The sequence below is a fragment of the Streptomyces mashuensis genome (assembly GCF_014654785.1).
In the GTDB taxonomy this organism is placed as follows: domain Bacteria; phylum Actinomycetota; class Actinomycetes; order Streptomycetales; family Streptomycetaceae; genus Streptomyces; species Streptomyces mashuensis.
The window spans coordinates 1-57,671 of record NZ_BNBD01000024.1 but is presented as its reverse complement, the minus strand read 5'-3'; the positions used below and the strand labels follow the sequence as shown (position 1 = coordinate 57,671).

Sequence of the window (57,671 nt, the reverse complement as noted above, 5' to 3'; positions counted from 1 at the left end):
TTCCCCCTGGTCGGCCCGTGTTGCCGGGTCCGCCCGGTCCCCAGCCGCCGGCCTGGTCGCCTCCGCTGTTGGCGCGTGCCCGGCCCGGAGAGTCGTTCATGTCTCTTTCGCTCCTTCGGTTCTCCGGCGTCATCGTGTCACGGCGGGTCCCCGCCGGGGCGGGCCCTCGGGACGGCCCACGGCCCGGCTCGCACGTCATCCCGTAAGGGGGACCATGGAGGGGAGCCCTTCTCCAGACCGTGTACGCGGGGCAGACTGGACCAATGGCTGATCACCACGCGGCACCCGAATCCCTGCCCGGAACCGGATCGCGATCGCTCGTGGGCGGTGTCCCCGCACTGCGGTGGGACGACCCGCCCGAGGGACCCGTGATCGCCCTGCTCGACCAGCGGTGCCTCCCCTCCGAGGAGGTCGAGCTGGTGTGCACCGACGTGCCCGCGCTGGTCGACGCCGTGCAGTCGCTCGCCGTGCGCGGCGCCCCGCTGCTGGGCATCGCCGGTGCGTACGGCGTCGCGCTCGCCGCCGCCCGCGGCTTCGACGTCGAGGAGGCCGCGGTGCAGCTCAGCGGTGCCCGGCCGACCGCGGTGAACCTGGCCTACGGGGTGGCCCGCGCGCGGGACGCCCACCGGGCGGCACTGCGGGACGGTGCCGGGCCCCAGGGGGCCGCGCAGGCCGCCCTGGAGGCGGCGCGGCGGCTGCACGCCGAGGACGCCGAGGCCAGCGCCCAGATGGCGGGGCACGGCCTGCGGCTGCTGCAGGAATTGCTGCCCGGCGGTGGCTTCCGGCTGCTGACCCACTGCAACACGGGGGCGCTGGTCTCCGGCGGCGAGGGCACGGCCCTCGGCGTCATAGCCGCGGCCCACCGGGCCCGTGAGCTGCGGCGTCTGTGGGTGGACGAGACACGTCCGCTGCTTCAGGGCGCCCGGCTGACCGCGTACGAGGCGGCGCGGGCGGGCATGCCGTACACGCTGCTGTCGGACAGTGCCGCCGGGTCGTTGTTCTCCGCCGGCGAGGTGGACGCGGTGCTGGTCGGCGCGGACCGGATAGCGGCGGACGGCTCGGTGGCGAACAAGGTGGGCAGCTATCCGCTGGCCGTTCTGGCCCGCTACCACCACGTGCCGTTCGTCGTCGTCGCGCCCACGACGACGGTGGACCTGTCGACGCCGGACGGCGCGTCGATCGAGGTGGAACAGCGGCCGGGGCACGAGGTGACGGAGTTGCCGGGTGCGGCTGCCGGGACGCCTGTGGCGCCCCTGGGTACGCAGGCATACAATCCAGCGTTCGATGTCACACCGCCCGAGTTGCTGACCGCGATTGTCACGGAAAACGGGGTTGTTTCGCCCGTGACGGGGGCCGGTCTGGCAGAGCTGTGTAACAGGTCACGATCGGGTAATGGGATGATGTCGATATGAAGGGACGCGTCCTCGTCGTCGATGACGACACCGCACTCGCCGAGATGCTCGGAATTGTGCTTCGTGGTGAGGGTTTCGAGCCGTCGTTCGTCTCGGACGGAGACAAGGCGCTCGCCGCATTCCGCGAAGTCAAACCCGATCTTGTTTTGCTGGATCTCATGCTGCCGGGCCGCGACGGTATTGAGGTCTGCAGGCTGATCCGGGCCGAGTCCGGCGTGCCGATCGTCATGCTGACGGCGAAGAGCGACACGGTCGACGTCGTCGTGGGCCTGGAGTCCGGCGCGGACGACTACATCATCAAGCCGTTCAAGCCCAAGGAGCTGGTGGCCCGCATCCGGGCGCGCCTGCGCCGTTCCGAGGAGCCGGCGCCGGAGCAGCTCACCATCGGCGACCTGGTGATCGACGTGGCGGGGCACTCGGTGAAGCGCGACGGCCAGTCGATCGCGCTGACGCCGCTGGAGTTCGACCTGCTGGTCGCGCTCGCCCGGAAGCCCTGGCAGGTCTTCACCCGCGAGGTGCTGCTGGAGCAGGTCTGGGGCTACCGGCACGCCGCCGACACGCGTCTGGTGAACGTCCACGTGCAGCGGCTGCGCTCGAAGGTCGAGAAGGACCCCGAGCGGCCCGAGATCGTGGTGACCGTCCGTGGTGTGGGTTACAAGGCGGGGCCGAGCTGACGTGCCGGGTGACGGCGCCACGCGCCGTGACCCCCGGAACGGCGCACAGGCCACGGACGGCGACGTGAAGGACGGCGAGGCGAAGCGGCCCTCCGGGGCGCCGGCCGGGGAACGTGCCGGCGGTGCCTCCGGCGTATCGCTTCTGCGCCGGCTGTGGCGGGCCGGGCGCCTGTGGTCGGACGGCGCGGGCGCCGGGCCCGTGCACCCGGTGCTGCGCCTGTACGCCCGCTGGGTGCGCCGGCCGCTCCTGCCGGCGATGCGGTTGTGGCGGCGGAACATCCAGCTGCGGGTCGTGGCGACCACGCTGCTGATGTCGCTCGGCGTGGTGCTGCTGCTGGGCGTGGTGGTCATCGGCCAGGTCCGCAACGGGCTCTTCGACGCCAAGCGGCATGCTGCGCAGAGCCAGGCCGAGGGCGGTTTCAAGGCGGCGCGCGACGCCGCGGACCCGGCCGGCGACGCGCGGGCGCAGGACGGCGCGCAGTCCGGCGGGCGCGGCAACCCGGACTCCGGCGCGTGGCTGACCGCGCTGGTGCAGCAGCTCGCCAGTGGCGGGCAGGGCGTCTACCACGTCGTGGCGCTCAGCGCGGGCGACGGCGACGCGTCGGCCGCCGGCGGGGGCACGCGCGGGCCGCGCGCCTCGGGCGACATCGACCCGCAGCACAGCGTCCCGGCCGACCTGCGCCGCGAGCTGGACACGCACACCGGGACGTTCGAAAAGCCCGGCACGATCAAGCGCAACGCCTCCGACGAGGGCGAGCCGGCGCTGATCGTCGGCAAGCGGTTGTACGACGTCAACGGCAGGCCGTACCAGCTGTACTACCTCTTCCCGTTCACGCAGGAGGAGAAGTCGCTGAGCCTGGTGAAGGGCACGCTGGCCACGGCCGGGGTGTTCGTGGTGGTCCTGCTGGGGGCCATCGCCTGGCTGGTGGTGCGGCAGATCGTCACACCGGTGCGGATGGCGGCGAGCATTTCCGAGCGGCTCGCGGCGGGCTTCCTCCAGGAGCGGATGAAGGTCACCGGCGAGGACGACATCGCCCGGCTGGGTGAGGCGTTCAACAAGATGGCGCAGAACCTCCAGGTGAAGATCCAACAGCTGGAGGAGCTGTCGCGCATGCAGCGGCGGTTCGTCTCGGACGTCTCGCACGAGCTGCGGACGCCGCTGACGACCGTGCGGATGGCGGCGGACGTCATCCACGAGGCGCGGGACGGGTTCGACCCCGTCACGGCGCGCTCGGCGGAGCTGCTGCTGGGGCAGCTGGACCGGTTCGAGTCGCTGCTCGCCGACCTGCTGGAGATCAGCCGGTTCGACGCGGGCGCGGCGGCCCTGGAGGCCGAGCCGGTCGACCTGCGCGACGTGGTGAACCGGGTGCTGGACGGGGCTGCGCCGCTGGCCGAGCGGAAGGGCAGCCGGCTGCTGGTGCGCGGTGCCGAGCAACCGGTGATCGCGGAGGCGGACTCCCGGCGCGTGGAGCGCGTACTGCGCAACCTGGTGGTCAACGCCGTGGAGCACGGCGAGGGCCGCGACGTGGTGGTGCGCCTGGCGGCGGCCGGTGGCGCGGTGGCCGTGGCGGTGCGCGACTACGGCGTGGGGCTGAAGCCGGGCGAGGCCACGCGGGTGTTCAACCGGTTCTGGCGCGCCGACCCGGCGCGGGCGCGGACGACCGGCGGTACGGGGCTGGGCCTGTCGATCGCGGTGGAGGACGCGCGGCTGCACGGCGGCTGGCTCCAGGCGTGGGGCGAGCCCGGGGGCGGTTCGCAGTTCCGGCTGACGCTGCCGGCGGTGGCGGGCGACGCGCTGCGTGGTTCGCCGATCCCGCTGGAGCCCGAGGACTCGCGGCGCAACCGCGGGGTGAACGAGGCCGGGGTGCCGTCGACACCGTCCGGTCGGGGCGGGCCCTTGGGACAGCCCAGCAGAAACGTACGGCCTGCCGCCGATCCGACGGCTTTGCCGGGGAGCGGGGCGCGCGTGGTGACGCGTCCGCCGGTGTCGTCCGCGGGCGGCGACGCGCGTGACGAGGCGGGTGGCGACGAGCGTGACGGCGCGCGGGGTGACGCGCGTGAGGGCGCTGACGGCGCTGACGGCGCGGGTGGGGCGCACGGCCGGGGGAGTGGAAGCGACGACGGGGGCGATGCGGGCCGGGACGACGAGCAGCGGAGGCGGGCGTGACGGACAGCAGGGCAGTGCGGGCCGTCCGCCGGTCCCGGGCGGTGGCCGGGCTGGTCGCCGCGGTGGCGGGCGGGACGCTCGTCGCAGGGTGTGCGTCCATGCCGGGCAGTGGTGACGTCACCGCCGTGGACTCGTCGCAGCGGGCCGACGCCGACGCGCAGGTGCGCGTGTACGGGGTGCCGCCGCGCAAGGGCGAGCAGCCGCAGGAGCTCGTGGCGGGCTTCCTGGAGGCGATCACGAGCGACGACCCCGACTACGGCACCGCGCGCATGTACCTGACCAGGTCGAAGCAGGGGCAGTGGGACCCGTCCGCGTCGACGACGGTGCTGTCGCAGACGCCGCAGGTGCGGATCGAGCGGACCGGTGGCGACCGGGAGCCGGGGTACACGGTCACGCTGACCGGCCGGCAGATCGCGAAGGTGGACGCCAAGCACGCGTACAAGCCGGACGACGGCACGTACCGGGCGACGCTGCACATGACGCGCGAGGAGGGCGAGTGGCGCATCGACGCGCTGGACTCCGGCCTCGTGCTGGGCGTGGCGGACTTCCAGCGCATCTACCGGTCGGTCAACAAGTACTACTTCGCGGAGCTGGGTCCCGGCGGCGGGGGCTCGGCCTCCGCGCGGGACGTGCTGGTGGCGGACCCGGTCTACCTGCGCAAGCGCATAGACCCGGTGACGTCGTCGGTGCGGGCGCTGCTGGACGGGCCGACGTCGTGGCTGGACCCGGTGGCGGCCACGGCGTTCCCCACGGGCACGAAGCTCGTGGACCAGCGGCTGGCGCTGGACGACTCCAGCGGCCTGAAGGTGCGGGTGAACGACCGCGCCGCCGGCGCCAACCAGGAGCAGTGCCGCCGCATGGCCGCGCAGCTGCTGTACACGGTGCAGGAGTCGGCGAAGGTCACCGACGTGACGTTGCAGGACAAGGACGGCGGGCGGCTGTGCACGCTGGGCCGGGACCAGGTCAAGGCGTACGGGCCGGAGCAGACGGGGCAGCCCGACCGGCAGTACTTCGTGGACGGGCAGCACCGCCTGGCGAGCCTGGGCGACAGCGACACCGAGCCGCACCGCGTACCGGGCCCGATGGGCGCGGACGGCGCCGTGCAGTTGCGGTCGGTGGCCGTGGACCGGAAGGAGCGGCGCGCCGCGGGCGTGTCGGCGAACGGGCAGGCGCTGTACGTGGCCCTGATGCAGCCGGGCGTCGCCTTGGGCGAGCCGAAGGTGACGTCGCGCGGCGGTACGGGTGCGAAGGCCGGGCTGACCGCGCCGAGCTGGGACGGCCTGGGCGATCTGTGGGTGGCCGACCAGGACGCGGAACACCCGCGGCTGCTGCGGGTGCCGGCCGGTTCGGGCACGCCCGAGGACGTACGGGTGCCGGGGCTGGACGGCGGGCGGATCACCGGGCTGCGGGTGTCGGCCGACGGCGTGCGGGTGGCGCTGCTGGTGACCAAGGGCGACCGGACGACGCTGCGGCTGGGCCGCGTGGAGCGGCGGGGCAGCGCCGGGCACCCCAGCCTGTCGGTGCAGGAGCTGCGGTCGGTGGCGCCGCGCCTGGAGGACGTGCAGGCGGTGACGTGGGCGGGCGCCAGCCGGCTGCTGGTCGCGGGCAGTGAGCAGGGCGGCTTGCAGCAGTTGCAGTACATCGAGACGGACGGGTCGCAGGTGAACGGCTCGGCGCTGCCGGGGATCACCGGTGTGCGGGGCGTGGCGGCGCCCGAGACGGCGGGGAAGGCGCAGGCCCTGGTGGCAGAGGGCGAGGGCGGCATCGTGCGGCTGCTGCCGGACACCAACTGGAAGCTGGTGGGCAAGGAGGGGTCGGCGCCGGTCTATCCGGGGTAGCCGGTCTGTTGGTTCGGTCTGTTGGTCCGGTCTGTTGGTCCGGTCTGCTGGTGTTCGTGCGTTGCCGCAGGTGGTGGCCGTGGCCGGGAGTTTTCCACAGGGGTGGCGGGGCCGGGCGCGCGGCGGGACAGTGGACGGGTGCGCCGTTGGTGGCTGGAGATGGCCGGTCTGGTGCTGCCCGCCGACTGCGCGGGCTGCGGCCGGGCGCGGACCGTGCTGTGCGGGGCGTGCCGTGCGCGGCTGTACGGTCACGCGCCGTGCCGGGTGCTGCCGGAGCCGGTCCCGGCGGGGTTGCCGTGGGTGTACGCGGCCGCGCCGTACGGCGGGTGCGTGCGGTCGGCATTGCTGGCGCACAAGGAGCGGGGTGCACTGGGGCTGGCCGAGCCGCTGGGTGCCGCTCTGGCGGGCGCGGCCGGGCGTGCTGGTGCAGGTGGTGCGGGGTATGCCTCGCGGGGCGCGAGGGGGCCGTTTCTGCTCGTTCCGGTGCCCTCGGCGCGGCGGGCCGTGGCGGGGCGGGGGCACGATCCGGTGCTGCGGATCGCCAGGGCGGCGACGCGGGCGCTGCGGGGCGGGGGCGTGCCGGCCCGGGTGGCGCCGGTGCTGCGGTTGCGGCGTGCGGTGGCGGACCAGTCGGGGCTGGACGCGCGGGGCCGGCTGGCGAACGTGGCCGGGGCGATGGGCGTGGTGCGCGGCGGCGAGCGGTTGTGGCGCGACGGCGGGGTGGTGGTGCTCGTGGACGACCTGATGACGACGGGTGCCTCGCTGGCCGAGGCGGCCCGTGCGGTGGGTGCGGTGGGCGGCCGGGTGGCGGGCGCGGCGGTGGTCGCGGCGGCTTCGAGAGCTTTCGAAAAGGAACCGGAACTGACGGGGAAGGCCCGTCGTTCCAGCGAGAAAGGGCCGGACGCCACCTGAATGGAGGTACGTGACGGTAGGGGGTACCGACGCGCTTCCAGGCGAGATATGTTCGGTTGTGAGGAAGGGCAGGAGCTATGCCGCTTTTCTTCCGATTGGCGCGCTTCGTATGGCTTCGCTGAAGCTTGAAGAAAGTCCGCAGATGCCGAAGACGCGTGACGCCGGTGGGGTGGCGCTCCTGTCCCCGGGGGAGGAGGAGGTGAAAACCGTCTGGTCGGTGGCTCCGGGAAGGCCCGGGGCCTGCATGCAAGAGGGATGCGCTCCGCAACCTTCGGCGGGGCGATCCGGGAACGGAGTTCTGCGTGGACATCGTCGTCAAGGGCCGCAAGACAGAGGTCCCCGAGCGGTTTCGCAAGCACGTGGCCGAGAAGCTGAAGCTGGAGAAGATCCAGAAGCTGGACGGCAAGGTGATCAGCCTCGACGTGGAGGTGTCCAAGGAGCCCAACCCCAGGCAGTCCGACCGGTCCGACCGGGTGGAGATCACCGTGCGTTCGCGTGGACCGGTGATCCGTGCGGAGGCCGCCGCGGCCGATCCGTACGCCGCCCTCGACCTGGCGACGAGCAAGCTGGAGGCACGGCTCCGCAAGCAGCACGACAAGCGTCTGAGCCGCCGCAACGGGCGGCTGCCGGCCGGCGAGGTCGCCGTCGTCGTCAACGGCGCCGCCGAACTGGACGACAGGGGCCGGCTCACCACGAGCGCCGAGACGGACGTACCCGTCACGCACATGGGACCGCTGGAGATCAGGGGCGAAGGGCCCCTCGTGGTCCGGGAGAAGACGCACACCGCGTCGCCCATGGCGCTCGACCAGGCGCTGTACGAGATGGAGCTGGTCGGGCACGACTTCTACCTGTTCGTCGACTCCGAGACCAAGATGCCCAGCGTCGTGTACCGACGCCACGCCTACGACTACGGCGTGATCCGCCTGAACAGCAACGACTTCTACACCGGAGAGCCCGGTGGTGCGGGCGGAGAACTCGGCTGACCCCGACCCCGTGAACGGTGCCCTCGGAGCGCGTGGCGCGCTCCCGGGGCACCACCGTGTGACCGCCGAAGGCATCCGGCCGGAGGCGCCGGACGGGCCGCCCGGCATGAAATCATGGCCGGGCGGCCAACCGCCGGTCCCCCGGAACCGGTTGGGGCGGCGCAGACTGTGCAACCGCGGGGGCCACGGCCTTCAGGGGGAGGAACTATGGCGGACAGGTTCGGACCCGTCAGCGGGCCCGCCGAGGACGACGAGGACAGTGCCCGCTCCGGCCGGAGCACGTCCAGGGACGCGCGGCAGGAGCCCATCCGGGTCCTCGTCGTCGACGACCACGCCCTCTTCCGCCGTGGACTGGAGATCGTCCTCGCCCACGAGGAGGACATCCAGGTCGTGGGCGAGGCCGGCGACGGCGCCGAGGCCGTCGACAAGGCCGCCGACCTGCTCCCCGACATCGTCCTGATGGACGTCCGCATGCCCCGCCGCGGCGGCATCGAGGCCTGCACCTCCATCAAGGAGGTCGCCCCCAGCGCCAAGATCATCATGCTGACGATCAGCGACGAGGAGGCCGACCTCTACGACGCCATCAAGGCCGGCGCCACCGGCTACCTCCTCAAGGAGATCTCCACCGACGAGGTGGCGACCGCCATCCGCGCCGTGGCCGACGGCCAGTCGCAGATCAGCCCCTCCATGGCCTCCAAGCTGCTCACCGAGTTCAAGTCGATGATCCAGCGCACCGACGAGCGGCGGCTGGTGCCCGCGCCCCGGCTGACCGACCGCGAGCTGGAGGTCCTCAAGCTGGTCGCCACCGGCATGAACAACCGTGACATCGCCAAGGAGTTGTTCATCAGCGAGAACACGGTCAAGAACCACGTCCGCAACATCCTGGAGAAGCTCCAGCTGCACTCGCGGATGGAAGCGGTGGTGTACGCGATGCGGGAGAAGATCCTCGAAATCCGCTGATCCCTCCCCGGGGCCCCCGCCCCCGCCCCCCCACCCACCCCCCGCCCCGCCCCCATGCCCTCACTCCTTAAGGGCTGCCTCCAGGGCTGCTGCCAGCCGGGCGTCGTCGCAGCGCTCGATGCGTACCGCGTCGCAGCCCACCCAGCCGGCCGCTTCCCGCAGCGCCTGCGCCATGGGGCCCACCGCCTTGGCGTCCGCCATCGACACCTGCCGCGCCACCAGCGTCCGGCCCTCCCGCGCCGGGTCCACCCGCCCGGCCAGCCGCCCGCCGGTCAGCAGTGGCATCGCGAAGTAGCCGTACACCCGCCGCGCCCGGGGCACGTACGCCTCCAGCCGGTGCGTGAAACCGAAGATCCGCTCGGTGCGCGGGCGGTCCCACACCAGCGAGTCGAACGGCGACAGCAGCGTCGTACGGTGCCGGCCGCGCGGCTCCTCCGCCAGCGCCGCCGGGTCGGCCCAGGCCGGCTTCCCCCAGCCCTCCACCTCCACCGGCACCAGCCCCGTGTCCTCGACGACCGCGTCCACCTGCTCGCCCCGCAGGCGGTGGTAGTCCGCCAGGTCGGCCCGCGTGGCCACGCCCATCGCCGCGCCCGCCTGCGCCACCAGGCGCCGCACGCACTCCGTGTCGTCCAGGTCGTCGTGGAACAGCGCCTCCGGCACCGCGCGCTCCGCCAGGTCGTACACCCGCTTCCAGCCGCGCCGCCGCACGCACACCACCTCGCCGGTGTCCAGCAGCCACTCCACGGCGATCTTCGTCTCGGACCAGTCGTACCACTCGCCACCGTTCTTGGCGCCGCCCAAGTCGCTCGCCGTCAACGGCCCGTCGGCCCGCAGCCGGTCCCGGACCGCCGCGCACGACCGCTCCGAGTCCTGCATCACGTGCCACCGGCGCCCGCGCGCCCGCATCGCCCGGCGGCGGAAGGCGAACAGCGGCCACTCCTCGATCGGCAGCAGGCACGCCGCGTGCGACCAGTACTCGAAGGCGTGCTCCCCGCTCCAGTAGGCCGCCTCTATCGCCTCGCGCCCGATCGCGCCCAGCCGCGCGTACGGCACGAGCTCGTGCGAGCGGGCCAGCACCGAGATCGTGTCCAGCTGCACCGCGCCCAGCCGGCGCAGCACCCCGCGCGTGCCCCCGCGCCGGTCCGGTGCGCCCAGCAGGCCCTGGGCGCGCAACGCCAGGCGGCGTGCCTGGTCGGCGGAGAGACGGACCTCGGGCCTGATCGCGGCAGTTGTCATAGCCGCACCCTAGAGCCGGCCACTGACAACGCCCCCGGCCCGCAGCCCGGACGCCAGATGTGGGCAATACGTCCGATTTCTCATGGCCCGGCACCTTCCGGGAGGGCCGTTCGTTCTCAGGGCGGGTGTTGCGCGGGTGATGCGCGGCCTCGGTGATGACGGACCTCCCGGCGCGGTGTGGTCCTCGCTTACGATGGCCGTTGCGGCGGGGACTGTCCCGTCGTGCCCGCGCACCCCGCCGTGCCCAGGCCCGACCGGCAAGGAGCCAGCCTACGTGTCCGTCTTCGGCAAGATCATGCGTGCAGGAGAAGGCAAGATCCTGCGCAAGCTGCACCGCATCGCGGACCAGGTCAATTCCATCGAAGAGGACTTCCTGCACCTCTCCGACGCCGAGCTGCGCGCCCTGACCGAGGAGTACAAGCAGCGGTACGCCGACGGCGAGAGCCTCGACGACCTGCTGCCCGAGGCCTTCGCCACCGTCCGTGAGGCGGCCAAGCGCGTCCTCGGCCAGCGCCACTACGACGTGCAGCTCATGGGCGGTGCCGCCCTGCACCTGGGCTACGTGGCCGAGATGAAGACCGGTGAGGGCAAGACCCTCGTCGGTACCCTGCCCGCCTACCTCAACGCCCTCTCCGGCGACGGCGTGCACCTGATCACGGTCAACGACTACCTGGCCGAGCGCGACTCCGAGTTGATGGGCCGGGTGCACCGCTTCCTCGGCCTGTCCGTGGGCTGCATCCTCGCCAACATGACCCCGGCCCAGCGCCGCGAGCAGTACGCCTGCGACATCACGTACGGCACGAACAACGAGTTCGGCTTCGACTACCTGCGCGACAACATGGCCTGGTCGCAGGACGAGCTCGTGCAGCGCGGGCACAACTTCGCGGTGGTCGACGAGGTCGACTCCATCCTCATCGACGAGGCCCGTACGCCGCTGATCATCTCCGGCCCGGCCGACCAGGCCACCAAGTGGTACGGCGACTTCGCCAAGCTGGTCACGCGCCTCAAGCGCGGCGAGCCGGCGAACCCGCAGAAGGGTGTCGAGGAGACCGGCGACTACGACGTCGACGAGAAGAAGCGCACCGTCGCCATCCACGAGGCGGGCGTGAGCAAGGTCGAGGACTGGCTGGGCATCGACAACCTCTACGAGTCGGTCAACACGCCCCTCGTCGGCTACCTGAACAACGCCATCAAGGCGAAGGAACTGTTCAAGAAGGACAAGGACTACGTCGTCATGGACGGCGAAGTCATGATCGTCGACGAGCACACGGGCCGCATCCTCGCCGGCCGCCGCTACAACGAGGGCATGCACCAGGCCATCGAGGCGAAGGAAGGGGTGGACATCAAGGACGAGAACCAGACCCTCGCCACGATCACCCTGCAGAACTTCTTCCGCCTCTACAACAAGCTCTCCGGCATGACCGGTACGGCCACGACCGAGGCCGCCGAGTTCCACCAGATCTACAAGCTCGGCGTGGTGCCCATCCCGACCAACCGGCCGATGGTCCGCAAGGACCAGTCGGACCTGATCTACCGCACCGAGGTCGCCAAGTTCGCGGCCGTCGTCGAGGACATCGCCGAGAAGCACGAGAAGGGCCAGCCGATCCTGGTCGGCACCACCTCGGTCGAGAAGTCCGAGTACCTCTCGCAGCAGCTGGCCAAGCGTGGCATCCCGCACGAGGTGCTCAACGCCAAGCACCACGAGCGCGAGGCGCAGATCGTCGCCCAGGCCGGCCGCAAGGGCGCCGTGACGGTCGCCACGAACATGGCCGGCCGTGGTACGGACATCAAGCTCGGTGGCAACCCCGAGGACCTCGCCGAGGCCGAGCTGCGCCAGCGCGGCCTGGACCCCGAGGAGCACATCGAGGAGTGGGCGGCCGCGCTGCCCGCCGCCCTGGAGAAGGCCGAGGCGGCCGTCAAGGCGGAGAACGAAGAGGTCAAGAAGCTCGGCGGCCTCTACGTCCTCGGCACCGAGCGGCACGAGTCGCGGCGCATCGACAACCAGCTGCGCGGTCGTTCCGGCCGTCAGGGCGACCCGGGCGAGTCCCGCTTCTACCTGTCGCTGGGCGACGACCTGATGCGGCTGTTCAAGGCCCAGATGGTCGAGCGCGTCATGGCCATGGCCAACGTGCCCGACGACGTGCCGATCGAGAACAAGATGGTCACCCGCGCCATCGCCTCCGCCCAGTCGCAGGTCGAGCAGCAGAACTTCGAGACCCGTAAGAACGTCCTGAAGTACGACGAGGTCCTCAACCGGCAGCGCGAGGTCATCTACGCCGAGCGCCGCCGCGTCCTGGAGGGCGAGGACCTCCAGGAGCAGATCAAGCACTTCATGGACGACACGATCGACGCCTACATCCAGGCGGAGACGGTCGAGGGCTTCGCCGAGGAGTGGGACCTGGAGCGGCTGTGGGGCGCCTTCAAGCAGCTCTACCCCTGCCGGGTCACCATCGAGGAGCTGGAGGACGCGGCGGGCGACCGGGCGGGCATCACCGCCGAGTTCATCGCCGAGTCCGTCAAGGACGACATCTACGAGCAGTACGCGGCGCGCGAGGAGCAGCTGGGCTCCGACGTCATGCGCGAGCTGGAGCGGCGCGTGGTGCTGTCCGTCCTGGACCGCAAGTGGCGTGAGCACCTCTACGAGATGGACTACCTCCAGGAGGGCATCGGCCTGCGGGCCATGGCCCAGAAGGACCCCCTGGTGGAGTACCAGCGCGAGGGCTTCGACATGTTCCAGGCCATGATGGACGGCATCAAGGAGGAGTCCGTCGGCTACCTGTTCAACCTGGAGGTTCAGGTCGACCAGCAGCTGGAGGAGGTCCCCGTCGAGGAGGCCGCCGTGGCGCCCTCCCTCGAGAAGGTCCAGGACACCGTGCCGGCCGCCCGCCCGGAGATCCGTGCGAAGGGCCTGGAGGCCCCGCAGCGGCCCGACCGGCTGCACTTCTCCGCGCCGACCGTGGACGGCGAGGGCGGCGTGGTCGAGGGCGACTTCACCAACGACGAGCCCGGCGAGTACCGCTCGCCGGCCGACGGCATGACCCGCGCCGAGCGGCGCCGGGCCCAGCGCAGCGGTGGCGGTGGCCGCCGCCGCAAGAAGTAGCGCCGCAGGGCGGCAGGTCGTCTCACAGGGACGGGGCACGTCGGTGCTCCGTCCCTGTGGCGTTCCGGGGGTTGCGGCGGTCGGCGCCGAGCTCCACCGCGGAGCAGCGCCAGCGCCGGTCGGTGCCGTGCTCCAGGCGGAACGCCATGGCGCGCAGCCGGTCGCCGGTGGAGATGCGGGCGAACGCCTCGATGACGCCGGGGCGGGGCCGGAAGCCGTCGCAGCGCTCGACGTACGGCACCGGGCGGCCGGCGGCCAGGGGGCGCAGCGGTGCGCCCGGGGCGAGCTCGGCCAGCTGGTCGTAGGCGGCGGGCAGGGCGTAGCCGAGCATCCAGTGCACCGGCCGCTGGCCACTGAGCGTGAGCAGCAGCCGTTCCGCGAACCAGTAGTGGAGCTGATTCCTCCGCTGCTCGGCGCGTTCGCGTTCGTGCCGGAGGGCGGCGAGTGCGTGGGGTCCGGCGGGTCCGCCGCGGCCGGTGGGCCGGCGGGTGTCGGTGCGGCGCGGCGGAGCGCCGCGGCCGGGTCCGCCGGTCCTGGTTCCGGTGTTCCTGACGCTGGTGTTCCGTGCGGTGGTGGTCATGTCGTGTCCCCCCGTGAGGCCGGGCCCGGCCGGGTCGTACCGGGCGGTAGGCGTCGTTGGGGGATCTTCTACCGGCGGGTTCCGGCGGCGGGCAAGCGTCCGGGGAGGGCGGCCGGACAGCCGTACCGGGTTCACCTATCAGGGTGAAATGGCCTCGTCAGCCGGTCACTTTCCGTGACCGACCGGGGTGGAAGGGTGCCCTTCGCGGCCCCCGCCGGCACCTCGAAGGGGGACGCCCGCCCGTATGCTGGCAGGACCATCCGGTCATGTCCTCGATCATGTCCTCGATCTTCGATCCATCAGGAAAGCGGCGGTCATGCGCGTCTACGTCCCCCTGACCCTCTCCGGTCTCGCCGAGGCGTACCAGGCGGGCCTGCTGGGCCCGGCGCCGCTGGACGCCTTCGCCGTCACGCCCGCGCTGCGCGAGTGGTACGTCTCCGACGACATCGAGGAGCTGGAGTACGCGGCGCTGGGCCGTGCCGCGCAGGGTTCGCTGCGGCAGCTGGCCGGCGACCCGGGCGCGCCGCGCCGCCGCGTGGTCGTCGCGGTCGACGTGCCGGACGCCGTGGTGACGGCGCCGGCCGAGCGCGGCCTGGACCGGGCGGAGATCGGCGCGGTCCGGGTGACCGAGCCAGTGGCGCTGTCCAAGGCCGCCTCGGTGCACGTGGACGAGGCCGCCGCCGAGCGGGACGTGGCGGCCGCCGCGGAGGCGCTGGGCGCGGCCGACCAGGGCGACGACGACGCGCAGTTCGTGGTGGACGGCGCCGAGGACCACGAGCTCATGTGGTTCGGTGTGCAGGAGATCCCCAACCTCATCGGGTCCTGACGGCACCGGTGCCGGAGCCTCCGGGTACGGTCGGCACGAGACGTCGCCGGCCGAGGCCTGGGGGAAGCGCAGCATGACGCAGAGCACGGAAATGCCGGACGCGGGGACGGCCGGGGCGGCGGGGACGACGGCCTCGGGCGCCCATCTGGTCTGGGACTGGAACGGCACGCTGTTCCACGACATCGACGCGGTGCTGTCGGCCACCAACGCGGCCTTCGCCGAGCTGGGCATGGAGTCGCTCACGCTGGAGCGCTACCGCCGGCTGTACTGCGTGCCGATCCCCCTCTTCTACGAGCGGTTGATGGGCCGCCTGCCCACGCAGGCCGAGTGGGACCACATGGACGCCGTCTTCCACCGGCACTACCGGGAGCACCACATACGCTGCGGTCTCGCCGCGGGCGCGGCCGCGCTGCTGGAGCGCTGGCAGGAGGCGGGCGGCACCCAGTCCATCCTGTCGATGTACCAGCACGAGGACCTGCTGCCGCTGGTGCGCGGCTTCGGCATCGAGGGCCGGTTCGTCCGGGTGGACGGCCGCCGCGGGCCGTCCGGTGGCAGCAAGGCCGAGCACATGGAACGTCATCTGAGGGCACTCCGCGGAGTGGCGCCCCGGCGTACGGTAGTCATCGGGGACGCCGTGGACGACGCCGTCGCGGCGGCTCACGTGGGCGCCCACGCCGTCCTGTACTCCGGTGGCTCGCACAGCCGCCCCAGCCTGGCGGAGGCCGGGGTTCCGGTTGTGGACACGCTCGCGGAGGCCGTGGCGGAGGCGGAGCGCCTCGTCGGCTGAGTGCGCTGAGGTGTGTGGGGTAGGTGAGCCTTGTGTGGCCAGAGCGGCCAACTTCGCCGTCTCTTTTTGGACAGAATTCGCTCGTGCGTGTTCCCCCGGGAAGAGCGATAGCCTTACGGGGTGATCAGCGCGATATCCGTCAGGGGCGACGACGCCCCTGGCCCCCGCCCGGGCGCCCACCGACCCCGGGCCCGCGTTGATGCCCTGAACCGGCCGTACCCGGCGGAGCCCGCCCGGACGCACGCGTTCACCCCTCATCCCGGCATACCGTCGAAGCGACGCGGATACGCCGTGCAGCCTCGACGTGAAGCCTTCACCACCTATGTCACGCAACGGCGCGCGACAGGAGCCAGAGGACATGCAGACCAAGCTGGACGAAGCCAAGGCCGAACTGCTCGAGCGGGCGGCCCGCGTCGCTGAGAGCAGCCCGGTGGGAACGCCGGCCGGACCCAAGGGCGAGGGCGGCCTCGACCAGGGGCCCCTGACCGCCTACCTCCAGCGCTACTACCTGCACACGGCCGCCGAGGACCTCGTCGGGCGCGACCCCGTCGACATCTACGGCGCCGCCATCTCGCACTACCGGCTGGCCGAGAACCGTCCCCAGGGCACGGCCAACGTCCGCGTGCACACCCCCACCGTCGAGGAGAACGGCTGGACCTCCAGCCACTCGGTGGTCGAGGTCGTCACCGACGACATGCCCTTCCTCGTGGACTCCGTCACCAACGAGCTGTCCCGCCAGAACCGCGGCATCCACCTGGTGATCCACCCGCAGGTGATCGTCCGCCGCGACGTCACCGGCCGCCTGCTCGAGGTGCTGGGCTCCGCCTGCGACGCCCACGGCGCCGGCAAGGACGCCGAGCTGCCGCACGACGCGCTCGTCGAGTCCTGGATCCACGTCGAGACCGACCGCGAGACCGACCGCGACGACCTCAAGCAGATCACCGCCGACCTGCTCCGCGTCCTGTCCGACGTCCGCGAGGCCGTCGAGGACTGGGGCAAGATGCGCGACGCCGCCCTGCGCATCGCCGACGGCCTGGCCGACGAGCCGACCGACGGCATCACGGCCACCGAGCTGGAGGAGGCCCGCGAGCTGCTGCGCTGGCTCGCCGCCGACCACTTCACCTTCCTCGGCTACCGCGAGTACGACCTCGCCCAGGTAGACGCCGAGGGCGAGCAGGAGGACGTCCTCACCGCCGTCCCCGGCACCGGCCTCGGCATCCTGCGCTCCGACCCCACCCACACCGGGGACGGCCACCACGACGGCCACCACGCGCCCCTGCCGCGCCCGTCGTCGCCGTCCTTCAGCCGGCTGCCCGCCGACGCCCGCGCCAAGGCCCGCGAGCACCGCCTCCTGGTGCTGACCAAGGCCAACAGCCGCGCCACCGTGCACCGCCCCTCGTACCTCGACTACATCGGCGTCAAGAAGTTCGACGCCCAGGGCAACGTCGTCGGCGAGCGCCGCTTCCTCGGCCTGTTCTCCTCCGCCGCGTACACCGAGTCGGTCCGTCGCGTCCCCGTCATCCGCCGCAAGGTGGCCAGGGTGCTGGACGACGCCGGCTTCAGCCCCGAGAGCCACGACGGCCGCGACCTGCTCCAGATCCTGGAGACCTACCCGCGCGACGAGCTCTTCCAGATCGAGCCCGACCAGCTGCGCGCCATCGCCACCAGCGTGCTCTACCTCCAGGAGCGCCGCCGGCTCCGGCTCTACCTGCGGCGCGACGAGTACGGCCGCTACTACTCGGCCCTCGTCTACCTGCCCCGCGACCGCTACACCACCGCGGTCCGGCTGCGCCTGGTCGACATCCTCAAGGAGGAGCTGGGCGGCAGCAGCGTCGACTTCACCGCCTGGAACACCGAGTCGGTGCTCTCCCGGCTGCACTTCGTCGTCCGGGTCGAGCCCGGCGCGACCCTGCCCGACATCAGCGAGACCGACGAGCAGCGCATCGAGGCCCGCCTGGTCGAGGCCGCCCGCTCCTGGGCGGACGGCTTCGCCGAGACGCTGACCGCCGAGGTCGGCGAGGAGCGCGCCGCCGAGCTGCTGCGCCGCTACGGCCAGGCGTTCTCCGAGGGCTACAAGGCCGACCACAACCCGCGCAGCGCCGTCGCCGACCTGGGCCACCTGGAGCGGCTCACGGCCGCCGGCGCCGAGCGCGACTTCGAGCTCAGCCTGTACGAGCCGGTGGGCGCCGCCCCCGGCGAGCGCCGCTTCAAGATCTACCGCCGTGGCGAGCCGGTCTCCCTCTCCGCCGTCCTGCCCGTGCTGCAGCGCCTGGGCGTGGAGGTCGTCGACGAGCGCCCGTACGAGCTGCGGTGCGCCGACCGCACCACCGCCTGGATCTACGACTTCGGGCTGCGCCTGCCCGAGACCGTCCTGGGCGACGACCCGCGCGGCCGCTTCCAGGAGGCGTTCGCCGCGGTGTGGACCGGCCGCGCCGAGGACGACAACTTCAACAAGCTGGTGCTCGGCGCCGGGCTCGACTGGCGCCAGGCCATGGTGCTGCGCGCCTACGCCAAGTACCTGCGCCAGGCGGGGGTGAACTTCAGCCAGGCGTACATGGAGGACACCCTCGGCAACAACGTCCACACCACGCGCCTGCTGGTGAACCTCTTCGAGGCCCGGATGTCCCCCGCGCTCCAGCGCGCGGGCAACGAGCTGATCGACGGCCTGCTGGAGGAGCTGGACGGCGCGCTCGACCAGGTCGAGAGCCTGGACGAGGACCGCATCCTGCGCTCCTTCCTCACCGTCATCAAGGCCACCCTGCGCACCAACCACTTCCAGCGCGACGAGCGCGGCGAGCCCCGCGACTACCTGTCGATCAAGCTCGACCCGCAGGCCATCCCCGACCTGCCGGCGCCGCGCCCCGCCTTCGAGATCTGGGTCTACTCGCCCCGCGTCGAGGGCGTCCACCTGCGCTTCGGCAAGGTCGCCCGCGGCGGTCTGCGCTGGTCCGACCGGCGCGAGGACTTCCGCACCGAGATCCTCGGCCTGGTCAAGGCGCAGATGGTGAAGAACACCGTCATCGTGCCGGTCGGCGCCAAGGGCGGCTTCGTCGGCAAGCGGCTGCCGGACCCGTCGGTGGACCGCGACGCATGGCTGGCCGAGGGCATCGCCTCGTACAAGACGTTCATCTCCGGCCTGCTCGACATCACCGACAACATGGTCGGCGGCGAGGTCGTGCCGCCCAAGGACGTCGTCCGCCACGACGAGGACGACACGTACCTCGTCGTCGCCGCCGACAAGGGCACCGCCACCTTCTCGGACATCGCCAACGAGGTGGCCCAGTCCTACGGCTTCTGGCTCGGCGACGCGTTCGCCTCCGGCGGCTCCGCCGGCTACGACCACAAGGGCATGGGCATCACCGCCCGTGGCGCCTGGGAGTCGGTCAAGCGCCACTTCCGCGAGCTGGGCCACAACACCCAGACCGAGGACTTCACCGTCGTCGGCGTCGGCGACATGTCCGGCGACGTCTTCGGCAACGGCATGCTCCTGTCCGAGCACATCCGCCTGGTGGCCGCCTTCGACCACCGGCACATCTTCCTCGACCCCACCCCGGACGCGGCCGTCTCCTACGCCGAGCGGCGCCGCCTGTTCGAGCTGCCCCGCTCCTCCTGGGCGGACTACAACACCGAGCTGCTCTCCGCGGGCGGCGGCGTGCACCCCCGCTCGGCCAAGTCGATCCCCGTCAACGCGCACGTCCGCGACGCGCTGGGCATCGAGCCGGGCATCACGAAGATGACGCCCGCCGAGCTGATGAAGGCCATCCTCAAGGCCCCCGTCGACCTGCTGTGGAACGGCGGCATCGGCACGTACGTCAAGGCGTCCGGCGAGTCGCACGCCGACGTCGGCGACAAGGCCAACGACGCCATCCGCGTCGACGGCAAGGACCTGCGTGTCAAGGTCGTCGGCGAGGGCGGCAACCTGGGCCTGACCCAGCTGGGCCGCATCGAGTTCGCCGGCACCGGCGGCCGGATCAACACCGACGCCATCGACAACAGCGCCGGCGTGGACACCTCCGACCACGAGGTGAACATCAAGATCCTGCTCAACGCCCTCGTCACCGACGGCGACATGACCCTCAAGCAGCGCAACAAGCTGCTGGCGGAGATGACCGACGAGGTCGGCGAGCTGGTGCTGCGCAACAACTACGCGCAGAACGTCGCCCTGGCCAACGCCGTGGCCCAGGCCCCCAGCCTGCTCCACGCCCACCAGCGCATCATGCGCCGCCTGAGCCGTGAGGGGCACCTGGACCGGGCGCTGGAGTTCCTGCCCAGCGACCGCCAGATCCGCGAGCGGCTGGGCGCCGGCCGCGGCCTGACCCAGCCCGAGCTGGCCGTCCTCCTCGCCTACATCAAGATCACCACGGCGGAGGAGCTGCTCGCCACCGGCCTGCCCGACGACGACTACCTGCAGCGGCTGCTGTACGCGTACTTCCCGCAGCCCCTGCGCCAGTCGTTCGGCGAGCAGATCGAGTCGCACGCCCTGAGCCGCGAGATCATCACCACCGTCCTGGTCAACGACACGGTCAACGCCGGTGGCTCCACCTTCCTGCACCGCCTGCGGGAGGAGACCGGCGCGTCCCTGGAGGAGATCGTGCGGGCGCACACCGCGTCCCGCGAGATCTTCGGCCTGAACGCCGTCTGGGACGCCGTCGAGGCCCTGGACAACGTGGTGGCCGCCGACGTGCAGACCCGCATCCGGCTGCACTCGCGCCGCCTGGTCGAGCGCGGCACGCGCTGGCTGCTCAACAACCGCCCGCAGCCGCTGCAGCTCGCGGAGACCATCGAGTTCTTCCGCGACGGCGTGGACACCGTCTGGGCCGAGCTGCCCAAGCTGCTGCGCGGCGAGGACGCCGAGTGGTGGCAGTCCATCCACGACGAGCTCGTCGAGGCCGGCGTCCCCGGCGAGCTGGCGATGCGGGTGGCGGGCTTCTCGTCGGCCTTCCCGGCGCTGGACATCGTGGCGACGGCCGACCGCACCGGCAAGAACCCGCTGGACGTGGCCGAGGTCTACTACGACCTGAGCGACCGCCTGCACATCGCCCAGCTGATGGACCGCATCATCGAGCTGCCGCGCGCCGACCGCTGGCAGTCGATGGCCCGCGCCTCCATCCGCGAGGACCTGTACGCGGCGCACGCGGCCCTCACGGCCGAGGTGCTCTCCGTCGGCAACGGCTCCTCCACCCCGGAGCAGCGGTTCCGCTCCTGGGAGGAGAAGAACGCGGCGATCCTCGCCCGTGCCCGCACCACGCTCGACGAGATCCGCGGCTCGGAGTCCTTCGACCTGGCCAACCTGTCGGTGGCCATGCGCACCATGCGCACGCTGCTGCGCACGCACGGCTGAGCGCGCGCCGGGGCGTAATGGAGTAACACCCTCCCCCGTGGAGTAAGGGGGCGGTTCCGGGGAAAGAACCCCGGGGCCGCCCCTTTCCCGTGCTAAGAGGGACGAATGAAGGTCGTTTCACGGCTTGTGCCCACCAAGCCGGGGAGCCGGGAGGCGGCACGTGCCGCGGCGCTCCTCCTGGCCGTGTCGGCGGTCGGCTTCACCGTCATGCTCCTCGTCAACCGGCACCTGGGCCACGACGTCCGCTGGCTGCTGCACCGCTGGGACAGCGGCAACTACCTGTACGTGGCGGAGCGCGGCTATCCGGACCACATCCCCTACCGCTCCGACGGCACGCCCGACTACTCCCGGCTCGCCTTCTTCCCGCTCGTCCCCGCGCTCGTCCGCGGTCTGCACCTGGTCACCCGGATGCCGTACACGGCCGCCGGCGTGCTGCTGTCGTGGTGCGCGGCCGCGGTGGCGGCGGCCGGGGTGTACCGGCTGGTGCGGCTGTGCGGGCGGGGCCCGGGCGCCGGGTACGCGTGCGTGGCGCTGTGGGCCTGTTCGCCGTACGCCTTCGCGCTGTGGGTGCCGTACTCCGAGGCCCTCTTCAGCGCGCTGCTGGCCTGGACGATGGTGGCCCTGCTGACCCGGCGCTGGCTGCTCGCCGGGCTGCTGTGCGCGCTGGCGGGCGCCGTACGCCCGACGGCGACGGTGCTGATCGCCACGCTGGTGCTGACGGCCGGCTGGGCGCTGGTGCGGCGCCGGGACGGGCCGCGGCCGTGGCTCGCGCTGGTGCCGGCGCCGCTGGGGCTGCTGGCCGGCTGGCTGTTCCTGGGCAGCCGGGTGGGGCGCTGGGACGGCTGGTTCGAGGCCGAGCGGGCGTGGGGGCAGTCGTTCGACTTCGGGTGGGGGACGGCGCACGTGCTGCGCGACATCGTGCTCTACCGGGGGCTGCACGGCGCCGACGACGTACGGCACGCGGCGGTGCTGGCGCTGGTGCTGCTGACGGCCCTGGGGGTGCTGGCGCTGGCGCTGGACCGGGCGGTGCCGCGGCCGCTGGTGCTGCTGGTCGCGGGGGCGTGGGTGCTGATGGTGGCGACGCCGGGTTCGCCGTTCTCGAAACCGCGCTTCATGCTTCCGTTCCTGCCGGTTCTGCTGCTGTTGGTGGCCCGGCCGTTCGCGCGTGCTCCGCTGGTGGTGCGGGTCGGTCTCTACGGTGGGGGTGCGGTGGTCTCGGGGTGGTACGCGGCCGGGTTGCTGGCGTTGTTCCCGGGTTCCCCGTGAGGGCCGCCGGGGGGCGGGGGCGGGGCGTGGCCGGGGAGGGCCCGGAACACCCAGGCGCGGTAGGACCAGAAGCGGAACAGGGTGGCCGTGGCGATGCCCAGGAACTTGAAGAGGTTGCCGAGCAGCGGCCCGTTCCAGCCGAACCCGTACGTGGCCACGTAGAGGACGCCGTTCTCGATGACGAGGCCGGCGACGCTGAAGACGAGGAAGAGCAGCACCTCGCGGCTGCGGTGGCTCTTGTCGCGGTCCCGGTAGGCGAAGTGGCGCAGTCCGAGGTAGTTGAAGGCGATGGCGACGGTGGTCGCGATCACGCTGCACCGGACGACGGGCAGCCCGGTGGCGCCCCGGCAGATGTTGAAGACGCCCAGGTTGACGAAGATGCCGAGCCCGCCGACCGTGCCGAACCGGGCGAACTCGTGTACGAGCGCGAGCAGCCGCGCCCGGCCTCCGCCGCGGTCCGCTGCCCGGTCGCGCGCCCGGTTCCGTGGCCGGTTCCGCGCCTGGTTCCGCGCCTGGTTCCGCGCCCGGTCTCCCGTCCGTCCCCTCGTCTGCGTCGGTCGCAAGGGTTCTCCCGGTGTGGTCGCCACGCGTCACGGACATTTCGGCTTCGAGACCCGATTGTAGGGTAAATTGCCGCGAAAACTGACCTAGTGCGACGATGGGGCCACGCAGGGCGAGGAGCTGGCATGTCTGAGGCGGTACTGCTCGTCGGCGGCAAGGGCACACGCCTCCAGCCGCTCACCATCAACACCCCCAAACCGATGGTCCCGGCCGCCGGCGTGCCCTTCCTCGCCCACCAGCTGGCCCGCGCCAGAGCCGCCGGCGTCGAGCACGTCGTCCTCGCCACCTCCTACCTCGCCGAGGTGTTCGAGCCGTACTTCGGCGACGGCTCGGCGCACGGGCTGCGGCTCACGTACGTCCACGAGGAGGAGCCCCTGGGCACCGGCGGCGCCATCCGGCACGCCGCCACCGCCCTGCGCGCGGCCCCCGGCGACCCCGTGCTGGTCTTCAACGGCGACATCCTCACCGGCGTCGACATCGGCGCCCTGCTGCTGCGCCACGAGCGCACCCAGGCGGACGTCACCCTGCACCTCACCCGGGTGGCCGACCCCCGTGCCTTCGGGCTCGTCCCCACGGACGAGGAGGGGCGGGTGCTGGCGTTCACGGAGAAGCCGCGGCGGCCCGAGGAGATCGTCACCGACCAGGTGAACGCCGGCTGCTACGTCTTCCGGCGCGAGGTCATCGACGCCATCCCCGGCGGCCGCCCCGTGTCGGTCGAGCGCGAGACCTTCCCCGGGCTGCTGGCCGGCGGCGCCCTGCTGCACGGCGTGGTCGACGGCTCCTACTGGCTCGACCTCGGCCGCCCCGCCTCCTTCGTGCAGGCCTCCGCCGACCTGGTGCGCGGCATCGTGCGCTCCCCGGCCGTCCCCGGCGAGCCCGGCGAGTTCCTCGTGCTGCCCGGCGCACGCGTGGAGCCGGGCGCCCGGCTGAGCGGCGGTACGGTCGTGGGAGCCGGCGCGCACGTGGCGGCGGGCGCCGCCGTCGACGGCTCCGTCGTCCTGGACGGTGCCCGCATCGGGCCCGGCGCGCGGGTGACCGCCTCCATGGTCGGCACCGGGGCGCGGGTGGGGTCCCGGACCGTGCTGGACGGCGCGGTCATCGGCGACCACTCGGACGTGGGGGCCGACAACGAACTGCGCGACGGCGCCCGTGTCTGGTGCGGCACCAGCATCCCGGACGCCGCCATCCGGTTCTCGGCCGTCTGACCCCCGCGCCGCCTACTGTCGTTCCCCGCACGGCTGTACGAACCCATCCGACCGCCCCAGCTGACGAGGACGCCGCCCATGACCGACCCGCGCCACGCCGCCGCGCATCCCCTGCCCGCAGAGTGGGGCCGCACCCCCCTGACGGTGGTGATGCCCACGTACAACGAGGCCCAGAACCTGCCCACCATGGCCGAGACGCTGATGGCCCTCCCCTTGGAGGGGCTGCGCCTCCTGGTGGTCGACGACAACAGCCCCGACGGCACGGGCACCATCGCCGATCAGCTGGCCGACAAGTACAACGAGCCCGGCGAGGGCGGCCGCACCCGCATGGGCGTCCTGCACCGCACCGCCAAGGACGGCCTCGGCCGGGCCTACGCCGCCGGTATGGAGCGGGCGGTCGCGGAGGGCGCCGCGTACGTCCTGCAGATGGACGCCGACGGCAGCCACCCCGCCGAGAAGATCACCGAGATGCTCGGCGTCGCCCTGGCCACCGGTGCCGACGTCGTCGTCGGCAGCCGCTACGTCCCCGGCGGCACCCTCTCCGACGCCTGGAAGCCGCACCGCAAGCTCCTGTCCCGCTGGGCCAACGCCTACGCGGGCGGCATCCTCGGCACGCGCGTGCGCGACATCACCGGCGGCTTCAACCTGTGGAGCGCGGCGGCGCTGCGCGCCATCGGCCTGGCGTCCGTCGACAGCGCGGGCTACTCCTTCCAGGTGGAGACCAAGTACCGCGCGCTGCGGGCCGGTTTCACCCTCGTCGAGGTGCCCATCCACTTCGAGGACCGCACCGCCGGCGAGTCGAAGATGGACCTCGCCGTGCAGCTGGAGTCGGTCGCCATGCCGTGGCGGCTGCGGTCCAGGGCGCTGCGCGGGCACGCGGCGGGCCGGCGCGGCCGCTGACCGGTGGACGGCCTGGAGCGGCTCCCGGCGGAGCGGGCGCAGGAGGCCCGGTCCGGGGGCGCTGCGGGCCCCCGGGAGACCCTGCCGGCCGCCTATGGGCGGCTGGGGCGTCCCGTGCTGTCGGGTGCGCTCCTGCTGCTGGCCGTCCTCCTGCTGTTCGTGGTCGTGCGGCTGCCGTGGTCGGGCGACCTGGGCATGCACGCCGCCGTCCTGGAGCGGCTGCGTGCCGATCCGCTGCACCCGGGCAACCCGCTGGTCGACCGGGACACGCCCAGCCCCTACTACTCGCCGTGGACCCTCTTCCAGGCGCTGGCCGCCCGGGCCACCGGCTGGGGCACCTTCCGCGTGCTGCGGGTGGCCGGCCTGGCGGGGCTGCTGCTGCTCGGCACGGGCGTCGCCGCCTTCGTCCGTACGTTCAGCAGGGCGCGCGGCGCCGTGGCACTCGCACTGCTGTGCGTGCTGTTCCTCTACGGGGTGCGGCTGTTCGCGTGGAGCGGCGTGCCGGCGCTCACGTCGCTGGCCCTGACGGTGGCCTACCCCAGTACGTTCGCCCTGGGGCTGTGCCTGCACGTGTGGGCGCTCCTGAGACGGGCCCTCGCCGGCCGCTGGACGCTGCGGGGCTTCCTCGGGACGGGGGCGCTCCTGGCGCTCGTCCTGCTGGTCCATCAGTTCACGGGGGCGGTGGCGGTTCTGGGGTCGGTCGCGATGCTGCTGGGGGCGCGCCCTGTGCCGGACCGGGCCCTGTGGTGGCGTACGGGCGCGGCGGCGCTGCTGACCGGGACGGTGGTGCTGTGCTGGCCGTACTACCCGTTCACCGCGCTCCTCGGCGGGGGCGGCCTGGACCTGATCCACCGGCCGCTGTACGCGCACCTGCCGCAGCGGCTGTGCCTGCTGGCGCCGGGTGCGGCCGCGCTGGTGGCGCGGTGGCGGCGCGACCGGCGCGACCCGCTCGCCCTGTTGTGCGCCGGAGGCGCGCTGGTCTTCGCGGCGGGCGGGCTGAGCGGCCACTACGCCTGGGGGCGGGTGCTGCCGGCCGTGGTGCTGCCCGCGCAGACCGCCCTGGCGGTGGAGGTGGCGGAGGCCGTGCGGGGGCGGCGGGACGGGACGCAGGGGGAGAGGGCGCGGCGGGGGCGGGGTGCGGCGGTCCGGGTGGCGGTGACGGCCGTGGCGCTGCTGGCGGGGGCGTGGACGCAGGCCGGCGTGCTGTCGTACGTGGTGCACAGGGAGGCCCTCCCGCCGCCGCTGCGCCAGGCGCGGGCGCCGGCCCTGTGGCCGGGCTTCCGGTGGGCCGCCGCCCGCGTGCCCAAGGGGCAGACGGTGATGACGGACGACTACGTGGCGCTGCGCGCGCTGCCCGCCTACGGCCCGTACACCGTTGCGCCCGCCTACCCCGACCTCTTCCTGCCCGACGAGGCACGGCGCCGGGAGGCCACCCGGCGCTACTACGCCCCCGACACGACCCGGGCCGAACGGCTCGCCATCCTCGAGGAGTACGGCGCGCGATGGGTGTTGCAGAAGAGCGGCCGGCCGGGCCTGCCGGCGGACGATCCCGCGCTCCGGAGGGCGGCCCGGGGGCCGTCGGGGCTGACGTTGTGGGAGGTGGTCCGGCCGGACTGCTGCTCGGGCGGGCGCCGTGGCAGGTGAGGGCCGCGGCGGTGGTGCTGTTCACGCTGAGCGCCGCCCGCCCGTATGCCAAGAGCCGCATCGGCCTCGACAACGCGGTGGTGGTGCGGGCGGCGCGCACGCTGCTGGAGGGCGGGTCGCCGTACGCGGACAGGCGGTTCCTGTACTTGCCGGGGGCGGTGTTCGCGGCGCTGCCGCAGGCCGGGCTGCCGGAGAGGGTGCTGTTCTACGCCGTGCCGCTGGCGACCGGGGCGTTCGTGGGGGCCGGGGCGCTGCTGGCGCTGGGTCTGTTCGAGGTGCGCCGCGACAGCCGGCTGGCGGCGCTGCTGCTGGTGGGGCTGGCGTTCTTCCTGCCGTTCCAGAGCCTGGTGTTCCTCGGCAACTGGACGGTCGTGGCCATCGTGGCGTTCCCGGCGGCGCTGCTGCTGGCGCGGCGCGGGAGGTGGAGCGGGGCGGGAGCGGTGGTGGGCGGGTCCATCGCGCTCAAGCCGATGCTCGTGCCGGTGCTGTTGTTGTTCGTGCTGGCGCGGCGGTGGCGGGCGCTGGGCTGGGCGGTGGCCCTGGCGGCGGTGCTGTCGCTGGCGGCGGCGGTGGCGATGCCGCACCCGGAACTCTTCCTGACCCGGACGTTGCCGTTCCTGTTGCACGGGCAGGACGCGTACGCCCGGCCGTACGACGCCTCGTGGCCGGCGGTGCTGCCGAGGCTGGGGGTGCCGCAGGCGCCGGCGCTCGTGCTGGGGTGTGTGTTTGCGGTGGGGCTGTTGGGGGCGGCGTGGCTGCGGTGGCGCGGAGGGGAGCGGTGCGAGGGGCGTGGGGAGGCGTTGCGGCTGGTGGAGTGCGCGTCGCTGCTGATGCTGGCGGCGTTCGTGGTGTGCCGGCCGTCGTTCCAGAACTATGCGCTGGTCGTGGTGCCGTCGCTGGCGGTGTCCGTGGTGGCCGGGGGCGCGGCGGCGCGATCGGTGTGGTTCTGGGTGCCGTTGGTGCCGGAGTGGGGCGGGGTGCCCTGGCCGGGGCTGGAGAGCGCGGTGCACCACGCGTTCAAGGACATCGTGATGTACGGGGGGTTGGGGATGGTGCTGGCGGTGACGGCGTGGCGGCAGTGGCGCGGGTGGCGGGTGGTGACGCCGCCGGGATCTCCGGGGACGGCAGGGGTTGTCACGCTGAGTAGTTGTCGTTACTCTCTGTGTAAGCATGTGGGAGCCGGGCGGCTCCGGAAGCCGCCGGAAGTCTTCCGGAAATGAGGTGAGCCGTGTCCACTGCCGTCAGCGTCGGCGACGACGTCCGCGAGGACGCCGGAGGCGACGTGCCCGCCGACGTCAGCGTCGTCGTCATCACGTACAACGACGCGGGACGGCTGTCGCGTGCCGTCCGGTCCGTCCTGGGACAGTCCCTGTACCGCCTCGAAGTCGTTGTCGTGGACGACTGCTCCACCGACGACACCCCCGCGGTGGTCCGCGGGCTCGCCCGCTCCGATCCGCGCGTGCGCGGCCTGCGCCTGCCCGCCAACAGCGGCGGCTGCGGCGCCCCGCGCAACGCCGGCATCGCCGCCGCCCGCGCGCCGTACGTGATGTTCCTCGACAGCGACGACGAACTGCCCTACCACGCCTGCAAATCCCTGCTGCTGACCGCCGAGGAGACCGGGGCCGACTTCGTCACCGGCGAAGTGACCCGGGTGTTCGAGGAGACCGGCACCACCGGCCTCTGGTACCCCGAACTCTTCGAGGACACCCGTGTGGTCGAGGGCATCCGGCAGGACCCGCGCCACTTCCTCGACCACCTCTCCACCAACAAGCTCTACCGCGCCTCCTTCCTCGCCCGCCACCGGCTGCGGTTCCCCGAGGACCTGCACTACGAGGACCAGCTCTTCACCGCCCGCGCCTTCACCCTCGCCCGCTCCTTCGCCGTCGTGCCCTGGCCCGTCTACACCTGGCGGCTGGCCGCGGACCCGGCCGCCGGCCCCTCCATCTCCTCCAGCCGCCACAAGCTCCAAAACGTGGCCGACCGCATCGCGGTCGCCCGCCGCGTCGACGCCTTCCTCGAGGAGTCCGGCAACGCCGACCTCCGGCCGCACAAGGACGCCAAGTTCCTCCGCCACGACCTCCGCCTCCACCTCGGCGACCTGCCGTTCCGGGACGCCCGCTGGGCCGCCGGCCTCGCCGCCACCGCCGGGCCCTACCTCACCGGGCTCGCCCCCGCCGCGCTCGCCGCCCTGCCCCGCGAACAACGCGTCTGCCAGCACCTGCTGCTCACCGGACGGCTCACCGAAGCCGCCGAATGCGCCCGCACCCTCGACCGGCCCCGCCTCGCCCCCCGCCACATCGTGCGCGACAGCGCCGGGCGCACCTACTGGGGGAGCACCCTGCCCGCCGACGACGAGGAAGCCGCCGCCCTCGACATCAGCGACTGGCACATGGCGGAGCAGCCCTTCACCACCGGCCCCCTCCGTCACGAGGTCGCCCGCCTGGAAGCCGCCGGACCCCGCCTCCGGCTGCTCCTGCACACCTACGACCCCTGCCGCCTGCTGGCCGCCGGCCCCGTCACGGCCCGGCTGCGCCTGGGCCGGGAGGCACCCTCCCTCACCGTGCCCGTCCGCTACGAACCGGCCGGTGCCGCGAACGACGACGGCGCCGTCCGCACCGCCCGCTGCGAGCTCGACCTGCGCCACGTCCGCGTCCCCGCTACCGGCTTCGGCGGCCGCCGCCACCCCGTCGTCGTCCTCGACCGCCTGGGCCTCACCCGCACCGACCCGCTGCTGGCCCCCGCCCACGAACCGCCCGTCACCGTCCGCACCGCCCACCACGACGTCCGGGCCGCCTGCGAGGGACGCGGCGCCGGCCGGCTAGAACTCACCTGGCACCGCCGCGGCCTCCTCCTCGCCGCCGAGGCCGCGGCCCCGGCCCTGACCCCCGTGCGCCGCCGCGCCGGCCGGCTGGCCCGCCGCGTCACCGGGCCCCGCGCCCGCGCCCTCGTCCAGCACGAGCTGCGGCGCCTGCCCCTCGACGAGCACCTCGTCGTCTTCGAGGCCCTGGAGGGCCGCGGCTACGCCGACAGCCCCCGCTACATCCACGAGGAGATCCTGCGCCGCCGCCTCCCGCTGCGCGCCGTGTGGTCCTACACCGGCAGCACCGCCTCCTACCCCGAGGGCGTGGAACTCGTGCGGCGCGGAAGCTGGGCGTACATCCACGCCATCACCCGCGCCCGCTACTGGGTCGACTCCCACGGCTTCCCCGCGCAGTTCGCCAAGCGGCCCGGCACGCGCTACCTCCAGACCTGGCACGGCCAGGCGTTCAAGCACATGGGTTTCGACACCCCCGAGCTGCGGCTGGCCGGGCCCGGGCGCCGGCGCCTCCACCGCGAGATGGTGGCCCGCTGGGATGCCCTCGTCTCGCCGAGCGAGGAGTTCGAGCGGACCTTCGTCCGCGCCAACGAGTACACCGGCGAGCTGCTGCGCACCGGACTGCCCCGCAACGACGTCCTCGTCCGCTGGAACGAACCCGCCCAGCGCGACCGCGCCACCGCCACCCGCGAACGGCTCCAGATCGCTGCCGGCCGCAAGGTCCTGCTCTACGCGCCCACCTTCCGCGACGGCGCCCGCGACAGCGGCGCGTCGATCCGGGTGGACCTGACGGCACTGGTGGCCGCCCTGGGCGAGGAGTGGACCGTGGTGGTCCGGCCGCACTACTACGAACGCTTCACCGTGGCCCGCGAACTGGGCCACGCCGTGCGCGACGGACGGGACTTCACCGACCTCAACGACCTGCTGCTGGTCTCCGACGCCCTGCTGACGGACTACTCGTCGGTGATGTTCGACTACGCCAACCTGGGCCGCCCGATCCTGCTGTTCACCGACGACTACGACGACTACCGCTCCGTCGCCCGCGGCACCTACTACGACCTGCCCGGCATCGCCCCCGGCCCGATGCTCTCCACGACCGGCGAGCTCGTCGCGGCACTCCGCGACCTCCGCGCCGTGCAGGACCAGTGGGCCGGGCCCTACGCCCGCTTCCAGGCACGCTTCAACTCCCACGAGACGGGCTGGGCGAGCAAGGCCGTCGTCGACCAGTTCTTCGCGGACGTCGCCGGACCCGAACGGCCGGGGAAGGATGTGCGGCGATGAAGCGACGGAAGCTCTTCCTCGTCGGCATCGACGTCGACTCCCTGGGCGGTTCGCAACGGGTCCTCCACACCCTCGCCCAGGGCTTCGCCGAACAGGGCCACCACGTGGAGCTGGTCGGCATCCGGCCCAGCCCCGAACCCCACTCCTTCCACGCCGACCCCGCCTACCGGCACACCACCCTCTACCGGCACCCCGCCGCACCGCCCTGGCGGCCCACGTCACTCACCGAGCGCCTGCACCCCGCCCGGCTCGGCGCCGTACGGGCCGAGCGCACCGAGCGGCTGCACGCACGGCAGCGCATGGCCGCCCGCTTCGCGACCGCGCCCGAGGGCCGCCTGGTGATCGGCTCGCCCTGGGCCGCGGTCTGGCTGGAGGCCGTGCCGCGGCCACCGGGACTGCGGGCCGTCGGGCAGTACCACGAGTCGTTCTTCCAGGCGCGCCACACCGCCAACCTGCAACTGATCCTCGACCACTACGCCGGGCTGGAGAAGGCGCTGTTCCTCAGCGAGGCGGACGCGGCGGAGTTCCGCCGGCGCCGCCTGCCCAACGCCGGGGTGATGCCCAACCCGCTGCCTTTTGCCGCCGGCCCGCCCGCGCCCCTCGACACCCGGCGCGTCGGTGCCGTCGGACGGCTCGACCCGGTCAAGCGGCTCGACCGGCTGCTCGACGCCTTCGCCACCGCTGCCGCCCACCGGCCCGGCTGGGAACTCCACCTCTTCGGCGAGGGCCCCGAAGAGCCCGCCCTGCGCCGGCAGGCGGACCGGCTGGGCATCACCGGCCGGGTGCGCTTCCGCGGCGCCGTCCGGGACATGGCCGCCGCCTACCGGGAACTGTCCGTCGTGGCGCTCACCAGCGAACGCGAGGGCCGGCCCATGGCCCTGGCGGAAGCCTCGGCGGCCGGGGTGCCGTGCGTGAGCTTCGACGTGTCCGGAGGCGTACGGGAGCTGGTCACCCACGGTGTGACCGGCACCCTCGTCCCGCACGGCGACACCGAGGCGTTCGCCACGGCACTGGATGCCCTCATGGCCGACGCCCGCCTCCGCGCCCGCTACGGCCGGGCCGCACGCGACCACGTGGCACCACTGGCCCTCCCCGCGGTCCTGGACCGCTGGGAGGCCCTCTTCCAGGAAATCGACCGCTGAGGGGACGGGGGGAGCACCGATGACGGGGGGAACGAGGGCGGCATTGGCACGGGCTGCCCGCAGGGCCGTGGCGAGAGCGGTCCGGGCGTGGGGACGGGCGCTGCGCCGTGTGCGGCAGGGGGTGTTCCGGGCCGGTGCCCGGGTCCTGGCCGTGGTGGGCGGGCCGGTGAGGGGAGCATCACCGCGCCGCCCGGTGCCGCCCCCGTCCGCGGCGCCGCGTGACGTGCCGCCGAAGCCGCCCGAGGCGGCGCAGCAGGACGCCCAGTGCGCAGCGCGGGCCCGGCGCCAGCCGGATCGCGAGCGAGCTGCTTCCCGTGGCGCAGGGCTGCGCCAGCAGCAGCCCGAAGCGGGCGCTGGGCAGGGCCGTGCGGCGCAGCGGGCCGCCGTGCGCACGGACCGCCGTCCGCAGCGTGCCGTCGCGCGCGAAGCGAAGACCCACGCGGACGTCCCACGCCTGGGGGGCGCGGCCCGCCGCCCGGCGGCCGTGGGCGGCCAGGCCGCCCAGGTCGAGGGGGACGGCGGCCGTCCACGCCGGCCCGTCCCGCTCCAGCGGGGCGCTGAGCGTGACGGCCGTGCCGGGCCCGCGCAGCCGCAGCTCGACGTCGACGGTGTGGGGGCGCGCGGCGGCGAGACGCCCGTACAGCTCGTGGACGCGCAGCGTCAGGACGGCCCGCGGGCTGCGGCGGCCCGTGCGCAGCGTCGCGTCGACGGTCACCGGGAGCCGGCGCGCCGGCTTGGCGGAGGGGCCCGTCAGCCCGTCGAGGGCGACCTGGGGGAGGTCGGACGCCCACACGGGCCCGTCCGCCGCCGACGCGTACGGCGGCAGCAGCCGCGCCGGCCGGGCGGCCAGCTGCGCCAGCCGGTCCAGGTCGCGCGGCGCCGGCGAGGCCAGTACCACGCGGGCGATCCACCGCGCGGGCGCGCGGGCGGCCCGCAGGTCCGCCTCGTCGAAGGCCGTCAGCGCGTCGCGGGTCACCGCCCACCAGGCGCGGCGGTGGGCGGGCCCGTGGCCGGGCAGTTCACGGACGTACATGCGCAGGTCGTGGTCGAGGAACTTCACCTTGGCCGCATGGGTGAGGACCGGGTTGTCCGCGGCGCGGAGGGCGTCGAGGGAGTGCCGGTGGGCGCGGAGGCGGGCCTCCCAGTTGGCGACGGCGTTCCGGTCCAGGGAGAGCGACGGGCGGGCCGCGTCGCGCCGCACGTGCCAGATGTAGACGGTCGCGGGCACGGTGGCGATGCGCGGGGCGGCGGCCAGCAGCCGGGCGCCGAAGACGAAGTCCTCGTAACGGAAGGCGCCTTCGGGGAAGAGGACGCCGTGCGCGGTGAGGAAGGCGCGCGCGTAGAGCTTGTTGACGCAGAGGGTGTCGCGGAGCAGCGCGGCGTGCTCCTCCGGTCGGGCGTGCACGGCGGGCCGCCGATAGAGGGCGGGCTGCCAGGGCGTGTCGTGGCGCCGGGGCAGTTCCCGGCGGACGCACAGGCCGGCGGCGACGGGCACGTCGTGGCGCAGCGCGGCCTCCAGCAGGGTGGTGACGGCGCCGTGGGGGAGCAGGTCGTCGCTGTCGAGGAACATCACGTAGGGGGCGGTGGCGGCGGCCAGTCCCTGGTTGCGGGGGGTGCCGCAGCCGCCGCTGTTGACGGTGCGGCGGATGACGCGCAGCCGGGGCTCGCCGGCCCGCATCCGTTCGAGGACGGCGGCGGTGCGGTCGGTGGAGGCGTCGTCGACGACGAGGACCTCCGCCACGGCTGGGCCCTGCGCGAGCGCGGAGCGGACGGCGTCGCCGATGTGGGGCGCGTCGTTGTAGCCGATGACGACCACGCTGACGTGCCCGCTCGTGGGGAGGGTTCCGCTTCCGTTCACGGCCACGTGACCAAGTCTTATCCGATAAGTACGTGCATGAGGGGATTGTTCACCCGGGTGGGGCGGGTGGTTCCGGGGAGGGCGCGGATGAGTGGCACTGCGGCGCGCGAGGAGAACAGGGCGCGGCGCGCGGTGCCCTGGCCCGTGGTGGCCCTGCCCGCCGCGGTGATGCTGGTGCTGGGCCTGTGGGGCCTGGACCGCGGCACGATGTGGCGCGACGAGGCGGCCACCTTCCAGGTGGCCCGCCGTCCGGTGGCCGCCATCTGGCGGATGCTGGGCCAGGTCGACGCGGTGCACGGCCTGTACTACCTGCTGATGCACCCCCTGCTGGCGGTGCGCGCCGACGAGACGGTGCTGCGGCTGCCGTCGGTGCTGGCGGCCGCGGCCACCGCGGCGCTGGTGGCCTCGCTGGGTGCCCGGCTGGTCCGGCCCCGCGTGGGCCTGTGGGCGGGGCTGCTGTACGCGGTGACGCCGTTCGTGGGTCACTACGCGCAGGAGGGCCGGTCCTATGCCCTGGTCGCGGCGGGCGCCGCGCTGGCGACGTGGCTGCTCCCCGGCGCCGTGGAGCAGTCGGGCGGTGGCGGTCCGGGCGTACGGCGGCGGTGGGCGGCGTACGGTGCGGTGGTGGCGGTGACGGCGCTGCTGCACGAGTTCGCGGTGCTGGTGCTCGTGGCGCACGCCGTGACGCTGGCCGTGTCACGGGTGCCGTGGCGGGCCTGGCGCGGCTGGGGCTGCGCGGCGCTGGCCGCCTGTGCGGTGCTGGCGCCCCTGGCGGTGGTGTCGCGGCGGCAGGGGCGCCAGGTGGCGTGGCTGCGACCGCCCGGCCCCGAGCAGGCCCGGGCGCTGCTGTACGCGTTCGCCGGGCCGCGGGAGCTGGTCGTGGCCGCTACGGTGCTGCTGGTGGCGGTCGCCCTGCTGGCGCCGCTGCCCCGCACCGGGCCGCTGGGGCTGAACGCCGTGGCCCTGCCGCTGGCGCTGGTGTCGCCGGTGCTGCTGTACGGGGTCTCCCGGTGGCAGCCGCTGTTCCTCGACCGCTATCTGCTGTTCTGCCTGCCGGGGGTGGTGCTGCTCGCGGCCGCGGGGGCCGAGCGGCTGCTCGGGCCGGTGCCGTGGCGGCGTGCGGCCACGGCGGCGGGGGTGCTGGCCGTCGCGGGCGCGTTCCTGTGGCAGCTGCCGGTGCACGAGCACGACCGCCTGCCCGTGAGCCGGGGCGACGAACTCGCCCCGGTGGCCGCGCAGGTGGGGCGGGCGGCACGGCCCGGGGACGCCGTGCTCTTCCTGCCCCTCCACGAACGCCGCATCGGACTCGCCTACCCACGGGCCTTCGCCGGGTTGCGGGACCTCACCCTGCGGCGGTCGCCCGCCGCCTCCGGCACCCTGTACGGGCAGGAGACCGGCACCGGCCGGCTGCGCGCCCGGCTGGCCGCGCTGCCGCCGGGGCGGCGGGTGTGGGTGGTGGCCGACACGACCACCGTGGGCACCCGCTGGTTCCGGGCGCAGCCGGCCGAGGCGGCCAAGGTGCGGGTGCTGGAGGAGCTGTGCCGCGAGCGGTCCACCGTCTTCGTCCGGGGAGGTGCCGTCACGCTCTACGAACGCCGTTGAACACCGCCGGCCGCGCGCTCACTTCACCGCGCCCGCCATCACCCCGCTCACGAACTGCCGCTGGAACGCGAAGAACACCGCCAGCGGGACGACCATCGAGAGGAAGGCACCCGAAGCGAGGACGTCGACGTTGTCACCGAACTGGCGCACCTGCTGCTGCAACGCCACCGTGACCGGCGGGTTGCCGCTGTCCGCGAAGATCAGCGCCACCAGCATGTCGTTCCAGACCCACAGGAACTGGAAGATGCCGAGCGAGGCGATGGCCGGCCCGCCCAGCGGCAGCACGACGCGGGTGAACAGCCGGATCTCGCCCGCGCCGTCGAGCCGGGCGGCCTCCAGCAGTTCGCGCGGGATCTCGGCGAAGAAGTTGCGCAGCAGGAAGATGGCGAACGGCAGGCCGAAGGCGGTGTGGAACAGCACCACACCCACCGTCGACTCGAAGATGCCCAGCGCGCTGAAGAGTTTCGCCACCGGGATCAGCGCCACCTGCACCGGCACGACCAGCAGCCCGACGACGACCATGAACCACCAGTCGCGGCCGGGGAACTCCAGCCAGGCGAAGGCGTAGCCGGCCAGGGCGCCGACGAGGATCACCAGGACCGTGGCCGGGACGGTGATCAGCGCGGTGGTCAGCAGCGAGTGGGTGACCTTGTCGTTGGCGAACAGGTTGCCGTAGCTGTCCAGGGTCAGCTGGGAGGGCCGGGTGAACACGGTCCACCAGCCGGACGCCGCGATGTCGGACTTGTCGCGCAGCGAGGACAGCAGCAGCCCCGCCGTCGGCATCAGCCACAGCAGCCCCACCAGGATCAGGAAGACGCGTACGGCACCCCCGCCCAGCCGGGCGGCGATCCGCGCCGGCAGCGACTGCCGGGCCCGCACCACCGTGTCGGCCGCGCTCATCGCCGCTCCCCCCTCTCCCTGCGGATCCGGCGGACGTTGACCACGACCACCGGCAGCACGAGCAGCAGCAGGAAGACGGCGATGGCGCTGCCCACACCCTGGTTGACGTCCGTCCCGAAGGACGACTGGTACAGCTGGAGGGCCAGCACGTTGGCGTTGTCGAGGCTGGAGCCCGGGGCGATGATGTAGACCAGGTCGAAGATCTTCAGCACGTTGATCATGAGGGTGACGACGACCACCGCGAGCACCGGCGCCAGCAGGGGCACGGTCACCCGGCGGAAGACCTGCCACTCGTTGGCGCCGTCGACCCGCGCGGCCTCCAGGAGCTCGCGCGGCACGCTCGCCAGGCCCGCCGCGATGAGGACCATCGCGAAGCCCGCCCACATCCAGATGTAGGCGCCGATGATGGACGGGGTCACCAGCGTCGGGCCGAGCCAGTCGACGCCGTTGTAGGCGGTGGCGAAGTTCGCGGCGGGCAGCCGCAGCAGCGCGCCGTCCGCGGCCGCGGGCAGGGTGAACGTGCCGTCGGCGGCGGTCGTCGTGGAGGCGACGGTCCGGCCGTCCTTCACCGCCTCCACGCGCAGGCCCGCCAGGGCCTTCTCGCCCGCGTCGATCTTCCCGGGCGTCCCGCCGCCGCCCCGGGTGAAGTCCATCCACGCCGTGCCGGTGACTTTCCCCGCCACGTCGCGGGCCGGCAGGGCCTCCTTGGCGTGCGCCACGTCCTCCGGCTTCACCGCCACCAGCGGCAGCGCGACCGCGCTGCCCGCCCGCACCGGCGCCGTGGTGGTGAACGCCCCGCCCCCGCCGTCGGCCAGGCCGCCCGACGGGCGGGGGCGGGCGCCCGGGTAAGGGGCCGGCGCGGCGAACGTGTCGTGGATGCCCACCCACACGGCGTTGGCCACGCCGCGGTCGGGGTTCTGCTCGTACACCAGGCGGAAGATGATGCCGGCGGCCAGCATGGAGATGGCCATCGGCATGAACACCACCAGCTTGAACGCCGTGCCCCAGCGGACCCGTTCGGTGAGCACGGCGAAGACCAGGCCGAGGGCGGTGGCGACGGTCGGGGCGACGACGACCCAGATGACGTTGTTGCGCAGGGCCGTGCGGATGCGGTGGTCGGTGAAGACCTCCTGGTAGTTGTCCAGGCCCACGAAGCCGTTGCCGGAGGAGTCGAAGAAGCTGCGGTAGAGGGAGTAGCCGATGGGGTAGACCACGAGCGCGCCGAGCAGGGCCAGCGCGGGCAGCAGGAAACAGGCCGCCACCAGCGGCCGGGTGCGGAGCACACCCGGCGCGCGGCGCGGGGTGACGGACGGCGGCGGCAGGGCGCCGGAGGGCGCGGCCGCGCCCGGAGTCACGGAGCTCACGGCACGGACCGTCCCGTCAGCTCTTGTAGGCCTTGGCGGCGTCGGCCTCCAGCCGCTGCTGGGTGCCCTCGACGTCCGAGGGGTTCCGCAGGAAGTCCTGCAGCTGCTTCCACTCGCCTTGCCCCGGCTTGCCGCCGAAGACGGCCGGTGCCTGGTCGGACATGTCGAAGCGGAAGTCGTCACCGGCCGCGACCAGCGCCTTGGCGATCGAGCGCAGCACGTCGTCGGGGTAGGCGGTCAGGGCGAGGTTCTTGTTCGGCGAGACGAAGCCGCCCTCGTGCGCCCAGACCGCCGCGGCGTCCGGCGACGCCAGGAACGTGAGCAGCGCCTGGCTCGCCTGGCTGTCCTTGAGTGCCACGCCCACGTCGCCGCCCGTCACGACGGGCGAGCGGCCGCCCACGGCCGGGAACGGGAACACCTTGGCGTCCGTGCCGATGGCCGCCTTGGTGCCGGCGATGTTGGCCGCCGCGAAGTCGCCCTCGAAGACCATCGCCGCCTTGGCCTTCTCGCCGCCGGTGAAGGTCTGCGTGACGGACGCGGGGAACTGCGTCTGGAGCGCGCCGTCGTTGCCGCCCGCCAGCAGCTCCTTCTTCCCGAAGAGCTGGCCGAGCGTGGTCAGCGCGTCCTTCACCGACGCGTCGGTCCACGGGATCTTGTGCTGGGCGAGCTGGTCGTACTTGTCCTTGCCCGCCTGAGACAGGTAGACGTTCTCGAACCAGTCGGTGAGCGTCCAGCCGTCCGCGCCGCCCACCGACACCGGCGCGACGCCGAAGTCGGCGATGGCCTGCGCCGTGCTGAGGAACTCCTGCCAGGTCCTGGGCTCCTTGGCGCCCGCGGCCGTGAAGATCTTGGTGTTGTACCAGACCAGGGACTTGTTGGTGGCCTTGAAGTAGACGCCGTACTGCTTGCCCTCGTGGGCGCCCAGGTCCCGCCAGCCCTTGGCGAAGTTCTTCTCCAGCTGGGCCGTCGCGTCACCCCCCAGCGGTTTCAGCCAGCCCTTCTGCGCGAACTCCCGCAGCACGCCCGGCTGCGGCAGCATCGCCACGTCCGGCGGGTCACCGCCCGCGACCTTCGACCCGACGAACGACGCCATGTCGTCGCCGCTGGGCACGAACGACACCTCGGCCCCCGTGCGCCGGGAGAACTCGTCGAGGACCTTCGTGAAGCTCTTCTGCTCCGCGCCGGTCCACACCGCCGTCACCTTCAGCTTCTGGCCGTCGAGCTTGGGCAGGGTGACGGAGTGGGGTATCAGGTCGGACGTGCCGGGGGCCGGCGCGCTGCTCTTCCCGCCCCCCTTGCCCTTGTCCCCGGAGTCCCCGCCTCCGCCGCACCCCGCCGTCAGCGACAGTGCCCCGGCCGCGGCCAGCGCGACCGCGCCCCGCGCCATACGGGCGCCGCGCCCCGGCTGGAGTGGTGGACGTGTCCGCGTACGCATGGCCGTACCTCCCGTGCCCCGGTCCCCGTCGGCGGCCCGCCGCACGTCGTACCGGCATCGCAGGCCGCACTCCCGTGCGACAGTCCTACGCCCGGGGCGGGACCGCCGCAATACCGTCCCCGGTGTCAACCGGGCGATCGTGACCGGGATGTGACGCCGTGACGGCGGACGGCACGGTGAGCGGAGCCCCCGTCACGGCGTCACGGCAGCAACGCGGGCGCGGGCTGTGCGCCCGCCGACTGCGCGGCCCGTTGCAGGGCGCTCGCCAGGAGGGCCAGGTCGGTGGGGCCGTTGCCCAGTTCGCGCACCGGCCGGCGGGTGGGCGGGTCGCCCATCCGCTGCCAGTCCAGGGCGACGACCGTGGGCCGCTGCGTCGCCGTACGCGGGATGCGCCCGGTGACCCGGCCCGCCTGGAACGGCGTCGCCCCCGCGTCGTCGGGGCGCGCCAGCCGGCCGCGGCCCGGCACCGGAGCGCCCGCGCCACCGTCCGGACCCCCGGCCGCGTCCGCCGCGGGCGGGCCGATCTCCAGCGTCACACGCAGCCCGGCCCGTTCGACCGCGGCCGTGTCGGCCGTACGCTCCGGCCGCCCCGACGCCACGATCAGGTGCACGCCCAGCCGCTCGCCGTCCCGGGCGACCGCCTCCAGCGCCCGCACCACCGAACCCGCCGCCGGCCGGCCGGTGCTGCCCAGCGCCGGGGCGACCAGGGCGTCGAAGTCGTCGACGAGGACCACCAGCCGCGGCAGGGCCGTCTGTGCCGTCCGCGTCGCCGGGCCGCCGGGCTGCGTCCGCAGCTTGAGCGTGCCGCTGGACACCGACTCGATGTCCCCCGCGCCCGCGGCCGCCGTAGGAGCCGCGTCGGAGGGGCGGCGCGGCGCCACGACGCCGGCCGGACCGGACGGTGCCGGCGCGGCGGCCGTGTGCTGCTCGTGCCAGGCGGTGAAGTCGACCGTGCCCAGCAGCTCGGCGCGCCGCTTGAGCTCCGACCCCAGCGCCTGCGCGAACTCCCGCATGCGCACCGGGTCCGAGGCGGCCAGATAGGTCGAGACGTGCGGCAGGTCGGTGCACACGCGCAGGCCCTCGCCGCGTTCCGCGGCGGCGCCGTCGACCAGCACCAGCGACAGCCGGTCGGGCCGGTCGGCGGCGGCCAGCGACGCCGCCAGGGACCGCAGCAGCTCGGTCTTGCCGCTGCCGCGGCCGCCCTCGACCAGCAGATGCGGCCCGTCGGCGGCCAGGTCCACCGACAGCGGGCCGTGCGGGCCCGCGCCGAGCACCGCCACGGCCCGCCCGCCCGGCCGGGCGCCCTTGTCGGTGGCCGCCGCCCAGCGCGCGGTCAGCGAGGCGGGCGTGGCCCGCGCCAGGCCCAGCTCGTCCAGGAGCCGTGAGGTGCGCGGCAGGGCCGCCGCGACCCGGGACGCCGGGCCGCCGAGGCCCGCCTCGGCCGGGCGCAGTGGGGCCAGCGCCCGCGCGAACCGTTCGGCCCAGGCCGCAGACACCGCGTCCAGCGTGGCGATCACCGGGGGCGCGGGCTGCCGGCCACCGGCCGAGGGGCCCGACCGCCGGTCGACGATCTGCACCACCGTGGCCACGTCACCGCTGAGCAGCGCCACCGCGCCGCAGTGCGCGAAGGCGGGGCAGGCCGCCTCGGCGCGGGCCAGCGTGGCGGCGACGGGCGAGGACGGCGTGGTGGCCGGCGTCTCGGCGAGGCACAGCACGTGCACGCCCGCGGCCGGCCCGGCCGCGGCCAGGCGCGCGACCGTCTCGCGCAGCACCGCCGACCCGGGGTCGCCGTCGACGACCAGGACGGTGTACGGGCCCTGGTACTGCTCGGCGGCCGCCGCGACGGCCTCGGGCGGGGCCGCCGCCCAGCCGGGGCCCAGCGGCCCGTCGTCCAGGCGGCGGGTCAGCTCGGCGGTCCGGGCCTCGGCCTGTTCGCGTTCGTAGGCCACCAGCAGCCGGCAGTCCTGGCCGTGCGCGGGGCGCAGCTGCGGCAGCCAGCCGAGCCAGGCCCACTCGGCCATCCGCTCCTCGGCCGGCCGCGCGCGGTCGGCGCTGAGGAGGACGTACTCCAGCGCGGCGGGGGAGTGCAGGGCCGCCAGTTGTGCCAGCACCGACCGGGCCAGGCCCGCCAGCCGGGGCCGCGGCCCCGCCAGGCCGAGCGCGCCGGCCTGCCGCAGCCCCACCGTCACGGGGACGGACGGCAGCGGGCCGGTGCCGTCGGCGGCGTAGCGGTCGGCGGTGCCCAGGCGGACGGTGAGGAGGTCGGGGTGGCCGGGGCCGCGCTCCCACAGGCGGGGGCCGGGGCCGAGGGCGGTCAGCAGGACGGCGGCCGGGTCGGGCCACCGTTCGCGCAGTCCGGCCGCCGTGGACAGGGCCCGGCTGCCCGCCGTCACCGGGTCGGCTTCCTGTGCGCCGCCCGGGCCAGTGCCCAGGCGGCGGCCGTCGCCGCGCCCGCCGGTGAGCCGGCGGGCCCAGGCGCCTATGCCGCGCCCGCGCCGCCTGCCGCCCTCGGTGGCGCTGCCGGAGCCGTCCGCACCTCCGGTGTCCCCGGCGGCCGCGGGGCCGGCCTGGGGGAAGACCGCGTAGCCGGTGGTGCCCGCCGGGCTGTGCACCTCCACAGGGGTGTGGCCGGCGGGGGCGTGCGGGTCGCTGAACGTGGCGGCGCCGGGGTGGTGCACGACGGGCGCGCCGACCCCGGGCGCCTCGTGCCACGTGGCGGCGCGCGGTTCCGGGATGCCGGGCGCGGTACGGCCGAGGGGCGCCCCTGGCGTGCCCGACGCCCCCGACGGTCCCTCCGCCCCCGCCTCCCGCGGTCCGGGCAGCGTGCTCCCCACCCGCAGGTGCCCCTCGCCGTCCGGTACGGCCGGTACGGAGAGCGGGGCGGGGAACGGCGGCACGTGCAGCGTCAGGGCGGACTCCCCGACCCGCAGCAGCCCGCCCGGCCGCAGCGGGACCGGCACCACGGAGACCGGTTCGCCGTCCAGGGCGGTGCCGTTGCGCGAGCCGAGGTCGTGCAGGGTGACGCCGCCGTCGTCGGCGAGCGTGACGACGCAGTGGAGGCGGGAGACGTCCGGGTCGTCCAGCGGCACGTCCGCCGAGCCGGAGCGGCCCACGCGGACCTCGCCGCCGTGCAGCAGGTGGACCCCGCCGGCGTCCGGGCCGGAGACCACGTGCAGCCGCGCCACCGCGTCGGGCACGCCCCGCAGCGGCACGCCCGCGTGGTGCTCGGGCCCGGCGGGGGCGCCCAGCGACAGCACCGCGCCGTCGGTCAGCGGCGGCTCGCCCACGGCGCAGCGCTGCGGGTCGAGCCGTTCGGCGCCCGCGTACACCGCGACGGTGCCGCTGCCCAGGTCGGAGCCGGCGGCCGCGACCGCGGTCGCCAGGCCGCTGGTGACGGCGGCCAGGGCGGTGCCCGCGGGGGCGGTCACCAGGACGTCGCAGGCGCGGACGGTGGTGGTGTGGCCGCTGAGCGGCCCGAGGACGGTCAGCCTGATCTGCATCGCCGTCAACGGTCCTTTCCTGCGCCGCCGCGCGGCGGGTCGGCCCACCCCACCGCGCACGGGCGCGTCGGCACGTACTGGTCACCACGTCGCGCGGGGGCGAGGGCGCCCTGCCGCCGCATCGTGCTTGCGAGCATCCTCGCACCTGCCGTCCGCGACGCGCCCGGCGACAGTCGATTCGTGATCTTGAACGACCGACAGCATGACGGGAAGCGTCGGAATCCGACCGTCCGGTGGTCGTTCCGTGCTGAACTTCCGGCGAGAACTGCTCACTGAGGACACGGTTGTGGCGCCAACCGCTCGGCAAGCGCTCAGTCGGCCGCACCCGCCGCCCCGCCCCGGCAACCATCGGCCCTCCGTCCGCGTCTTCCTCCCGAGCCCCACCGGTCGCGCCGGAACAGCGACAGCGTGGCGGCACTACAGTGGGCGCAAAGCCCGTACCACGACCAGGGAGCGCATGACGTGCGGCCGGTAGGCAGCAAATACCTGCTCGAGGAGCCGCTCGGACGCGGGGCCACGGGCACCGTCTGGCGTGCCCGGCAGCGGGAGGCCGCCGGTGCCGAGGCGGCCGTCGCCGGGCAGCCCGGCGAGACGGTGGCGATCAAGGTCCTCAAGGAGGAGCTGGCCAACGACGCGGACGTCGTCATGCGCTTCCTGCGCGAACGGTCCGTACTGCTCCGCCTGACCCACCCCAACATCGTCCGCACCCGCGACCTCGTCGTCGAGGGCGACCTGCTCGCCCTCGTCATGGACCTGGTCGACGGCCCGGACCTGCACCGCTACCTGCGCGAGAACGGCCCCTTCACGCCCGTCGCGGCCGCGCTCCTCACCGCGCAGATCGCCGACGCCCTCGCTGCCAGCCACGCCGACGGCATCGTGCACCGCGACCTGAAGCCGGCCAACGTCCTGCTGAAGAACGACGCCGGACAGATGCACCCGATGCTGACCGACTTCGGCATCGCCCGTCTGGCGGACTCGCCCGGCCTCACCCGCACCCACGAGTTCGTCGGCACGCCCGCCTACGTCGCCCCCGAGTCCGCCGAGGGCCGCCCGCAGACCTCCGCCGTCGACGTCTACGGCGCCGGCATCCTGCTGTACGAGCTGGTCACGGGCCGCCCGCCGTTCGGCGGCGGCACCGCCCTGGAGGTGCTCCACCAGCACCTGAGCGCCGAGCCGCGCCGCCCCACCACCGTCCCCGAGCCGCTGTGGACGGTCATCGAGCGCTGCCTGCGCAAGCGCCCCGAGGAGCGGCCCGGTGCCGAGAACCTCGCCCGCGCGCTGCGCGTCGTGGCCGCCGGCATCGGTGTGCACGCCTCGCCCGCCGAGGCCGAGGCCGCCCTCGGCGTCGGCGCGCTGCTGGCCCCCGACCCCAGCCCCGCCGAGGTGCCCGGCACCGGCGTACCGGGCGCGCACCCCGGCGCCGGCGGCGACGCCGAGCCCACGCAGGTGCTGCCGCACGGCGCGGGCACGTACGGGCACGGCGGGCCCGACGCCGCCACCAGCGTCCTGCCCAGCACCGGCGCGGGCACCGGCCCCGACGCCGACCGCACGCAGGTCATGCCGGCCGGCTCCGGCCCCCTGGGCGGCGCGGACCCCACGCGCGCCATGCCGCCCGTACCGCCGGGCCCGCCGCAGCCGCAGCAGGGCGACGACCCGCACCCGTGGCAGACCCAGCTGCGCGCGGCCCGCGACCGCAACGAGCAGACGCAGGTGCAGTACCTCGACCCGAGCGAGGACCCCCTGCGCCGCCGCCCCACGCGCCGCGCCGCACCGCAGCCGCCCCAGCCGTACGGGCAGCAGCACGGCCAGCAGCCGTACGGGCAGCAGCAGTACGCGCCCCGCTCGCCGCAGGCGCCCCAGCCGCAGCCCCGGCCCTACGCGGCACCGCAGCCCCCGCAGCGGCAGCAGCCCCCGCAGCGGCCGCGCTACAGCACGCCGCAGCCGCCCGAGCCGCCGCAGCAGTACGCGCCCCCGCCGCAGCCCCGGCAGCAGCGGCCGCCCCGCGAGCCCCGCCGGCGCAGCGCGAACCCGATGCGCATCCCCGGCCTGGGCTGCCTCAAGGGCTGCCTGTTCATGATCCTTATCCTGGTCGTGGGCTCCTGGCTGATCTGGGAGTTCACGCCGCTGAAGGACTGGGTGGCCGACGGCAGGCACTTCTGGGACGCGACCTGGGGACTGATCACGGACATCAAGGACTGGGTCGCCGGACTCGGTTCCTCGTCCCCGTAGCAAGGGCCGCACCCGCCGGGCAGTCGACTTGTCGACACCCGACGGGTGTTTTCTGCCGCAGAAGTCACGGTTGGCGCCGAATCGGTGTCCCCAACCTCCCCCGGTCCGCGTAGCTTGGCGGCGTAGCGTGGTCGCCAGCGCGCCTGTCGGACGACAGAGGAGTCGGGGAGAGTCTTGGCACGGAAGATCGGCAGCCGGTACACCGCCCACACGGTCCTGGGACGCGGCAGCGCCGGAACGGTGTGGCTCGGCGAGGGCCCCGAGGGGCCCGTCGCCATCAAGCTCCTGCGCGAGGACCTCGCCTCGGACCAGGAGCTCGTCGGCCGGTTCGTGCAGGAGCGCGCCGCGCTCCTCGGCCTGGACCACCCGAACGTCGTCGGCGTGCGCGACCTCGTGGTCGACGGCGCCGACCTCGCCCTCGTCATGGACCTCGTCCGCGGCACCGACCTGCGCACCCGGCTCGACCGCGAGCGGCGGCTGGCCCCCGAGGCGGCCGTGGCGATCGTCGCCGACGTCGCCGACGGCCTGGCCGCCGCCCACGCCGCCGGGATCGTGCACCGCGACGTCAAGCCGGAGAACGTCCTGCTCGACATGCAGGGCCCCCTCGGCCCCGGCGGGTCCCACCCCGCCCTCCTCACCGACTTCGGCATCGCCCGCCTCGTGGACGCCCCGCGCCCGCCGCGCGAGCGCGCCGCCGGCGAGGGCGGCAGCGGCCGGGTGCCCGCCCAGCGCAGCGTGATCGGCACCCCCGACTACCTCGCGCCCGAGATCGTCGAGGGCCTGCCCCCGCGCGCATCCGTCGACGTCTACGCCCTGGCCACCGTCCTCTACGAGCTGCTGGCCGGCTTCACCCCCTTCGGCGGCGGCCACCCCGGCGCCGTCCTGCGCCGGCACGTCACCGAGACGGTCGCGCCGCTGCCCGGCATCCCCGACGAGCTGTGGCAGCTCGTCGTCCAGTGCCTGGCCAAGGCCCCCGCCTCCCGGCTGCGCGCCTCCGAGCTGGCCGCCCGGCTGCGCGAGCTGCTGCCCGGCCTGGCCGGCATCCCGCCCCTCGACATCGACGAACCGGACGACACCGACGGGGCCGGGAGCCCCGCCACGGACGGCACCGGCACGGCCGCCCTGCCGCCCGTCGCGGCCGTCCCCGAGCCGCGCCGCCGCGGCGTCGTCCCCCTGGTGCCCGGCGCCACCCCCGACTCCAGCCGCGACACCCACACGAGCATGCGCGTGCCCGGCCCCGAGGAACTGGCGGGCGGCGCGCACGGCACCGCACGCGCCCCGCGCATGCCGGGCCAGCGCCGGGCCGGCTCGGCGCGGTACCGCTCGCCCGCCGACCGCATGCGCCGCCGCCGGCTGAAGCTGGGCGTCGCCGCGGTGGCCCTCGTGGCCGCCGTGGGCGTCGGCGGCTGGTTCGTGACGGGCCGCGGCACGGACGCGGGCGACGCCAAGCCCGGCGGCGTGCACCACACCGAGTCCCCGAAGCCCCAGAACCCCGGCCCCGCCGGCTCCATCGCCCCCCTGCCCTGAGCGCGGCCGACCCCGGGCCGGGCGGGGCCCACGGGCCCCGCGGGAAATCGTTGGACCGGGAAGCCCGGCATTGCCGTTAGGCTGGGTGCGTGGCAGTCGTTGATGTATCCGAAGAGCTGAAGTCCCTCTCCTCGACCATGGCGTCGATCGAGGCCGTCCTGGACCTCGACAGGATGAGGGCCGATGTCGCCGCGCTCGAGGAGCAGGCGGCGGCCCCGTCGCTGTGGGACGACCCCGAGGCGGCCCAGAAGATCACCAGCCGGCTGTCGCACCTCCAGGCCGAGCTGCGCAAGACCGAGACGCTGCGCGGCCGCATCGACGACCTCGGCGTCCTCTTCGAGCTCGCCGAGGCCGAGGGCGACGCGGACGCCCTCGCCGAGGCCGAGACCGAGCTCGTCTCGGTCCGCAAGGCGCTCGACGAGATGGAGGTCCGTACCCTCCTCTCCGGCGAGTACGACGCCCGTGAGGCGCTGGTCAACATCCGCGCCGAGGCCGGCGGCGTCGACGCCTCCGACTTCGCCGAGCGCCTCCAGCGCATGTACCTGCGCTGGGCCGAGCGCCACGGCTACAAGACCGAGATCTACGAGACCTCGTACGCCGAAGAGGCCGGCATCAAGTCGACCACCTTCGTCGTGCAGGCCCCGTACGCCTACGGCACCCTCTCCGTCGAGCAGGGCACGCACCGCCTGGTCCGCATCTCGCCGTTCGACAACCAGGGCCGCCGCCAGACCTCCTTCGCGGGCGTCGAGGTGCTGCCGGTCGTCGAGCAGAGCGACCACGTCGAGATCGACGAGTCCGAGCTGCGCATCGACGTGTACCGCGCGTCCGGCCCCGGTGGCCAGGGCGTCAACACGACCGACTCGGCGGTGCGCATCACGCACATCCCGACCGGCATCGTCGTCTCCTGCCAGAACGAGCGCTCGCAGATCCAGAACAAGGCGAGCGCCATGAACGTCCTCCAGGCGAAGCTCCTCGAGCGCCGTCGCCAGGAGGAGCAGGCGAAGATGGACGCCCTCAAGGGTGACGGCGGCAACTCCTGGGGCAACCAGATGCGCTCCTACGTCCTGCACCCGTACCAGATGGTCAAGGACCTGCGCACCGAGCACGAGGTCGGCAACCCGACGGCCGTGCTCGACGGCGACATCGACGGCTTCCTGGAGGCCGGCATCCGCTGGCGCAAGCAGCAGGAACAGCAGGAGAAGTAAGCCTCCTGAATCAAAGCTGACAACCCCCTGCACACCCGGACATCACGCCCGTAACTTCCTTGACGCTGCCCCGAGAACTGGGAAAGGGTGGCGGCGGCATGCGTATCACTGGGGCGCGTGTGGCGGGGGGCGAGCGGCCCGGCCCGTACGTGGATGTACGGGGCCGGACGATCACGCCGTCCCCAGCAGGCCATGGCCCTGTGCATAGCTGCTCCACCGACGAGACCAGCTACTGGGGGTAGCAGGCATATGACCAACAAGACGCGGCTCCGTGTCGCGCGCATAGCCGCCGGCGCGATGATCGCCGCGGGTGCTTCTCTGACCGCCGCCGGCGTCGCTTCGGCGGCCGGCATGAAGGTGGACGTCGACGGCGGCGTCGGGCTCAAGGCGAAGGCGGGCGTCGCCGCCCCCGACGTCGACCCGACCCCGACCGAGATCCCGCAGCCCACGAAGCCCAGCACGACGGGCGGCGAGTCCGGCACGACCGGTACGACGGGCACCACGGGTACGACCGGCACCACCGGTACCACCGGCGAGCCCGGCACCACGGGCACCACCGGTACGACCGGCACCACCGGTACGACGGGCGAGCCCGGCACGACCGGCACGACGGGTACGACCGGTACGACCGGCACCACGGGCGAGCCCGGCACGACGGGTACCACGGGTACGACCGGCACCACCGGTACGACGGGCGCCACCGGCGAGCCCGGCACCACGGGCACGACCGGAACCACTGGTACGACCGGCACCACCGGTACGACGGGCACCACCGGCGAGCCCGGCACCACGGGTACCACCGGCACGACCGGCACGACCGGCACCTCCGGAACCACGGGCACCTCCGGCACCCAGACCGGCGGCACCACCGGCACCTCGGGCACCACCGGCACCTCCGGCAGCCAGACCGGCGGTACCACCGGCGCCCAGACCGGCGGCACCGGCACCACCGGTGGCGACGACTCCCGTACCTGCCCCGTCGACACCAACGGTGACTGCAACGGCACCGCCGACGGCAACCAGCCCGTGCCGCAGGGCCAGGCCAAGGAGGAGCTGGCCCAGACCGGCGACGCCGCCCAGACCGGCCAGAACGGCCAGGGCGCGCAGGCCGGCCAGGCGACCGCGAAGCCGGCCGGTGAGCTGGCCCAGACCGGTGCCGGCCAGACCGCCTACCTCGTGGCCGGTGCCACGACGATGATCGCGGGCGGCATCGGCTTCCGCATGCTGCCGCGCCTCATGGAGCGCAAGGGCGACGCCACGGCCTGACGCACCGCTCCCGGTTCGCGCACGCGTCCGGGGCGAATCGTTACGCCAAGAGGCCCGGGGCCCGGAGTGCCGTCGCACTCCGGGCCCCGGGCCTCTCAGCTGTATGTCACCCCGCTGTATGTCACCCCGCGAGGTTGCGCGCGAGCACCGCGACCGCGACGAGCGCCACCAGCAGGGCCAGCAGCGCGGCCGGGGTCAGCCCGGCGAAGATGCCTTCCTGCTGCTGCAGCCGCTCACGGCTCGCCCGGCAGACGGGGCACCTGCCCTCGCTGACGGGAGCCGCGCAGTTGGCGCACACCAGTCGGTCGCACGTCATGCGATGTCCTCCTCCGGTACGTCCAACGCGCGGGAGAGCCCTGCGGTTCCCCCTACCACTGTGCCAGCTTCGGCGCCGTCCGGCGCGGCCGGTCCGGTGAAGGGTACGCCGCCGTGGGAGGCCCGGTACGCGCCACCCCGCACACGCCTACTGCGCGTGCACGAGCGGTTCGGTATGGTCACCGGCACCGAGGAAGCCGTACCGGCGTCACCCGGCGTCCCGTTCCGTTTGTGTTCCGTCCCATTCCGCTCCGTTCCGCTCCGTTCCGCTCAGTTTCCGTTCCGCCCCCGGCCGAGGCGTGGTGCCAGCGTGATCCGATTCGACAGCGTCTCCAAGACGTACCCCAAGCAGAACCGTCCGGCGCTCCGGGACGTGTCCCTGGAGATCGAGAAGGGCGAGTTCGTCTTCCTGGTCGGTTCGTCCGGCTCGGGGAAGTCCACCTTCCTGCGGCTGCTGCTGCGCGAGGAGCGAGCCAGCCACGGCCAGGTGCACGTCCTGGGGAAGGACCTCGGCCGCCTGTCCAACTGGAAGGTGCCGCAGATGCGCCGCCGGCTGGGGACGGTGTTCCAGGACTTCCGGCTGCTGCCCAACAAGACCGTCGCCCAGAACGTGGCCTTCGCCCTGGAGGTCATCGGCAAGCCCCGCACGGAGATCCGCAAGGCCGTGCCGCAGGTGCTGGAGCTGGTGGGGCTGGGCGGCAAGGAGGGCCGGATGCCCGGCGAGCTGTCCGGCGGCGAGCAGCAGCGCGTGGCCATCGCGCGCGCGTTCGTCAACCGCCCGATGCTGCTCATCGCCGACGAGCCGACCGGCAACCTCGACCCGCAGACCTCCGTCGGCATCATGAAGCTGCTGGACCGCATCAACCGCACCGGCACCACCGTCATCATGGCGACCCACGACCAGCAGATCGTGGACCAGATGCGCAAGCGCGTCATCGAGCTCGACCAGGGCCGGCTCGTCCGCGACCAGTCCCGCGGCGTCTACGGCTACCAGAACTGACCGACCGCCCCAGCCCCGAAAGCCCGAAAGCCCCGGAAGGACGCCATGCGCGCCCAGTTCGTCCTGTCGGAGATCGGCGTCGGTCTCCGCCGCAACCTCACGATGACCTTCGCGGTCATCGTCTCCGTCGCCCTCTCGCTCGCCCTGTTCGGCGGCTCGCTGCTGATGCGCGAGCAGGTCAGCACGATGAAGGGCTACTGGTACGACAAGGTCAACGTCAACATCTTCCTGTGCAGCAGGAGCGACGCCGAGACCGACCCGGCCTGCGCCAAGGGGGCGGCGACCACCGAGCAGAAGAAGCAGATCAGGGCCGATCTGGAGAAGATGCCGGTGGTGCAGAGCGTCCAGTTCGAGACGGCGGAGGAGGCGTACAAGCACTACAAGGAACAGTTCGGGAAGTCGCCCATCGCCGGCTCGGTGACGCCCGACCAGATGCAGGAGTCCTTCCGGGTCAAGCTGAGGGACCCCACCAAGTACGCGGTGATCTCCAGCGCCTTCGCCGAGCGGCCCGGCGTGCAGCTGGTGCAGGACCAGAAGGACCTGCTGGAGGACCTGTTCAACCTGCTCAGCGGGGCGAACTACGCGGCGCTGGGCGTGATGGCGCTGATGCTCGTGGTGGCCCTGGCGCTGATCGTCAACACGGTCCGCGTCTCGGCGTTCAGCCGCCGCCGCGAGACGGGGATCATGCGCCTGGTGGGCGCGTCCAGCTTCTACATCCAGATCCCCTTCATCATGGAGGCCGCGTTCGCCGGGCTGCTGGGCGCCTGCTTCGCGTGCCTGCTGCTCGTCGGCGGCCAGTACTTCCTCGTGAACAACTGGCTCGCCCAGCACATCGACGTCGTGCAGTTCATCGGCTGGGACGCGGTCCTCGGCAAGCTCCCCCTGGTGATCGCCATCGGGGTGCTGATGCCGGCGCTGGCGGCCTTCGTGGCGCTGTGGAAGTACCTGCGCGTGTGAGATGTGCCAAGGGCGTGGTCCGGCCAACTCCCCGTACGGCACCGCCCGGTGTCCTAGACTCACGCGCATGCCCGGCCCGACCGTGTCCGTCCCGCCGCGCCTCGCCCGCCGCGGGGCCGTCCTGACGTTGGTCTTCGCCGGAGTGATCGCCACCGGTGCCGCCACCGGCTGCTGGAGCGGCGGCGGGCAGGACGACCGGACCCGCGCGGTCGCGCCCTCCCCGTCGCGCACCGCCGCCCGGCCGGTCGACCGGGGCGCGGTCGAGGCCGCGGCCCAGCGGGCCGCCCAGGACGGCAAGTCCGGCTCCGAGGCCGCCGCCGAGGTCGTCAGCCGCAGCGGGGACACCTGGAGCTCCGTGTACACCGCCCGCGAGTACGAGGGCTTCGCGCTCGCCCTCGACGGCGCCTACGTGGGCGTGGGCATCACCGCCCACCGCGCAGCCGAGGGCGCCATCGAGGTCGGCGGCGTCCGCCCCGGCGGCCCCGCCGAGCGGGCCGGCGTGGGCCCCGGCGACCGGCTCCTGGGCGTCGACGGGGTGCCCGTGACCGGCCTGCCGGTCACCGAGGTGGTCTCGCTGCTGCGCGGCGAGGACGGGCAGTACGCCGACGACGCGGCCGGCGGGCCCGCCCCGCGCGGCGACGGTGCCGGGACGCCCGTACGCCTGCTGCTCCAGCGCGGCGAGCGGCACTGGGAGGTGACCCTGCGCCGCGAGCGGCTGGTCACCGAGAGCGTCGAGGTGGAGCGGGTCGGGGACGGCGGCGACGGCCGCCCGCCCGCCGCACTGATCAAGGTCGGGGCGTTCACGCGGGGCACGGGCGAGCGCGTAAGGGAGGCGGTCCGGGCGGCCGGCCCCGGCGAGGGCCTGCTGCTGGACCTGCGCGGCAACGGCGGCGGCCTGGTCACCGAGGCCGTCACCGCCGCCTCCGCGTTCCTCGACGGCGGGGTCGTGGCGACGTACGACAACGACGGCCGGCAGCACGCCCTGCGGGCCGCGCGGGGCGGTGACACCCGGCGGCCCCTGGTCGTCCTGGTGGACGGCGGCACGATGAGCGCCGCCGAGCTGCTGGCGGGCGCCCTGCAGGACCGCGGGCGCGCCGTCGTCGTCGGTTCGCGCACTTTCGGCAAGGGCACCGTGCAGATGCCCAGCCGGCTGCCGGACGGTTCGGTGGCCGAGCTGACCGTCGGTCACTGGCGGACCCCCGACGGGCGGGCCGTGGACGGCGCGGGGATCGTGCCGGACCTGGCGGTGCGCGGCGATGCCGAGCGGCGGGCCCGCACAGTATTGGGTGGCCTCGGGGGTGGGTCGTAGTGCGAGAATGACCGCGCTATGGCAAAAGAGACGGGTCGCAAACTGATCGCGCAGAACAAGAAGGCGCGGCACGACTACCACCTGCTGACCACCTACGAGTGCGGTCTGGTGCTCACGGGCACCGAGGTGAAGTCGCTGCGTCAGGGCAAGGCCTCGCTGGTCGACGGGTTCGTCCAGATCGACGGCGGCGAGGCGTGGCTGCACAACGTGCACGTGCCGGAGTACAGCCAGGGCACGTGGACGAACCACAGTGCGCGCCGCAAGCGCAAGCTGCTGATGCACCGCGCCGAGATCGACAAGCTCGCGTCCAAGGCGGACGAGACGGGTCACACGATCGTGCCGCTCGCGCTGTACTTCAAGGACGGCCGGGCCAAGGTCGAGATCGCTCTCGCGAAGGGCAAGAAGGAGTACGACAAGCGGCAGACGCTGCGGGAGAAGCAGGACCGCCGCGAGGCGGACCGCGCCATTTCCGCCGCCCGGCGCCGTCAGCGGAAGGGCTGACCGCCGCCGGGGACCCGCCCGGGGGACCCCCGGGAATACGCTGGCACGGGCCCGCGTTGGTCACGTACGATGGGCGCATCGCACACCGGCCGGTTGCTGTCGGCCCGGTGCGCAGCTTGAAAACACCACATGGGGATGATCGGTTTCGACAGCGGATGTCGAAGCAGGGGAAGCGTGTCGAGGAAGCGGCAATGATCTCGTAAACCATATGTCGCAACCAATAATCGCCAACACCAAGCGCGATTCCTTCGCCCTCGCTGCCTAAGTAGCGACTCGCGAAGTGTCAGCCCGGGGCTGTTCCCGACCCGGATCCTGGCATCAGCTAGGGAACTAAACCACTAGGTCCGGCCACGGGACCTGGTGGGAAACCAAACAGTGGCTGAGCCCGTCGGAGACTTGTCCGCGTGATCTCCGGGGCCGAGAAAAGCGCAGCGGACTGCACACGGAGAAGCCCTGGTTCCGCACCGTTGGACGCGGGTTCGATTCCCGCCATCTCCACTCGTCACCATGTGAGCGAAGGCCCCACCGCCCCGGCGGTGGGGCCTTCGTCGTACGCCCGGAGGCGGCCCCGGCGCGGCCCGAGGCAACCGGGAACCCGTCCGGCCCCTCTAAGAGAACGACGAGGGGGTGTGTCGGGATGATCCGGATACGCGGTACCGCCGTGACCGTCGTCGCGGTCGCGGGCCTGATGACGGCGGCCCCGCCCGCAGGGGCCACCGGGACCGGCGAGCCGGGGGCGCCCCACGGGGTGCACCTGCTGGTCAACTCCGCCTACGGCAACCGGCCCGGCGAGCTCGTCGACATCGACCTGCGCGGCCTGAAGCGCTCCGCCGACGTCACCGTCACCTCGCCCCTCTTCCCGCACCGCGTCCACCTGACCCCCTACGCCCAGGACGGGCCCGGCCACCACGCCCGCCCCGCCATCGCCATGACCGTACGGCCCGGCACGTACCCGCTGCGGGTGCACGCCGGCGGCAGGGTCGTGGCCCAGGAACGGGTCGAGGTCACCGCCGCCCGGCGGCCGGAGTTCCAGGTGGGCACCGACGGCGACGTCCTGCGGCCCGGGGAGCGGCTCGGCGTGTCGTACGACGACCTCTACCCGGGTGAGCAGGGCGAGGCGTTCACCGTCACCTCCCCGGCCTTCCGGAAGGCCGTACGGCTCACCCACGACCCGGCCGGCGGGCACTGGAACAACCCCCGCATGTTCACCGCCCTCACGGCCCTGCCCCCCGACGTCAAGGACGGCACGTACAAGGTCACCCTGACCGGGGACGGCGGCCGGCCGCTCGCCGAGAAGCCGCTCACCGTACGGGCCGCCCGCCCCGGTGACAGCGACTACGTCGGCCGGGCCCGCGGCCCCGCGTTCTTCCCCGCCTCCGGCCGCCCCGAGACGGCCCGGTCGCACGGTCAGACCGCTGCCGCCGGCGGCACCGTCAACGTCCTGTGGCGGGACTCCTCGCCCGATCCCGGCGAGGACGAACGGCTGACCGCCACCTCCCCGGCCTTCGAGCAGCCCGTGCCGCTGCGGCGCGACGACAGCAAGGCCGGCGACGGCGACGTCCCCCGCTACTACGGCCCCGCCCGGGTCCGCAAGGACCTCGGCGCCGGCCGTTACCCCGTCACGGTGATCAGCCACCACGGGCGCGTCAAGCGCACCGCCCACCTCCTGGTGGACGCCGTCGAGCCGGCCGCCGCCACCACCGACGGCCCCCGCGGCACCACGCTGCTGGCCGTCGGCGGCACCGGCCTCGCCGCCGTCCTGGCCACCGCCGGCGCCCTCACCCTGCGCCGCCGCACGGCACACGGCACCTGAACCGCGGGAGCCGGACCGCGAGGCCCCGACCACGAGACCCCGACCGCGATACCCGATCCGCCCCGCGTCAATGCCCGACAGTCGTGGCAAACCCCTCATGTCGTGACAGGTGCGCTCAGTACCTGTGTTCGCGTACGGTTGACGGCTGCCCTACGCACAGCAGAAGGGGGCCTGGGTGGCCGCGCAGAACGCCACAGACGCGCAGGTGGCGACAGGACCGGCGACGGAGCCGGACGGGGTCAGGGACCGTGAGACCGGCGCCGAGCAGCAGCATCTCGACCGGGTCTACCGGCGTCTCGAGGAGAAGATCCACGAGGCCGAGTTCCTCATGGACGACGCCGCCAAGCGCGGCCAGGTCGGCACGCCCGGGGCGCTGGCCGAGCGGGACGCCCAGGTCTTCCGCGCCGGCGTCCACCTCAACCGCCTCAACAGCGAGTTCGAGGACTTCCTCTTCGGCCGCATCGACCTGCTGCCCGGCAAGGACGGCAAGAAGGGCCCCGACGGCGCGTACACCTCCGTCGAGCCCGCCGACGACGCCGTGCGCGGCGACCGCGCCGAGATCGCCGAGACCCTGCACATCGGCCGCATCGGCGTCCTCGACGCCGACTACTCGCCGCTCGTCATCGACTGGCGCGCCCCCGCCGCCGCCCCCTTCTACCGCGCCACGCCCGTCGCGCCCGGCCGCGTCGTACGCCGCCGCGTGATCCGCTCCAAGGGCCGCAAGGTGCTCGGCGTCGAGGACGACCTGCTGCGCCCCGAGCTGTCCACCACCCTGGACGGCCGGGCCCTGCCCGTCGTCGGCGACGGCGCTCTCATGGCCGCCCTCGGCCAGGCCCGCAGCCACACGATGCGCGACATCGTCTCCTCCATCCAGGCCGAGCAGGACCTCGTGATCCGCGCCCCCGCCGCCTCGGTCACCGAGGTCGAGGGCGGCCCCGGCACCGGCAAGACCGCCGTCGCCCTGCACCGCGCCGCGTACCTCCTCTACCAGGACCGCCGCCGCTACGCGGGCGGCATCCTCGTGGTCTCCCCGACCCCGCTGCTGGTCGCCTACACCGAGGGCGTGCTGCCCTCCCTCGGCGAGGAGGGCCAGGTCGCCGTCCGGGCGCTGGGCTCGCTCGTGGACGGCGCCGAGGCCGACACGTACGACGAACCCTCCGTCGCCCGCGTCAAGGGCTCGGCCCGCATGGTCAAGGTCGCCCGCAAGGCCGTCCGCGGCGCCCTGGAGGTGCCCGCCGGCGACACCCCGGTGCCCGACCGGCTGCGCGTGGTCGCCTTCGGCGGCCGCTTGGAGCTGGACGGCGACGAACTGCGCCGCATCCGGCAGGTCGCGCTGGGCGGCACCGCCCCCGTCAACCTGCTGCGCCCGCGCGCCCGCCGGCTGATCCTCGACGCGCTGTGGGCCAAGGCCGGCGGTCCCCGCCGCTACACCGACCCCGAGCTTGCCGCGGAGGCCCGGCAGGCGTTCGACGAGGACATCACCACCGAGCAGGTCTTCACCGACTTCCTCGACGCCTGGTGGCCCGAGCTCACGCCGCGCCGGGTGCTGGCGTGCATGGCCGACGAGCGCCGCCTGGCGCGCTGGGCGCGCCGGGTGCTCAACCCGCGCGAGGTGCGGCAGGTGGCCCGTTCGCTGTCCCGCCTGGACGGGCGGGGCCACGGCCCCCTGTCGGTGCACGACGTGGCGCTGCTGGACGAGCTGGAGACGCTGCTGGGCGTGGCGCCCCGGCCCCGCCGGCCGCGCGAGGTCGACCCGCTGGACCAGCTCACGGGCCTGGAGGAGCTGATGCCGGTCCGCTCGGAGTCGCGCCGCGAGCGCGCCGAGCGGCTGGCGGAGGAGCGGCGGGACTACGCGCACGTCATCGTCGACGAGGCGCAGGACCTCACGCCGATGCAGTGGCGCATGGTGGGCCGCCGCGGCCGGCACGCCACGTGGACGGTCGTGGGCGACCCCGCGCAGTCCTCGTGGTCCGACCCGGACGAGGCGGCCGAGGCCCGGGACGAGGCGCTGGGCACCCGCCCGCGCCGCCGCTTCCGCCTGACCGTCAACTACCGCAACCCCGCGGAGATCGCGGAGCTGGCCGCGAAGGTGCTGGCCCTGGCCATGCCCGGCACGGAGTCGCCCTCGGCGGTGCGTTCGACGGGTGTCACGCCGCGCTTCGTCGTGGCCGGCGACGACCTGGGCGCGGCGGTGCGCGCGGAGGCCGCGCGGCTGCTGGCCGAGGTCGAGGGCACGGTCGGCGTGGTGGTCCCGATGGGCCGCCGGGCCGAGGCGCGCGGCTGGCTGGCGGGGCTGGGCGGCCGCGCGGTGGCGCTGGGCAGCCTGGAGGCCAAGGGCCTGGAGTACGACGCGACGGTCGTGGTCTCGCCCGCCGAGATCGCCGACGAGTCGCCGGCCGGCCTGCGGGTGCTGTACGTGGCCCTTACGCGCGCCACGCAGCGGCTGACGGTGCTGGCGGGGGAGCGGGACGACCCGGACGAGCGCGGGGTGCCGGACCTGCTGCGGGACTGAGCGGCGGACCGGCGTCCGCGGGGCCGCCGCCGTCGCCCGGACGGCGGCGCCGGTGCTCCGTTCTGACGTTCTGGGGGTGGATCCGCGCCTCCCGGAATGACTTCTGCGGTCGGTTTGTTAGCCTGGGTACGGCACCGGCTCGATCCAAGCCCCCGGGCCCAACCTTTGTCGCTACGAGCGACCACTTGCCGCGAGGCGAGCATGGCGGGTCGGTGTCACAGACGTCCGGGACGGGCGCTCTTCCCATTCGGAGGGCGCCCGTTCTGCGTTTCCGTCGCGGGCGTCGTTTCCGTCGTCGGCGTCGCGTCGGCTTTGCAGGGACATGAAGGAGCGCTGAAGAGATTTGGGCTCCCCTTTACCGCGATCTGAGAACCTTCTTCCACCATGAGGTGCGAGTTACCCCCTACTGACCGGTAGGTGGGACGATCGGACGTCTCGCGTCCTCGTGACGCACGCGACGGGCGACAACAAGCGGAACAGCGGAAAGCAGGGGAAAGCGGCCATGGCAACGGCGCCTAGCGTCTCGTACTCGATGACGGTCCGGCTGGAGGTTCCTGCGGGCGGGACGGCGGTCAGTCAGCTCACCACGGCCGTGGAGTCCTCGGGCGGGTCGGTGACGGGTCTGGACGTGACCGCGTCGGGGCACGAGCGGCTGCGGATCGACGTGACGATGGCCACGACCTCGACGGAGCACGCGGACGAGATCGTGGAGAAGCTGCGCGGGATCGAGGGCGTGGTCCTGGGCAAG

The 57,671-nt window shown here is 73.8% G+C and carries 40 protein-coding genes and 1 other RNA gene (1 of these 41 running past the window's edge); 31 read left to right on the top strand and 10 right to left on the bottom strand.

The features are described from left to right. Positions 1 to 100: the 5' portion of a glycerophosphoryl diester phosphodiesterase membrane domain-containing protein gene (locus IE305_RS31440; RefSeq protein WP_190133238.1), read on the bottom strand. 1,010 nt of this gene lie to the left of the window's left edge; 100 of the gene's 1,110 nt are visible here — the first part of the coding sequence; it begins with the start codon at positions 98 to 100; its stop codon lies beyond the left edge, outside the window. 163 nt (positions 101 to 263) lie between these two features. On the opposite strand from IE305_RS31440, the gene mtnA reads away from it, so the two are divergent. The 7 genes from mtnA (at position 264) to IE305_RS31405 (ending at position 8,946) form a co-directional block, all read left to right on the top strand. Then, positions 264 to 1,412 (top strand): S-methyl-5-thioribose-1-phosphate isomerase, encoded by a 1,149-nt coding sequence (mtnA, locus tag IE305_RS31435; protein ID WP_190133237.1) that lies wholly within the window; start codon positions 264 to 266, stop codon positions 1,410 to 1,412. Continuing rightward, the gene (mtrA, locus tag IE305_RS31430) at positions 1,409 to 2,086 is read left to right on the top strand and encodes a two-component system response regulator MtrA (protein ID WP_190133236.1); all 678 of its coding nucleotides are present in this window, start codon (positions 1,409 to 1,411) and stop codon (positions 2,084 to 2,086) included. Before mtnA ends, mtrA begins: the two co-directional genes overlap by 4 nt. 64 nt (positions 2,087 to 2,150) lie before the next feature. Beyond that, complete coding sequence (mtrB, locus tag IE305_RS31425) at positions 2,151 to 4,253, top strand: MtrAB system histidine kinase MtrB (RefSeq protein ID WP_444546182.1); 2,103 nt, start codon at positions 2,151 to 2,153, stop codon at positions 4,251 to 4,253. Continuing rightward, a complete protein-coding gene (locus tag IE305_RS31420) occupies positions 4,250 to 6,091 on the top strand; it encodes an LpqB family beta-propeller domain-containing protein (protein ID WP_229891790.1) in 1,842 nt (613 codons plus the stop codon). The genes mtrB and IE305_RS31420 overlap by 4 nt, the downstream gene beginning before the upstream one ends. A 138-nt stretch (positions 6,092 to 6,229) precedes the next feature. Beyond that, a complete protein-coding gene (locus tag IE305_RS31415; RefSeq protein ID WP_229891788.1) occupies positions 6,230 to 7,003 on the top strand; it encodes a ComF family protein in 774 nt (257 codons plus the stop codon). 302 nt (positions 7,004 to 7,305) lie between these two features. Continuing rightward, positions 7,306 to 7,986: a ribosome hibernation-promoting factor, HPF/YfiA family gene (hpf, locus tag IE305_RS31410; RefSeq protein ID WP_190133235.1), complete on the top strand. Its 681-nt coding sequence runs from the start codon at positions 7,306 to 7,308 to the stop codon at positions 7,984 to 7,986. A gap of 207 nt (positions 7,987 to 8,193) precedes the next feature. Further along, complete coding sequence (locus tag IE305_RS31405; RefSeq protein ID WP_190133234.1) at positions 8,194 to 8,946, top strand: response regulator; 753 nt, start codon at positions 8,194 to 8,196, stop codon at positions 8,944 to 8,946. A 60-nt stretch (positions 8,947 to 9,006) separates the two neighbouring features. Here IE305_RS31405 and IE305_RS31400 read toward each other — a convergent pair whose 3' ends face one another. Beyond that, entirely contained in the window at positions 9,007 to 10,182 is a 1,176-nt protein-coding gene (locus IE305_RS31400; protein WP_190133233.1) for a winged helix-turn-helix domain-containing protein, read from the bottom strand. A gap of 274 nt (positions 10,183 to 10,456) precedes the next feature. On the opposite strand from IE305_RS31400, the gene secA reads away from it, so the two are divergent. Next, positions 10,457 to 13,282: a preprotein translocase subunit SecA gene (gene secA / locus IE305_RS31395; protein ID WP_190133232.1), complete on the top strand. Its 2,826-nt coding sequence runs from the start codon at positions 10,457 to 10,459 to the stop codon at positions 13,280 to 13,282. A 22-nt stretch (positions 13,283 to 13,304) separates the two neighbouring features. On the opposite strand, the gene IE305_RS31390 is transcribed toward secA, so the two are convergent. Then, complete coding sequence (locus IE305_RS31390) at positions 13,305 to 13,862, bottom strand: Rv3235 family protein (protein WP_190133231.1); 558 nt, start codon at positions 13,860 to 13,862, stop codon at positions 13,305 to 13,307. Positions 13,863 to 14,178: 316 nt separating this feature from the next. On the opposite strand from IE305_RS31390, the gene IE305_RS31385 reads away from it, so the two are divergent. The 4 genes from IE305_RS31385 (at position 14,179) to IE305_RS31370 (ending at position 22,082) form a co-directional block, all read left to right on the top strand. Next, positions 14,179 to 14,688: a DUF6912 family protein gene (locus IE305_RS31385; RefSeq protein WP_190133230.1), complete on the top strand. Its 510-nt coding sequence runs from the start codon at positions 14,179 to 14,181 to the stop codon at positions 14,686 to 14,688. 91 nt (positions 14,689 to 14,779) lie between these two features. Further along, positions 14,780 to 15,475, top strand: a complete 696-nt coding sequence (locus IE305_RS31380; protein WP_190133245.1) for an HAD family hydrolase — start codon at positions 14,780 to 14,782, stop codon at positions 15,473 to 15,475. Positions 15,476 to 15,833: 358 nt separating this feature from the next. Continuing rightward, a complete protein-coding gene (locus IE305_RS31375; RefSeq protein ID WP_190133229.1) occupies positions 15,834 to 20,816 on the top strand; it encodes an NAD-glutamate dehydrogenase in 4,983 nt (1,660 codons plus the stop codon). 105 nt (positions 20,817 to 20,921) lie between these two features. Beyond that, positions 20,922 to 22,082 carry a hypothetical protein gene (locus IE305_RS31370; protein WP_190133228.1) on the top strand — a complete coding sequence of 387 codons (1,161 nt, stop codon included), beginning with the start codon at positions 20,922 to 20,924 and terminating at the stop codon, positions 22,080 to 22,082. Here IE305_RS31370 and IE305_RS31365 read toward each other — a convergent pair. Next, positions 22,010 to 22,516 carry a GtrA family protein gene (locus IE305_RS31365; RefSeq protein ID WP_190133244.1) on the bottom strand — a complete coding sequence of 169 codons (507 nt, stop codon included), beginning with the start codon at positions 22,514 to 22,516 and terminating at the stop codon, positions 22,010 to 22,012. The genes IE305_RS31370 and IE305_RS31365 overlap by 73 nt on opposite strands. 252 nt (positions 22,517 to 22,768) lie before the next feature. Between IE305_RS31365 and manB the strand changes: the two genes are divergently transcribed. The 6 genes from manB (at position 22,769) to IE305_RS31335 (ending at position 31,630) form a co-directional block, all read left to right on the top strand. Next, entirely contained in the window at positions 22,769 to 23,848 is a 1,080-nt protein-coding gene (manB, locus tag IE305_RS31360; RefSeq protein WP_190133227.1) for a mannose-1-phosphate guanylyltransferase, read from the top strand. Between the two features lie 78 nt (positions 23,849 to 23,926). Then, positions 23,927 to 24,748 carry a polyprenol monophosphomannose synthase gene (locus IE305_RS31355; protein ID WP_190133226.1) on the top strand — a complete coding sequence of 274 codons (822 nt, stop codon included), beginning with the start codon at positions 23,927 to 23,929 and terminating at the stop codon, positions 24,746 to 24,748. A gap of 3 nt (positions 24,749 to 24,751) precedes the next feature. Continuing rightward, positions 24,752 to 26,392: a hypothetical protein gene (locus IE305_RS31350; RefSeq protein WP_229891786.1), complete on the top strand. Its 1,641-nt coding sequence runs from the start codon at positions 24,752 to 24,754 to the stop codon at positions 26,390 to 26,392. A gap of 11 nt (positions 26,393 to 26,403) precedes the next feature. Next, complete coding sequence (locus tag IE305_RS31345) at positions 26,404 to 27,612, top strand: glycosyltransferase family 87 protein (protein WP_190133248.1); 1,209 nt, start codon at positions 26,404 to 26,406, stop codon at positions 27,610 to 27,612. Positions 27,613 to 27,620: 8 nt separating this feature from the next. Then, positions 27,621 to 30,488, top strand: a complete 2,868-nt coding sequence (locus tag IE305_RS31340; RefSeq protein ID WP_229891784.1) for a bifunctional glycosyltransferase/CDP-glycerol:glycerophosphate glycerophosphotransferase — start codon at positions 27,621 to 27,623, stop codon at positions 30,486 to 30,488. After that, on the top strand, positions 30,485 to 31,630 hold the full coding sequence (locus tag IE305_RS31335) for a glycosyltransferase (protein WP_190133225.1): 1,146 nt from the start codon (positions 30,485 to 30,487) through the stop codon (positions 31,628 to 31,630). Before IE305_RS31340 ends, IE305_RS31335 begins: the two co-directional genes overlap by 4 nt. A gap of 178 nt (positions 31,631 to 31,808) precedes the next feature. Here IE305_RS31335 and IE305_RS31330 read toward each other — a convergent pair whose 3' ends face one another. Further along, a complete protein-coding gene (locus tag IE305_RS31330) occupies positions 31,809 to 33,494 on the bottom strand; it encodes a glycosyltransferase family 2 protein (RefSeq protein ID WP_229891783.1) in 1,686 nt (561 codons plus the stop codon). A gap of 81 nt (positions 33,495 to 33,575) precedes the next feature. Between IE305_RS31330 and IE305_RS31325 the strand changes: the two genes are divergently transcribed. After that, positions 33,576 to 35,090, top strand: coding sequence for a glycosyltransferase family 39 protein (locus tag IE305_RS31325; RefSeq protein WP_229891781.1), 1,515 nt, complete (start codon positions 33,576 to 33,578; stop codon positions 35,088 to 35,090). 18 nt (positions 35,091 to 35,108) lie between these two features. Here IE305_RS31325 and IE305_RS31320 read toward each other — a convergent pair whose 3' ends face one another. The 4 genes from IE305_RS31320 to IE305_RS31305 form a co-directional block, all read right to left on the bottom strand. Next, the gene (locus tag IE305_RS31320) at positions 35,109 to 35,990 is read right to left on the bottom strand and encodes a carbohydrate ABC transporter permease (RefSeq protein WP_190133224.1); all 882 of its coding nucleotides are present in this window, start codon (positions 35,988 to 35,990) and stop codon (positions 35,109 to 35,111) included. Further along, positions 35,987 to 37,345 (bottom strand): carbohydrate ABC transporter permease, encoded by a 1,359-nt coding sequence (locus IE305_RS31315; RefSeq protein ID WP_373311799.1) that lies wholly within the window; start codon positions 37,343 to 37,345, stop codon positions 35,987 to 35,989. Before IE305_RS31315 ends, IE305_RS31320 begins: the two co-directional genes overlap by 4 nt. Before the next feature lie 25 nt (positions 37,346 to 37,370). Then, on the bottom strand, positions 37,371 to 38,789 hold the full coding sequence (locus tag IE305_RS31310; protein ID WP_373311797.1) for an ABC transporter substrate-binding protein: 1,419 nt from the start codon (positions 38,787 to 38,789) through the stop codon (positions 37,371 to 37,373). Positions 38,790 to 38,989: 200 nt separating this feature from the next. Next, positions 38,990 to 42,289, bottom strand: a complete 3,300-nt coding sequence (locus IE305_RS31305; RefSeq protein WP_190133222.1) for an FtsK/SpoIIIE domain-containing protein — start codon at positions 42,287 to 42,289, stop codon at positions 38,990 to 38,992. Positions 42,290 to 42,751: 462 nt separating this feature from the next. On the opposite strand from IE305_RS31305, the gene IE305_RS31300 reads away from it, so the two are divergent. From IE305_RS31300 to IE305_RS31285, 4 genes are all read left to right on the top strand, one after another. Further along, positions 42,752 to 44,518 (top strand): serine/threonine-protein kinase, encoded by a 1,767-nt coding sequence (locus tag IE305_RS31300; protein ID WP_190133221.1) that lies wholly within the window; start codon positions 42,752 to 42,754, stop codon positions 44,516 to 44,518. Between the two features lie 174 nt (positions 44,519 to 44,692). Beyond that, a complete protein-coding gene (locus tag IE305_RS31295) occupies positions 44,693 to 46,045 on the top strand; it encodes a serine/threonine-protein kinase (protein WP_190133220.1) in 1,353 nt (450 codons plus the stop codon). Between the two features lie 89 nt (positions 46,046 to 46,134). Then, complete coding sequence (prfB, locus tag IE305_RS31290; protein WP_190133219.1) at positions 46,135 to 47,250, top strand: peptide chain release factor 2; 1,116 nt, start codon at positions 46,135 to 46,137, stop codon at positions 47,248 to 47,250. Positions 47,251 to 47,499: 249 nt separating this feature from the next. Then, entirely contained in the window at positions 47,500 to 48,516 is a 1,017-nt protein-coding gene (locus IE305_RS31285) for a hypothetical protein (protein WP_190133218.1), read from the top strand. 121 nt (positions 48,517 to 48,637) lie between these two features. On the opposite strand, the gene IE305_RS31280 is transcribed toward IE305_RS31285, so the two are convergent. Further along, positions 48,638 to 48,832 carry a hypothetical protein gene (locus IE305_RS31280; RefSeq protein ID WP_190133217.1) on the bottom strand — a complete coding sequence of 65 codons (195 nt, stop codon included), beginning with the start codon at positions 48,830 to 48,832 and terminating at the stop codon, positions 48,638 to 48,640. Positions 48,833 to 49,141: 309 nt separating this feature from the next. Here IE305_RS31280 and ftsE point away from each other — a divergent pair, with 309 nt between their 5' ends. From ftsE to IE305_RS31240, 8 genes are all read left to right on the top strand, one after another. After that, entirely contained in the window at positions 49,142 to 49,831 is a 690-nt protein-coding gene (ftsE, locus tag IE305_RS31275; protein ID WP_190133216.1) for a cell division ATP-binding protein FtsE, read from the top strand. 45 nt (positions 49,832 to 49,876) lie between these two features. Next, a complete protein-coding gene (gene ftsX, locus IE305_RS31270) occupies positions 49,877 to 50,788 on the top strand; it encodes a permease-like cell division protein FtsX (protein WP_190133215.1) in 912 nt (303 codons plus the stop codon). A gap of 67 nt (positions 50,789 to 50,855) precedes the next feature. Next, positions 50,856 to 52,097 carry a S41 family peptidase gene (locus tag IE305_RS31265; RefSeq protein ID WP_190133214.1) on the top strand — a complete coding sequence of 414 codons (1,242 nt, stop codon included), beginning with the start codon at positions 50,856 to 50,858 and terminating at the stop codon, positions 52,095 to 52,097. A gap of 18 nt (positions 52,098 to 52,115) precedes the next feature. Then, a complete protein-coding gene (gene smpB, locus IE305_RS31260) occupies positions 52,116 to 52,598 on the top strand; it encodes an SsrA-binding protein SmpB (protein WP_190133213.1) in 483 nt (160 codons plus the stop codon). 131 nt (positions 52,599 to 52,729) lie between these two features. Continuing rightward, positions 52,730 to 53,099, top strand: a transfer-messenger RNA (tmRNA) gene (gene ssrA, locus IE305_RS31255). Positions 53,100 to 53,235: 136 nt separating this feature from the next. Beyond that, the gene (locus IE305_RS31250; protein WP_190133212.1) at positions 53,236 to 54,411 is read left to right on the top strand and encodes a hypothetical protein; all 1,176 of its coding nucleotides are present in this window, start codon (positions 53,236 to 53,238) and stop codon (positions 54,409 to 54,411) included. Between the two features lie 175 nt (positions 54,412 to 54,586). Beyond that, positions 54,587 to 56,923 carry a HelD family protein gene (locus IE305_RS31245; RefSeq protein WP_229891779.1) on the top strand — a complete coding sequence of 779 codons (2,337 nt, stop codon included), beginning with the start codon at positions 54,587 to 54,589 and terminating at the stop codon, positions 56,921 to 56,923. Positions 56,924 to 57,425: 502 nt separating this feature from the next. Continuing rightward, positions 57,426 to 57,671: ACT domain-containing protein (locus IE305_RS31240; protein WP_506005207.1), on the top strand; the 246-nt coding region annotated here is incomplete at its 3' end.

Excerpts from the sequence above, each read along its gene's own strand:
- mtnA (WP_190133237.1), top strand. The coding sequence starts at position 264 with ATGGCTGATCACCACGCGGCACCCGAATCCCTGCCCGGAACCGGATCG.
- mtrA (WP_190133236.1), top strand. The coding sequence starts at position 1,409 with ATGAAGGGACGCGTCCTCGTCGTCGATGACGACACCGCACTCGCCGAG.
- IE305_RS31405 (WP_190133234.1), top strand. The coding sequence starts at position 8,194 with ATGGCGGACAGGTTCGGACCCGTCAGCGGGCCCGCCGAGGACGACGAG.
- IE305_RS31400 (WP_190133233.1), bottom strand. The coding sequence starts at position 10,182 with ATGACAACTGCCGCGATCAGGCCCGAGGTCCGTCTCTCCGCCGACCAG.
- IE305_RS31390 (WP_190133231.1), bottom strand. The coding sequence starts at position 13,862 with ATGACCACCACCGCACGGAACACCAGCGTCAGGAACACCGGAACCAGG.
- IE305_RS31385 (WP_190133230.1), top strand. The coding sequence starts at position 14,179 with ATGCGCGTCTACGTCCCCCTGACCCTCTCCGGTCTCGCCGAGGCGTAC.
- IE305_RS31380 (WP_190133245.1), top strand. The coding sequence starts at position 14,780 with ATGCCGGACGCGGGGACGGCCGGGGCGGCGGGGACGACGGCCTCGGGC.
- IE305_RS31375 (WP_190133229.1), top strand. The coding sequence starts at position 15,834 with ATGCAGACCAAGCTGGACGAAGCCAAGGCCGAACTGCTCGAGCGGGCG.
- IE305_RS31370 (WP_190133228.1), top strand. The coding sequence starts at position 20,922 with ATGAAGGTCGTTTCACGGCTTGTGCCCACCAAGCCGGGGAGCCGGGAG.
- manB (WP_190133227.1), top strand. The coding sequence starts at position 22,769 with ATGTCTGAGGCGGTACTGCTCGTCGGCGGCAAGGGCACACGCCTCCAG.
- IE305_RS31355 (WP_190133226.1), top strand. The coding sequence starts at position 23,927 with ATGACCGACCCGCGCCACGCCGCCGCGCATCCCCTGCCCGCAGAGTGG.
- IE305_RS31335 (WP_190133225.1), top strand. The coding sequence starts at position 30,485 with ATGAAGCGACGGAAGCTCTTCCTCGTCGGCATCGACGTCGACTCCCTG.
- IE305_RS31325 (WP_229891781.1), top strand. The coding sequence starts at position 33,576 with ATGAGTGGCACTGCGGCGCGCGAGGAGAACAGGGCGCGGCGCGCGGTG.
- IE305_RS31320 (WP_190133224.1), bottom strand. The coding sequence starts at position 35,990 with ATGAGCGCGGCCGACACGGTGGTGCGGGCCCGGCAGTCGCTGCCGGCG.
- IE305_RS31310 (WP_373311797.1), bottom strand. The coding sequence starts at position 38,789 with ATGCGTACGCGGACACGTCCACCACTCCAGCCGGGGCGCGGCGCCCGT.
- IE305_RS31305 (WP_190133222.1), bottom strand. The coding sequence starts at position 42,289 with ATGCAGATCAGGCTGACCGTCCTCGGGCCGCTCAGCGGCCACACCACC.
- IE305_RS31285 (WP_190133218.1), top strand. The coding sequence starts at position 47,500 with ATGACCAACAAGACGCGGCTCCGTGTCGCGCGCATAGCCGCCGGCGCG.
- IE305_RS31280 (WP_190133217.1), bottom strand. The coding sequence starts at position 48,832 with ATGACGTGCGACCGACTGGTGTGCGCCAACTGCGCGGCTCCCGTCAGC.
- ftsX (WP_190133215.1), top strand. The coding sequence starts at position 49,877 with ATGCGCGCCCAGTTCGTCCTGTCGGAGATCGGCGTCGGTCTCCGCCGC.
- IE305_RS31265 (WP_190133214.1), top strand. The coding sequence starts at position 50,856 with ATGCCCGGCCCGACCGTGTCCGTCCCGCCGCGCCTCGCCCGCCGCGGG.
- smpB (WP_190133213.1), top strand. The coding sequence starts at position 52,116 with ATGGCAAAAGAGACGGGTCGCAAACTGATCGCGCAGAACAAGAAGGCG.
- IE305_RS31250 (WP_190133212.1), top strand. The coding sequence starts at position 53,236 with ATGATCCGGATACGCGGTACCGCCGTGACCGTCGTCGCGGTCGCGGGC.